The sequence below is a fragment of the Roseateles depolymerans genome (genome assembly GCF_003387155.1).
In the GTDB taxonomy this organism is placed as follows: domain Bacteria; phylum Pseudomonadota; class Gammaproteobacteria; order Burkholderiales; family Burkholderiaceae_C; genus Roseateles; species Roseateles depolymerans.
Genome location: NZ_QUMT01000004.1, coordinates 1 through 57671 on the forward strand (window position 1 = coordinate 1; position 57671 = coordinate 57671).

The following is a 57671-nucleotide window of genomic DNA, read 5'->3' on the forward strand; positions in this document are numbered from 1 at the left end:
TCGTGTAATCGCGCTGCGTTCTCTTCACCCTCGTATCCATCAATCTCGCCCTTTTAGCGAGTCCGAGGTGTCAACGTGGGGCAGGACGGGTCACGGAAATAAGAAAGGGCCTCCGCGGAGGCCCCTTTTTTTGATCGCCTGATGTCAAGGCGAATCGGCGACTTCAGCAGTCACCTCGCCAATCACCTCAGAAGTCGTAACTCCCCCGCACATAGAAGGTCCGTCCCGTCGGATCGGTGTAACGCGGGTCATACCCGGCCTGGAAGACGGCCTGCTGATAGGACAGCGGCGGATCCCGGTCGAACAGGTTGCGCACGCCCGCCGTCAGGGACAGCTGCCGCGTGGCCTTGTAGTTCCCGAAGAGGTCGAAGGTCGTGTAGGACGCAACGGTGTTGGCGGCGCCTTCATCGGTAGACGGGTCATCCTTGTAGGACGACTTGTAGTGCCCGGTCAGGCCCACCGAATACGTGCTGTTGTAGCTCCACACCGTGGTGAGCGTGTGCTGCCAGCGAAAGACGGGGCCGCTGCCGGCAAACACACCCACGCCATTGACCCACGGACCGTTCTGGTACTCCTGGAACTTGTACTTGCTGACGTAGGTGCTGTTCAGGCCGAAGGTGAAGTTGCCCACCGCCGTGCGCAGCCGGTAGTTGCCATTCAGGTCGAAGCCGGCCGTGTTGGTGCCGCCCAGGTTTTGCTGGCGCACGTCTACATAACCGCAGTTGGTGCCCGGGCAGTCCGTTCCGCTGGTGGACAACTCGCCGGCCGCATTGCGGTGGAAATACTGGCTGAACAGCGCGTAGTTGTCCGGGTCGTACAGGGACGCATCCCCCACGGTGCCAATCTGGTTCTTGATGCCGATCCACCACAGGTCGATGCCGAAGGCCAGGTCCGCAGTCGGCGAGAACTGCAGCCCGAAGGTCAGGCTCTTGCTCTTCTCCGGCTGGAGCTCGGTGTTGCCGCCGTTGCGGACCATGAACTGCGTCTTGCAGTTCAGGGTGCCGGCCGTGCCGCCCGGGCACAGCAGCGGGTCGCTCACCGTGCTGGAGTTGGTGTAGGTGTTGGCGGCATGCAGCTCGTACAGCGACGGTGCCCGGAAGCCGGTGGAGACCGACCCGCGCATCAGGATTTCCTTGGTCGGCTGGAAGCGGAAACTCAGCTTGGGGTTGGTGGTGCTCCCGAAGTCGCTGTACTTGTCGTAGCGGATGGCACCGGTGATGTCGAGCAGCTTGGTGACCGGCAGGTTCAGCTCGCTGTAGACGGCGTAGACGCTGCGGCTGCCGACGCTGTTCGTGCTGGGGTCCACGCCGGTGGAGTCCTGCACCAGGGTGGCGAACTCGGTATTGGCTAGCTGCGAGAACTTCTCGTGACGCAGTTCGGTGCCCACGGCCAGCGCCACTGCCCGGCCGGCCCCGAGCCAATCTCCCAGCTCACGGCTGGCGTGGGCGTCGAAGTTGTAGGTCTCGCCCTTGCCGTACATCAGCGTGCCGGCCACGGCGGCATTGCGGATGTAGGTGATGGCGTCCGCGCTCTGGTCGCCAAAGGGATTGATGGTGCCGTCCGCCACACCGGCCGCGATCTTGCTGCCGTCGGCATAACCGTGGGTCAGCTTCTCGGTCACGCGGTTCTGGTTGTAGCTCAGGCCGGTCGAGTAGTCCCAGCCGGCGAGTGCGCCATCCAGGGTCGCCAGGAAGCGCTGCTGCTGGTTGATGTTCTTGTCCTGACGCGGGCCACTGACCGTGTCACGCCACTTCACCGTGATCGGCTTGGTCTTGTCCAGGGCCGCGTTGTCGGGCCAGTACGGGCTGTCCGAGGTCATGCTCAGGCTGGCATAGGGCACCGGCGCGATCTGGGTCTGCACCACGCTGCGGGTGACGAAGTACTCCAGGCCCAGCTGATGGTCGTTGTTCAGCTTGATCGTGCCTTTGAGCATGCCGGAGGCGCGCTCGCTCTTGGGCACGTAGTCCACATACGACGAGGTCGTCATGCGGCAGTAGGTGCCCGCCTTGATCAGGTTGGTGCCGTTGGTGCAGTCCGGGGCCGCCGGGTTGTAGACGGTCAGGCCGCTGCCCTGGTAGTAGTTGGCCGGGTCGGTGTTGGTGGACAGGCCGCCGGCATACCGCGTGTTGTAGTTGCGCTGGCTGCCGCTGATGTGGTCCTGCTTCTGGTAGTCCACGAAGCCGAAGACATTGAAGCCGTCCTTGTCCAGATCACCCCAGCCATACCCCACGTTCAGGTTGCCAGCCTTGCCGCCCGACTTCTGCGGGCTGTCGTAGCCCACGTTCAGGGTGCCGCCGGTGAAGTCCTTCTTGGTGATGAAGTTGATGACGCCGCCGATGGCGTCCGTGCCGTAGAGCGAGGAGGCGCCATCCCGCAGCACTTCGATGCGCTCGATGGCCGCCAGCGGGATCATGTTCAGGTCGGGCGCCGAGCCGTCGAAGGCATTGTTGGCAATGCGACGGCCATTGAGCAGCACCAGGGTCTTGTTGGCCCCGATGCCGCGCAGGTCGGCAAAGGAAGCGCCGCCGGTGGACGAGCCCACCGACTGGCTGGTGCCCATGCTGGACTGGCTCGCGGTGAGCGTCCCCAGAATCTGCTCGACGGTGGTCAGCCCTTGCTGACGCAACTCGGTCATCTTGAAGGTGGTCACCGGAACCGAGGTTTCCGCATCCAGCCGCTTGATGGCCGATCCGGTCACAACGACGCGTTCCAGCGTCTGTTCCGCGTCCTGCGCCGAAGCCGGAGCGGCGCTCACCGCCAGGATGGTGGCCACTGCCAGGCTCACCGCATTCAATTTGTGCATCTCACACACTCCTACTGGTTGGATACGGCCAGTGGATCCACTGGCACGCGCCACAAATAAAAAGGCCCCGCGGGTGAGCGAGGCGCCAGCAGAGTTTGCAGAGATTTAAGGGTTTCGGGATTGAGTTGTGCGCGGCGCGCCCGAATATTCAGCCAATCGACTTGAGGACGTCATAAACGGGGGTTTTCATGGAGGAGCAAGGTCGCCGGGTGGCGACACTTTCAGGCTTTACGCGGGCATTACCTGATCAGAAATACGGGGGTTTGTTTGTCGCGTTGGATACTGACCGAAAGATGGCAGACACACGAGGATATATCCCAATTCAATCAAGGACTTGGGGCGTGTGAGATGCCCCTTGCATCAGCGGTTTTCATGCGGGGTATCAAGGCCATTTCCATGCAAACGGATATTGATTGTCAGAGTACCTACAAACGGGGGGATTTTGGGATCACTCAGCAATCAATTGCCGGTTCCATGAAGCCAAGGATTCAACCCTGACACGCAAAGAAAAAAGCCCGCGAGATGACTCGCGGGCGTTTGGGGAAGCCTTCAGGGAAGGCTCCGCTCTTGGCTAAGGATTACTGCCCGTCCAGATGCTTGGCCAGGAATCGCTCCATGCGCTTGGCGAAATCGATGTGCGATTCAGGCAGAAGCCAGGTATGGCCTTCACCCGGATACACCACCCACTCCGGCGGGTTGCCCGCCTTGACCAGCGCATCGCGCATGCGCTCACCGTGCGCCAGCGGCACGCGCACGTCGGCCGCGCCCATGGCCAGCAGCAGCGGCGCCTTCATCTTGTCGGCATGCAGCACCGGCGAGAACTGGCGGAGCATCGCCTCGTCCTGGACCGGGTCCCCCAGGCGCTTGGACAGCACGGCCTTGCGGGACAGCGCGCTCACATCGGTCTCGATCCACGAGGAGCCCTGGGCCAGCAGCATCAGGTCGGACACTGCCACCCAGGCGATCCCGCAGCGGTACTGGTCCGGCGTGACCATGAGGCCGGCCAGCGTGGCATAGCCGCCGTAGCTGGCGCCTGCAATACAGGCCTTGTCGCTGGAGAGACCCTGCTTCTGCGCCCATTGCAGCACGTCGGTTAGGTCGTTCTGCATGGCCTGGCCCCACTGCTTGAAACCGGCTTCCAGGAAGGTCTGGCCGAAGCCATCACTGCCGCGGAATTCCGGCTCCAGCACCACATACCCGCGGGAGGCCATGAACTCCGGATACGGGAACGGGCTCCATGCCCAGCCCCAGGGACGGCCGCGCGCATTCGGGCCGCCGTGCACATACACCACGGTGGGCAGCGGCTTGGCGGGCTTGGTGCCGGGTTTCACGCCAGGGGGCAGCGTCACCCAAACCGGGATCTCCATGCCGTCACGGGCCTTGTAGTACTGGAAGTCCACCCGCGGCATCTGGGCTGGATCAATGCCCCGCACCACCGGCCCGACCGATTGCCAGGCGTCTTCCTTGGCACGATAGACCACCACTTGGCCCGGATCGCGATCCGAGAAGGAGCGCACCAGGGCCACCATGTCCGGCTGGCCGCATTGGCGGCAGCTGATGCGGTTCACGTGACCGGGGAACTGCTTGTCGGTCTTTTCCTGGAAGGCTTTCATCTGGGGGTTGAACCAGATGGTGTCTTCCGCATCGGTCGTGAGACGCACGCCCAGCAATTCGCCGGCTGGCGACAACACCGGCTCGCCCTGGAAGTCGAACTTGCCGGTGCTGATCAACGGCTTGTCCTCGGGCGCACCGGTCTTGAAATCGAAGCGCTTGAGCACCGACACGCCGCCAGCGCCGATGCGCTCGGTGACGTAAAGCCGCCCGCTGGCATCAAAGAAGCGCGGGGTGAAAGGCATGGCCAGCAGGTTGCCGGCACCGATCTGCCGCCACTGGGCCTGGCCCGGCTCCCGGTACAGGATCTTGGCGTCCATCTCGTCCACCGACACGGCGATGCGAGGTTCGTTCGCTGAGTCGAACAGCCATTCGGCCGTGGAGGCCGGCGCCGCCAGGTCGGGCATGCGACGGGACTGTCCGGTGTTTACGTTCACGATGAGCGGACGGATGGCCGTCGCCTCATAGGCGGCATTCAAGCGAAGCTCGCCGATGATCACTTCCTCGTTGGACGCGCCCTCGCGCGCCGGAGGCACCCTCAGCAGCATGTGGTTGGGTGCCAGGCTGCGGTCCCGGACCTTGGACGATGTTTCGCTGGAGGTGAAGGTGCGTCGCACGATTTCCCGCAGATTCCCGCCATCGCGATCGACGGCGTACAAGCCGGGAGGTTCGCGGTAGTTGGAGCCGCTGCCCAGCGACAGGTCGGTCACATTAAACAGCAGGCGGTTCTCATTGACCCACTGCACGCCCACCACATCCAGGCCCTCGAAGCGGGCGGCCTGGGTCGGCTTGCCGCCGGGGTTCAGATCGAACACGTACAGCGCGCGGCGCCCTGCAATCTTGGTGGTGGTTAGCGCCAGGTAGCGACCGGAGGGGCTGAGCAGCACCTCGTTCATCTCGGCCGGCTGGAAGAACTTTTCGGCCGGAATCCGTGCCACCGGTTCCTGAGCGAATGACGGAGCTTGGCTGACGCACAGCGCCAGCATCAGCCCTTGAATGAAACGTTTCAACACGTCGGAGCCTTTTGTTGTGGATCATGCGGCGGGCAGCTCCTCCCTGGAACCGCTGCCGCCGTCGAGAAAAAAGGGCCCGCCAGCGATGGCTGGAGGGCCCTGGTGTTCTGCACAGGGCCCGAAGGCCCGGTGTCATCAGAACGTCTGGTTGTAACGCACCCAGAAGAAGCGGTCGATCGGCAGATCCGGATCCACCGACGACGACGACGAGTTGCCGCCGTAGCCGCTGTTCGCGTCGATGTTCAGACGCGGCTTCTTGTTGAACACGTTGTTGGCGCCCACCAGGATCTGACCCTTCCAAGGCGTCTTGTAGCCCACGCTCAGGTCGTGGTACATGACGGCACCCTTGCGGTCGAAACCAGCGGTGGGATCGCCCAGCAGCGGTTCATCCGGGTTGGAGCAAGTGAAGGCGCAGTCGACCTTGGTCTTGCTGTAGTAGCGGGTGCTGAACGTGGCAGACCAGACGTTGAGCTTCCAGTCCAGCGAGATGTTGGACTTCACGCGGTAGTACGGATACGCACCGGCGTAGTTGATCGGATCGGACGTGTCCGTGCTCTTGATCTCGTACTTGTCCACGTAGCTCGTGTTGGTCCGCACGGCAAACTGACCGTAGGAAGTGGACGGGAACTGGTAGCTCACATCCAGGTCGAGACCTTCGGTTTCCAGTTGGCCCAGGTTGGCGTTACCACGAGACAGCGAGGTGATCATGCCGGTGACCGGATCACGCTTGAGGCTCGAGCAGAAGCTCTGCACGCCTTGCACGTAGCACTGGTTCAGCACGTAGGTCGCGCTGATCGCAGTGATACGGTTCTTCACCTGGATGCGATACCAGTCCAGACCTGCCGTCAGACCCTTGATCTGCGACGGGCTGTACACCACGCCCAGCGTCTTGGTGGTGGCCGTTTCAGGCTTCAGGAAGGAGTTGCCCGCACCGGTGTTGAAAGCCACGATGCCCTGAGTGGCGGCCGTGACCGGGGTACCGGCTTGGTTGACCTGGCGGAAGTTGGCCGGCACACCTGCAGCAGCGCAGTTGGCCTGGGTGGACGGCGTCGTCGCTGCCGAACCCAGCTTGGTGTCGCAGGGGTCCAGGTAGGAGTCAAAGCTCTGGCTGCCACCGCCGAAAGAATCGGCCAGCGTCGGAGCGCGGAAGCCCTGGGCCCAGGTACCACGGGTCAGCACGTCCTTGATCGGCTTCCACATGAAGCTGACCTTGCTGTTGGTGGTGTTGCCGAAGCTGCTGTAATCCGAATAGCGCGTGGCGGCATTGAAGCTCAGCAGCTCAGCGCCCACGACATTCTTCAGCACCGGCACGTTCAGCTCGAGGTAAGCCTCGTTGACGTTGTAGCGGCCCACCGTGGCGTTGCCGGCCAGGTCGGTCGAGTAACCGGACTGCTCGAACTGGCCCGGACGGTCGTAGCCGCTCAGGCTGCGGTGTTCCAGGCCGCCAGCGACGCCGACAGCGCCGGCCGGCAGTTGGAACACTTCACCCGACAGGTTCACCGTCGCGCTCTTCACCGTGCTGCCGTAGGTGGCTTGACCGGTGGACATGATGTAGTTCAGCGCAGCCTGGTTAGACGCCGAAGGGCCACCCAGGATGTCGAACGGCGTGCAGGAGGTCAGCGCAATCGGGTTGGCTGCCGTGCCGCACTGGACCACGCCGGAAGCGTTCATGAACGACGGGCCCAGGGCCTTCTTCAGGTTCAGCAGGTTGATGTTGCCGGTGCTCAGCACCGTGCCGCCCGACTGGCTGAAGTTCACGCCAGCATCCCAGCTCCAGGGCTTGCCGAGGATGGTCAGATCCCCTTCGAAGCCGGCATCCAGGTGGGTGGCCTTGTTGTTGTTGCGGGTGACACGCGGCACTTCGATCGTGCGGCGATAGAAGAACAGGTCCTGGCCATTGCCAGCGCCCACGGCCTGGTTGCCGTACGGGTTGTAGTAGCTGTCCTTGTCGATGTAGACCGGGTAGGCCGCTTGCGAGGTGCTGTTCAGCGGGTAGCCGGCGATCTGACGGGTCGAGACGCGGTCGGCGTACATCGCGGTCGTCACGAAGCGGACGTCCGGTGCCACGTCGATGGAGCCCTTCACGAACAGCGACTTCAGTTCCGTCGGCGACTGGAACATCATCTGGCTGGTCGAATTGAAGGTGTCTTCCGGGATGCCCTTGTAGTCGTGGTAGTTCGCGGCCACGTTCGAGGCCTGGCCCACGCCATCACCCAGCGGGCCGCCGGTGTGATTCAGATACTTGTTGAAGCCAGTAGCACCACCGGATGCACTGACTTGGCGGATACGGCCCCACGGACCGGTACCGAAGCCAGCGGCTTCATTGCCCGGACCGTACGTGCTCGACGTGATGTCACGCGTGCGGGCCCAGACGGTGTCCTGCTTGCTGTAGGACGCGCCGAACATGATGCTGGCCTTGTCCGAGTTCGCACCAAAGGCGAAGGAGAAGTCCTGGGTCTGTCCGTCGCCCTTGGAGTTCTCGCCGTAGTAGGCGCTGAACTGGCCGCCTTCCAGCGTCTTCTTCAGGATGATGTTCACCACGCCGGCAATGGCGTCCGAACCGTAAGTCGACGAAGCGCCGTCCTTCAGGACGTCGATGTGGTCGATCAGGGCGGAGGGGATGGTGGACAGGTCAGTGAAGCCCGCCACGGAAGTCGTCCAACGCTTGCCGTTAACCAGCACCAGCAGACGCTCGGAGCCCAGGTTGCGCAGGTTGATGTACTGGCCGCCTTGCTCACGGTTGGAGGTCAGCACCGAGCCCTTGCTGAAGTCGGGCGAGCCCGCCGAAGACAGCTGGTTCAGGATGTCGCCCACGGTCACCAGACCGCTCTTTTGAATTTCGGCTTGGGAGATCTTCTGGACCGGTTGAGCCGTTTCGATATCGATCTGACGGATACGGGAACCAGTGACCTCGACGCGTTCCAGCTTGTCTGTGCTGGCTTCTTGGGCCAGTGCAGCGCCGGCACCCAGCACACCGATCAACGCCAAGGCGGCGGTGCTACGGGCGTTTCGTTTAAACATAACCACTCCTTCGCGAGAAGCTCTCTGCGATGTGTTTCAGGGATGCGTTTGAAGACGAATGCCCCGAAAAGATGCATGGCATTCGTGTCGCGTTGTAAGTTTGTCCACCTGCCCCTGACACACCAATCCGGAATCCCCCTAATGGACTTCGCACACAGGCAATAAAGTCGATTTACGCTGCAAAACTTAGGGATTTCACGAAGGAGTCATAGATTCACCGGCGCGAAATCGTTGTGACACAGCAACGGGAATTTTGAAAACTTGCGCGGCGCAGCCGGCGCAGGGAAGCCTGGCAATCGTTTTGCCAAGAGGCATTCCCGAAAAAGACGCCCAGAAACAGGCATTTGCGCGAATATCGCGCAAATTGAGGGGACCATTGCACCGCGGTGGCGCAATGTGTCCTGGGCGTCAGACAGTTCATCGGCAGGGGGACAGCGCCTGCTTGGAACGGTCGGTTACCGCTGTTTTTCGCGCTGGCGCCAGGCGTGCAGCAGCGGCTCCGTATATCCCGACGGCTGTTCCTTACCCTTGAAAACCAGATCCAGCGCCGCCTGGAAGGCGAAACTCTTCTCCGGATTGGCAGCCATCGGCCGGTAATTCGGGTCCCCAGCGTTCTGTTGATCGACCACCGCTGACATCCTTGTGAAGGTGTCCCTCACCTGTTGTTCAGTCACGACGCCATGCAGCAACCAGTTGGCAATGTGCTGGCTGGAAATGCGCAAGGTGGCACGGTCTTCCATCAATCCGACGCCGTTGATGTCGGGCACCTTGGAGCAGCCCACGCCCTGGTCGATCCAGCGGACCACGTACCCCAGGATGCCCTGGACGTTGTTGTCCAGCTCCTGCTGCTTCTCCGCGTCGGTCCAATTCGGAGACGCCACGACCGGAATGGTGAGGATGCGGTCCAGCAGGGCGGGGAAGTCTTCGCTCGCGGCGGCGGCTTCCAGGTCGGTCTGCACCTGCGCCACGTTCACCTGGTGATAGTGCAGCGCATGCAGCGTGGCGGCGGTGGGGCTGGGCACCCAGGCGGTGTTGGCGCCGGCTTTCGGATGAGCGATCTTCTGCTCCAGCATCGCCGCCATCAGGTCTGGCATGGCCCACATGCCCTTGCCGATCTGGGCACGGCCACGCAGGCCGGCGGCCAGGCCCACCAGCACGTTGTTGCGCTCATAGGCCTGGATCCAGGGGGAACTCTTCATGTCGCCCTTGCGCAGCATCGGTCCCGCCAGCATGGCGGTGTGCATCTCATCGCCGGTGCGGTCCAGGAAGCCGGTGTTGATGAAAGCCACGCGGCTGGGCGCGGCGGCAATGCAGGCCGCCAGGTTCACGCTGGTGCGGCGTTCCTCGTCCATGATGCCCAGCTTCACCGCGGAGGCTGGCAGGCCCAGCAGTTTCTCGACACGGCCAAACAGCTCGTTGGCAAAGGCCACTTCGGCCGGGCCGTGCATCTTCGGCTTGACGATATAGATGGAGCCCTGGCGGGAGTTGCGCAGGCCCGAACCGGAGAGCTGATGGAGGTCATGCAGCGCAATCAGCGTGGTGATGACGGCATCCATGATGCCTTCGGGGATCTCCTGGCCGCCCTCCATCAGGATGGCAGGATTGGTCATCAGGTGGCCGACATTGCGCACGAACAGCAGGGAGCGGCCCGGCAGCACCACGTCGCCGCCCTGGGGCGCCTGGTAGCGGCGGTCCGGATTCAGGCGCCGGGTCAGCGTCTTGCCGCCCTTGCTCACTTCCTCGGTCAGGGTGCCGCGCAAAATGCCCAGCCAGTTGCGGTAGGCCAGCAGCTTGTCTTGGGCATCCACCGCGGCGATGGAGTCTTCCAGGTCCAGGATGGTGGACAGCGCGGCTTCCATCAGCAGGTCGGACACGCCGGCCGGATCGGTCTTGCCGATGGCGGACTGGCGGTCGATCTGGATCTCGATGTGCAGGCCGTTGTGGCGCAGCAGCACGGCGCTGGGGTCGCTCGCTTCCCCGAGGAAGCCCACCAGGGCGGCCGGATCGGCCAGCGATGCGGTGGCGCCGCTGCGCAGCGTGACCGCCAGGGCGCCGTCCTGGATGCGGTAGCCCACCGCATCTGCATGGGAGGCGCCGGACAGCGGCGCTGCCTGGTCCAGCACCCCGCGGGCAAAGGCGATGACCTTGTTGCCGCGCACCGGGTTGTAGCCGCCGCTGCGGGTGGCCCCATCGGTCTCGGGAATGGCGTCGGTGCCGTAGAGCGCGTCATACAGGGAGCCCCACCGGGCGTTGGCCGCGTTCAGGGCATACCGTGCGTTAAGGATGGGCACCACCAGCTGCGGGCCGGCCTGGATGGCCAGCTCGGCATCCACATTGGCCGTGGTGGCGCGGCGGTCGGCCGGCGTGGGCACCAGGTAGCCGATGCGGGTGAGGAAGTCCTTGTAGGCCGCCATGTCCTGGATGGGGCCGGGGTGGGCCCGGTGCCAGGCATCGAGCTCGGATTGCAGCCGGTCCCGTTCCTTGAGCAGCGCTGCATTCTTCGGCGCCAGGTCATGCACCAGCGCATCGAAGCCGGCCCAGAACGTGTCCGGGCTCAGGCCGGTGCCGGCCAATGCCTCGGTGTCAATGAATCGGGCCAGATCGGCATCAATATGGAGGCGGTGGTGCTGGACGCGAGTGCTCATGGTGTCTCCCCGGCTGGGCATGGAGGTCAATGATGGAAGGCGCTTGTTCTGGACGCCGCCCCGGTGCGCGGACGACACCGCGCACAAGCGTCTCCCGGGGCGGGCGACTGGCATTGACTGTAGGACAGGAGCCGTGTCCGATTGCTGCTGAGGGCTGCAAGAGATCCCTGACTTTTTTGCACAAATAACAACGGCTAGGGCTTCGATTCATTCCAGAAAACGGCGCAACGCCCACAATCCGCCTTCATGGACCGCCTCAAGCAAATGGAGTCATTTGTGCTGGTTGCCACCAAGGGCAGCCTGACCGCCGCCGCCCAGGCCGAGGGGGTGGCGCCGGCGGTGATGGGTCGGCGGCTGGATGCGCTGGAAGCGCGGCTGGGCGTCAAACTGCTGCTGCGCACCACCCGGCGCCTGAGCCTGACCCACGAGGGCAGTGCCTTCCTGGAAGACTGCCAGCGCCTGCTGACGGAATTCGACAATGCCGAGGCGAGCGTGACGGCTGGCGGCGTCAAGGCCAGCGGGCATCTGCGGGTCACCGCCCCGGCGGGTTTTGGTCGTCGGCATGTGGCGCCGCTGGTGCCGGACTTCCTGGCGCGCCATCCGGAGGTGAGCGTGTCGCTCAACCTCAGCGACCGGGTGGTGGACATCGTCAATGAGGGCTTCGATTGCGCCGTGCGGGTGGGCGACCTCAGCGACTCCAGCTTGATCAGCATGCGACTGGCCGACAACCGCCGGCTCTGTGTGGCGGCCCCCGCCTACCTGCAGCGAGCGGGCATCCCCCGCCATCCGTCCGAGCTGTCCCGGCATGAATGCCTGACCCTGAGCTCCGATGCCAGCCAGACCCGTGGCTGGGCCTTCCGGGTGGACGGACAGGTGCAACACCTGCGCCCGAGCGGCCGGCTGGACTGCAGCGACGGCCAGGTGCTGCACGACTGGTGCCGGCGCGGCCTGGGTCTGGCCTGGCGCAGCACCTGGGAGGTGGCGCAGGAAATCCGCAGCGGTCAGCTCATCAGTGTGCTGGACGACTTCGCGGCGCCGCCCAATGGCATCTTTGCCGTGGTGTCGCAGCGCAAACACCTCCCCTTGCGGGTGAGGCTGTGGATAGATTTCCTCAAAGAGCATTACGCCCATCCCCGCTACTGGGAGGGCCCGACCACGACGCAACCCTCGATGGAGAACGCATGAATCTTGAAGCCCTGCTGGCAGGCCTGCACATCCTGGCCATCCTGAGCCTGGTGGTGTTCTTGAGCAGCCAGGCGGCCCTGTGCCGCTCCGAGTGGATGAACGCCGCCGTGGTGACACGGCTGACGCGGGTGGACATGATCTACGGCATCACCGCCGTGGCGGTCCTGGCGTCCGGGCTGATCCGCACCTGGTGGGGCATCAAGGGGGGCGGCTGGTACTGGCACCAGCCGCTGCTGCATTTCAAGGTGGGGCTGTTTGTGGTGATCGGCGTGCTGTCGATCAAGCCCACCCTGACCTACCGCCGCTGGGCCAAGACCCTGCGGGAAACGGGCAGCCTGCCGGACGAAGACGAGGTCAAGGCCACCCGGCGTCTGGTGATGCTGCAGGCGCACCTGCTGCTGCTCATTCCAATCGCAGCGGTGATGCTGGCGCGGGGCGTCTGGACGCGGGGATGAGCCCGAGCCTGCCCCGCGCGTCGCTCAATGCGCCGTCAGGCACTCCTTCATGAAGGCCTTGCGCGCATCACCGGTCTTCTTCTGATCGGCGGCGTCCTTGTTGCACGCCGCCATCTTTTCCTGCTGCGGCGTCATCTTCTTCTCGGGTTCGGACTTGCCGGCCAGGCAGGCCTTCATGAAGGCCTTGCGGTCGTCGCCCGTCTTGCCCTTTTCCTTGGCCTCCTTGTTGCAGCTGCCCATGCGTTTCTGCTGCGGGCTCAGTTCCTTCTTCTTCTCGTCCTGCGCATGGGCCGGCGCGAGGACCGACAGGGACAGCAACAGGCCGGCGGTCAGGGTCAACAATGCTTTCATCTCATGCTCTCCTACGGGGGTTGGGGGAAGGACCTCAGGGCAGTGAACCACAGCAACGGAGGCCCCTCAAGCGCGGTTGACCTGTGTCATGTCCGGCACTGCCTCACAAGATGCGGCGCGGATGGGCCAGTGCCTCATGCGCCAGATGCAGCCGGCGCACCAGGACCTGGATGAAAGCCCGGTCGAACCGGTGCTGGCACTCCGGGCTGAGCTGTCCGAGCGACTCCGGCGTGAAGGACACCGTTGTGCAGATATCGGTCACCCGGATGTCGGTGCTGTGGCGACGCAATTCAGGATTCGGCGCCAGGTACGCCATCTCGCCCACCGAGGTGCCGCTGCCCAGCGTGGCCACCAGCGCCCCGTCCCGCCAGACCTCCACCTCGCCCTGCGCAATGATGTGGAAGGTGTTGCCCTCCTGGCCCCGCTTGAAGAGCAGGTAGTCCAGCGGATAACGCCGCCAGCGGGCCCGCCGCACCACTTCCCACAGCTCGACATCGCCGAAGTTGTCAAAGAACTCCAGGCCGCGCAGCAGGTTGAAGCGCTCCGAGTCCTTCACCTCGTTGAGCCGTGCCAGCGGCACCAGTTGCCGGGCCACCAGCTCCGACAAGGCTTGCCCGAAGGCTTCCCAGTCCGCATGACGCTCATGCGGATGCTTGGCCAGCGCCTTGAGGATGACGGCGTCCAGCGCCTCGGTCACCCCGCCGCGCTGCCCCTGCATCGGCTGGGGTGCCTGGTGGTAGATCTGATGCATCAGCGCCATCTGGCTGGGCGCGTCAAACGGCGGGCGGCCGCAGATCATGTGATAGAGCACGGCGCCCAATGAATAGATGTCCGCCTGGCAGCCGACATCACCGCCCTCGATCTGCTCGGGCGGCATGTAGGCCAGGGACCCGACGCGGTGGACCTGCGTCATGTCCGCATGCATGTTGAGGGCACTGCCGAAGTCGCTGACCTTCACATCGGTCACCTGCCCGGCACTGTCGAGCACCGCCAGCAAATTGGCCGGCTTGATGTCCCGGTGCACAACGCCCTGCCGGAACACATAGGACAGGGCCATGGCGCACTTGAACCCCAGCTCGACGATCTGGTCCAGCGGCAACAGCCGGTCGGTGCGGCAGAAGTGCTTGAGCGTCACGCCATGGACATATTCCATGACCAGGTAGGGCGCATCGCCGTCCTGCACCGCGTCCAGGATCTGGACCACGTTGGGGTGCTGCAGACGGCCGGCCAGCGCGGCTTCGGAGGCGAAGAAGCGCCGGCTGAGCGTGTCTTCCTCCGCCCCCTGCCCCATCCAGCTGCGCATGCGCTTGATGGCGACTTCCTGGTCGCGGAACGGATCCACCGCCAGGAAGACGTCGCTGGTGGCGCCCTCGCCCAGGCGGCGAAGCACGCGGTACTTGCCGATCTGCTCCGGCAGGTCAGGGCCCGGCGCGGCCAGGGCGTCGAGCGGACGGCTGTGGCTGGTGGAAAAGTCGGCGGGGGCGGTCATCGTTACAGGCATCCTGCCGCACAGGGTGACGAGCGGCAAGGGGCTGAACCGTCTATTACAGGACCTGCCCCCTAAAATGCGACACATGATCCAAGCCAAGCAGGAATTGCTCGACGCCCTGGGGACCGTGCTCCAGGCCTTGAGCCAGGACGCCGTCGCCAGCGGCGCGATGGCCGCCGCACCGGCGGCCGCCTTTGAAACGCCCAAGCAGGCCAGCCACGGCGACTTCGCCTGTACGGCAGCCATGCAGCTGTCCAAGGCCTTGCGAAAGAATCCGCGCGAACTGGCCCAGACGCTGATCGCCCAGCTGCAGGAGCAGCCGGCGGTGCAGCGCTGGGTGGACGCGCTGGAAATCGCCGGCCCGGGCTTCATCAACCTGCGGCTCAAGCCCGCCGCCCGCCAGGCCGTGATCAGCGAGGTGCTGACGGCGGCTGAGGGTTTCGGCCAGCAACCGGCCCATCCGGACTCGGTGCTGGTGGAATTCGTCTCCGCCAACCCCACCGGTCCGCTGCACGTGGGCCATGCCCGCCAGGCGGCTCTGGGCGATTCGCTCTGCCACCTGTTCAGCACCCAGGGCTGGACCGTCAGTCGGGAGTTCTATTACAACGACGCCGGCGTGCAGATCGCCACTCTGGCCCAGTCCACCCAGGCCCGTCTGAAGGGGCTGAAGCCGGGCGACGCCGGCTGGCCGGAATCCGCCTACAACGGGGACTACATCCAGGACATCGCCGAAGCCTTCCTGAGCAAGGCCACCGTCAAGGCGGACGACCGGGAATTCACCGCCTCGGGCGACATCAACGACCTGGACAGCATCCGCCAGTTCGCCGTGGCCTACCTGCGTCACGAGCAGGATCTGGACCTGCAAGCCTTTGGCCTGCGCTTTGACAACTACTTCCTCGAGTCCAGCCTCTACACCGGCGGGCAGGTGGAAGATGCCGTCTCGCGCATGATCGCCAACGGCAAGACCTACGAGGACGGCGGCGCGCTCTGGCTGCGCTCGACGGACTACGGCGACGACAAGGACCGCGTCATGCGCAAGTCCGACGGCACCTATACCTACTTCGTGCCGGACGTGGCCTACCACGTCAACAAGTTCAAGCGCGGCTTCAGCAAGTGCATCAACATCCAGGGCACCGACCACCACGGCACCATCGCCCGGGTGCGCGGCGGCCTGCAGGCCACCGGCGTGGGCATCCCCCAGGGCTTCCCGGACTACGTGCTGCACAAGATGGTGACGGTGATGAAGGGCGGCGCGGAGGTCAAGATCTCCAAGCGGGCCGGCTCCTACGTCACCTTGCGCGACCTGATCGACTGGACCAGCCGCGACGCGGTGCGCTTCTTCCTGATCAGCCGCAAGGCGGACACCGAATTCGTGTTCGACGTGGACCTGGCGCTCAAGGCCAACGACGAGAACCCGGTGTTCTATGTGCAGTACGCCCACGCCCGCATCTGCTCGGTGCTACGCAACTGGGCGGACCAGGGCGGCCAAATGGCCACGCTGGGCGAGGCGGATCTCAGCCTGCTGACCGCCCCCACCGAATATGCGCTGATGCAGAAGCTGGCGGACTATCCCCGCATGCTCACCAGCGCCGCGCAGGACCTGGCCCCGCATGACGTCGCGTTCTATCTGCGTGATCTGGCGGGGGCCTTCCACAGCTACTATGCGGCCGAACGTTTCCTGGTGGAGGACAACGCCGCACTGACCCGTTCGCGCATGGCGCTGCTGACGGCCACCCGTCAGGTGGTGCGCAATGCGCTGGCGGTGCTGGGGGTGTCCGCGCCGGAAACGATGGCTCGAGATAACCAGGAGCATCAATGAGCAAGGAGAAACAGCGCGGCGGCTTCGCCATGGGCCTGATCGTAGGCCTGTTGCTGGGGCTGGGCATCGCGCTGGGTGTGGCGTTGTACGTGACCAAGGCCCCCGTGCCGTTCATCAACAAACTGCCGCAGCGCACTGCTGAACAGGACGCTCAGGAAGCCGAGCGCAACCGCAACTGGGACCCGAATGCGCCGCTGGCCGGCCGTGCGGGGGCCAAGGCGGCGTCCGGTGTCGTGACGCCGGGCCCGGCGCCCGCGGTGGTGCCGGCCACGCCGGCCCAGACGCCGCCGACGGCGGGTGCGGGTGGTACGTCCACCGGCACAGCCGCCGGCACCGGCACGATGGTCCCGCCGGCCGTTGAAGGTCGCCCGCAGGCGCGGGTCGATGCCAAGCCTGCCGACAAGCCCGCGGACAAGCCGGCAGACAAGCCCGCCGAGACCGCACGCGCCGCCAACGGCTACTTTGTCCAGGCGGGGGCCTTCACCCGCATGGAGGACGCCGAGCAGCAGCGGGCCAAGCTGGCCATCCAGGGGTTTTCGGCCAAGGTGATGGAGCGTGAGCAATCGGGCCGGACGGTGTACCGGGTCCGCATGGGTCCGTTTGACAGCCGGGAAGAGGCCGAAGGCCAGCAAAAGAAGCTGGAAGGCGCCGGCATCGAAGCCAATCTGGTGGCAGTGCAGCGTTGATGCCCCTGCATTCATGCAGCTGCATTAATGCCTGCCTAAGTCTGTATCCCTAGCATCGCGGCGCCGGCATGGACCGGTGATCCGCAAAGGAAGCACAACATGAAGCGTCGCGAATTCACCCAGTTGTCGGCTGCCACGGCCCTGGCGGCCGGGACGGCGGGGGGGCTGCTGGTCCAGCCGGCTCTGGCCCAGGGAGGTCCGATCGAAGGCCGTCAGTACCAGCGCCTGGCCAACAAGGTGCCGGGGGGACCGGCTGGCAAGATCGAGGTCATCGAATTCTTCTGGTATGGCTGCCCGCACTGCTATGTGTTTGAGCCGACCATTGAAGCCTGGGCCAAGCAGTTGCCGGCGGACGTGGTGTATCGCAAGGTGCATGTGGCCTTCCGTGAGAACGTGAAGATCCACCAGCGTCTGTTCTTCACGCTGGAGGCGATGGGCAAGGAAGCGCAGGTGCGCCCGGCCATCTTCAATGCCATCCACCGTGGCGGGCAGAGCCTGACCGACCCGAAGGCGATGGCGGCTTTCCTGGCGCCGCTGGGGGTGGATTCGGCCAAGTTCCTGGAGCTCTACAACTCCTTCACCGTGCAGACCAAGTGCCAGCAGGCGGCGAAGCTGCAGGACACCTACAACATTGATGGCGTCCCGACGGTGGCGGTGGGGGGTCGTTTCCTGACCTCGCCCTCGATGGCGGGTTTTGGCCTGCGTGTGAGCGAAGAGGAACTGGGCCAGCGCGCCATCGCCGTCGCCAACTTCCTCATCGAACAATCGCGGAAGGGCTAAGCCCCCCAGTAAGCATTTGAGCCCCCCAGTCGCTCCGCTCCTGCCCCCAAGGGGCGCCACCCAGCGGCCTGGTGGATTGTTGGCCCCCCAGTCGCTGCGCTCCTGCCCCCGAGGGGCGCCTCCCAGCGGCCTGGCAAAGCCAGTTCCGCGGGAGTGGCTTGAAGGGCGCCGGGCGAAGCGCCCGGGCTGAAGATTTCGTCAGAGAGGCGCTTGCGCCATGGCCGACGAAGGGCGGCGCACGGTGCACACCGGCCAGATTCGGGCTTCTTCCAAATGGGGGCCCGCCATACCCTCCTTTTATCGCGACGCTCGCTCGTCTTAGCGTCGGGCGCGAAGCGCCTGCGCGCTCCTCCAGCAACACCCGCGGAACTGGCTTTGCCAGGCCGCTGGGTGGCGCCCCTTGGGGGCAGGAGCGAAGCGACTGGGGGGCACAAAGCTTCGGGGCTAGAATCGTTGCAAGTTTTGTGCCGTCAGGATTCACCATGCCCCTTCGTCGTCCCCTGCTGTTGTCCGGAGCACTCGCCCTGGCGCTTGCCGCGCCCTGGGTGCAGGCGGCCAAGGACGACCGCCAGAAGCCGCTGAACCTGGTGTTCGACAAGGAAGGGGAAGTCGATAAGGTCAAGCAACGCGCCGAGTTCAACGGCAACGTCATCCTGACCAAGGGCTCCCTGATGCTGCGCGCCGAACGCATGGACGTGCAGGAAACCAAGGACGGCTATTACCTGGCCTACGCCAACGGCGTCCCCAGCCGCCAGGTGCAGTTCCGCCAGGACCGCGAAACCCCCGGTGAACGCATCGAAGGCCGTGCCGACCAGATCGAGTACGACACCCGCAGCGAAACCATCCGCCTGATCGGCAACGCCGAAGCCAAAGTCATGCGCGGCGACCAGCTGATGCAGACCATGGCCGGCGCCACCCTCAACTACGACAACCGCACCGAGCGGCTGCTGGTGGAAACCGGCGCCAGCTCGCCCCATCCCAACGGCCGCGGCCGCGTCGTGCTGATGCCCAAGAACGCCCCCGCCGAACCCGCCTCCGCCGCCAGCGCCCCCCTGGGTCTGCGCCCCAGCCTCAACCTGACGCCGCGCCAGTCCCCATGAGTGATGTCCGAGCCTCCCCCCCCAGCAGCCGCCTCCAGGCCTGGGGGCTGCAGAAGACCTATGGCGTGCGCAAGGTGGTCAAGGACGTCCACCTGGACCTGCACAGCGGCGAAGTGATCGGCCTGCTGGGCCCCAACGGCGCCGGCAAGACCACCAGCTTCTACATGATCGTGGGCCTGGTCCGCGCCGACGCCGGCGAGATCCAGATCGACGGCCAGCCCGTGCAGCGCATGCCCATCCACCAGCGCTCCCGCCTGGGCCTGAGCTATTTGCCGCAGGAAGCCTCCATCTTCCGCAAGCTGAATGTGGAAGAAAACATCCGCGCCGTGCTGGAGCTGCAGCGCGACGACCAGGGCAAGGCCTGGCCGACCGCCCGCATCAATGCCGAGCTGGACAAGCTGCTGCAGGAACTCTCCATCGAGAAGCTGCGGGACACCCCCGCCCCCGCCCTGTCCGGCGGCGAACGGCGCCGGGTGGAAATCGCCCGCGCACTGGCCACCCAGCCCCGCTTCATCCTGCTGGACGAACCCTTCGCCGGCGTGGACCCGATCGCCGTGCTGGAAATCCAGCGCATCATCCGCTTCCTCAAGCAGCGCGGCATCGGCGTGCTGATCACCGACCACAACGTCCGCGAGACCCTGGGCATCTGCGACCGCGCCTACATCATCAGTGAAGGCGCGGTGCTGGCGGAAGGCACGCCTCAACACATCGTCGAGCATCAGGACGTCCGCCGGGTCTATCTCGGCGAGCACTTCCGGATGTAAGCGCGGGAATGAGCATGAGGCCGACGCTACAGGTTCGCCTGTCCCAGCATCTTGCGCTGACGCCTCAGCTGCAGCAGTCCATCCGTCTGCTGCAGCTCTCCACGCTCGAGCTTCATCAGGAAGTCGAGCAGATGCTCGCCAGCAACCCCCTGCTGGAACCCGACGAGGAACACGACACCGCCGCCCCGCCCGGCGCGAGTCCGGCCGAGCGCGTGTCCGACGAACGCGTGCCGGACCGCGAGGAGCGCAGCACCGAGGGTGGCGAGTCCGACGGCAGCGGGGAAGCCACCGGCGCGGAAGAAATGCGCGCCGAGGACTTTGGCACCACCGAGCGCGACGACTGGGAAAACGGCACCGAGCGCGACGACTTCGACGGCATCCGCGAGCAGCCCTCCAGCAGCGCGGGCAGCGGCAGCGAGGACGACGAGCGCCCCGAGACCGAGGCGCCAGACGCCTCGCTGCAGGATGTGCTGCGCGCCCAGATGGCCGGCATGCACCTGGGCGAGGTCGACCGGGCGGCGCTGCTGGCCCTGATCGAATCCCTGAACGACGACGGCTACCTGGAAGATCCGCTGGAAGATCTCGTGCGGGCCCTGCTCGGCGAAGAAGCGGAGGACGGGGCCGACCAGGAGCAGCGCGAGCAACTGCTGGACACCTTCAAATGCGCCCTGAAGTGGCTGCAGTCGATGGAGCCCGCCGGCGTCGGCGCGCGCGACCTGGGTGAGTGCCTGGAGCTGCAACTGCGCACCCATCCGCGCTCCCCGGAGCAGGCACTGGCCATCGTCATCTGCCGGCGCCATCTGGAGCTGCTGGCCAAGCGCGACTGGCGTCGGCTGATGTCGCTCACCGGCGCGGACGACGATCTGCTGCGCGGCGCCCAGGCCATGATCGCCACGCTGGAGCCCAAGCCGGGCCGCCGCTTCGCGCGCAGCGACAACCGGCCGGTGGTGCCGGACGTGATCGTGCAAAAGGCCGGCCGGGGTTTTCGGGTGATGATCAATCCGGATGTGCTGCCCAAGCTGCGCATCAACGAGCTGTATGCCCAGGCTCTGCGGGCCACGCGCGGCGGCGTCAGCAATTCGCCGCTGGGCGGTCAGCTGCAGGAGGCGCGCTGGTTCATCAAGAACATCCAGCAGCGCTTCGACACCATCTTGCGGGTCAGCGAGGCCATCGTGGAGCGCCAGCGCGGCTTCTTCACCCACGGCGAGCTGGCCATGAAGCCGCTGGTCCTGCGGGAGATCGCCGACGAGCTGGGCCTGCATGAATCCACCATCTCCCGGGTGACCACGGCCAAGTACATGGCCACGCCCTGGGGCACCTTCGAGCTGAAGTATTTCTTTGGCTCCAGCCTTTCGACCGAGGCGGGTGGCAATGCGTCGTCCACCGCCGTGCGGGCCCTGATCAAGCAGTTCATCGCCGCCGAGGACACGAGCAACCCGCTGTCGGACAGCCAGCTCTCCACCATGCTGGGCGAGCAGGGCATCACCGTGGCGCGGCGCACCGTGGCCAAATACCGCGAAGCCCTGAAGCTGGCGCCCGCCAACCTGCGCAAATCACGCTGAAGCGACGTCGCTGCCCTGAGTGGGACAATCGGTCGCGAATCTCAATCCATCGACACCCCACCGCTCACCCGCAGGTCCGGCGACCTCCTGCGGCAGCGGCGTGAGGGTCGATTCGTCCAGGCCCTTCCCGTCATGTCCACGCCCTCCTTCCACCTGTTCCTGCCCTGCCCCGCCGGCGTTGAATCCTGGCTGGAGGCGGAAGTCCGCGACATCCTGTCGGCGCAGGAATGCCTGGAAGGTCCCAAGGCCTTCCGCGGCGGCGTCGGCCTGCTGGGCACGCTGGAGGCGGTGATGAAGCTCAACCTGCACAGCCGGCTGGCCCAGCGGGTGCTGGTGGAGGTGGCCTTCGGCGAGTACTACCAGGAAGACGACATCTATTCGCTGGCCAACAGCATCGACTGGAGCGCCTGGATGACGCCGCAGCAGACGCTGCGGGTGGACACCACGGCGCAGCATTCGCCGCTGCACAGCCTGAATTTCGCGACGCTGCGGGTCAAGGACGCGGTCTGCGACGTGATGCGCGAAGTGACCGGCGAGCGACCCAGCGTCGACACCCGCTGGCCCGACCTGCCGCTGCAACTGCACCTGACCGAGCAGCATGCGACGCTGTATGTGGACAGCTCCGGCGAGCCGCTCTTCAAGCGCGGCTGGCGGGAAGACAAGGGCGATGCGCCGCTGAAGGAGACGCTGGCGGCGGCCATGCTGGCGGCAGCCGGCTGGAAGGGCACCCCCGAGGCGGGCGGGGCCCTGCACGACCCCTGCTGCGGCTCCGGCACCATCGTGGTGGAAGCGGCGACGATTGCCTGCGGCATCGCACCCGGCATCCAGCGGCGTTTTGCCTTCGAGAAGCTCAAGCCGTTCCAGCCGCTGCTGCCGGCCTGGCGCGCCATGAAGGACGAGGCGCGCGCCGCCGAGCATCCACCGGCCGTGCCCTTGTTTGCCAGCGACGTGGCCTTCCGGATGGTGGACTTCGCCCGCCGCAATGCCCAGCGGGCCGGGGTGGAGGCCCACATCCAGTTCAACGGCGGCGATGCGCTGGAGCGTCCGGCGCCGAAACTGCCGGACGACATGCCCGGCACCTTGATGCTCAACCCGCCCTATGGCGAGCGGATCGAGGTGCGCGGCAAGGCCGGCAACCGTGGCGGCTTCGAAGGCCTGTCCGAGGAACGGGATGCCGGGGACGACTTCTTCCCCCGCCTGTCGGCCCACTGGAAGCGGGCCTACACCCAGCATCCAGCCGGCTGGACGGCTTGGCTGCTGTGCCCGGAGATGAAGCTGCCGAGCAAGATGCGGCTGAAGGAATCGCGGCGCATCCCGATGTGGAATGGCCCCATCGAGTGCCGCCTGTTCAAGTTTGATCTGATCGCAGGATCAGCCCGGAAACCTTCGGTAGAGTCAGACGCCTCGCGCTGAGGCAGCTGAGGCTGGACGCACATCCCACGTGCCACCGACACACGCTGAATTGGAGGACTGCCATGATCCGCGCGGAACTGGGCGAATCTCTGGAGGCATACGTGGTGGAACTGGTCACAACGGGTCGGTTTGGATCCGAAAACGAAGTCTTGCAGGCAGCCGTTGCGCTGCTGCAGCAGCGCGAACAAGCCTTGTCCAGCTTTGATGCGGACCTGCGACGCCGCCTGGCTTCCGCGGATGACGGCCAGACTGTCCCGGCTGAAGAGGCCTTCGCGTCGCTGCGCCGACAGTTTGCAGACCCCGACGCTCCAGGCTCGGCATGAAGGTTCGCCTCCATCGGGAGGCGGTCGCTGACATCGAAGGTATTGCAGCCTATCTGGCGGAACTGAACGCAGCCGCCGCAGCTCGCTTCATCGCGGAGCTGGAAGACAAGGTCATGGGCCTGAGCACCATGGCGCATGCCTTCCCGTTCTTGCAGGGGTACGAGCCGCAAGGCATTCGCAAGCGAATCCATGGCCGCTACCGCATCCTCTACCGAATCACCGGGAGCGGGCATGTCGAAGTCGTCCGCGTGCTGCACACCGCGCGGGATCTCGTCACTGCCTTCCTCGATCGTCCGTTATGAGGCGGTCGCGGCCGCCTCGATGCCGCCCAGCGCAATCCATCCCAGCACCGCCAGCGGCGCCGTATCGGCACGCAGGATGCGCGGGCCGAGTTGCACCGCCTGGAAGCCGTGGCGGCGGGCGGCCTCCTCTTCCTCCGCGCTGAGGCCGCCTTCCGGGCCGCTCAGCACCACGATCGGTCCTTGACCGTCCCGGCTGCGCACCCGCAGCGGCTCGGCCGCCACCGGGCTCAGCAACCAGCGCCGCTCCAGGGCAGACTCCCCGCGCGCCGACAGACCCGCCAGCCAGGCCGACAAGGTCAGCACCGGCGCCACTTGCAAAGGTCGCGTGCGCCCACACTGCTCAGCCGCAGCAATCGCCACGCCCTGCCAGTGCGCCTGCTTCTTCTGGGCCCGCTCCCCCGTGAGCCGCAGCACCGAACGCTCGCTCATCAGCGGCTGGATGCCCCAGGCACCCAGCTCGCAGGCCTTCTCCACGATGCCATCCATCCGGTCGTTGGCCGGCATGACCACCGCCAATGTCACCGATGGATGCAATTCACGGTCGATGCTGTGGCGCTGCCGCAGCACCACCCGCACCTCGCTGCGGCCCATGGCGGTGACGGCCGCGGTCCATTCGTCGCCGCTGCCATCGAACAGCAGCACCTCGCCCCCGGGCTGCAGCCGCAGCACCTGCACATGACGCGCCGCCCCCGGCGGCAGGGCGAAATCCTCATCCGGAGCGAATGCCGCCAGCGGCTGCTCCACAAACAGTCGCGCTGCCAAGCTCACCCCTTCTGACGGCCGATCCAGTCGGAGAAGGTGGTCAGGAACGACTGCATGAATTTCTCGGTGTCAGGCTTGGTGAAGCCGTGGTCCTCGGTGAACAAGGTGTTCGCACCGCCCACATACATCTCGGGCGTGGGCAGGGTGGCGACATTCAGGCAGACCAGCACCTGGCGCAGGTGATGGTGGGCGCCAAAGCCGCCCAGTGCGCCCGGCGACAAGGTGATCACCGCCCCCGGCTTCCCGTTGAAGGCATTGTGGCCATACGGCCGCGACCCCACGTCCAGCGCATTCTTGAGCACGGCCGGGATCGAGCGGTTGTATTCGGGGCTGAGGAACAGCACCGCATCCGCCGCCTTGATGGTCGCGCGGAATTCCGCATAACCGGCGGGCGGGGCATCGGCTTCATCGTCGTTGTAGAAGCTCAGATGGCCGATCTCGACGATCTCCAGCTTCAATGACGGCGGAGCGATCTTTTGCAGGGCCAGGGCCAGCTGGCGGTTGTATGAGCCTTTTCGCAGGCTGCCGATCAGCACCGCAACGCGGTAGGGGTGGGACATGGGCGGACCTCCTGGAAGCGATTCAATTGAATCCCAGTGTCTCACGCAGTTCGTGGGCCGCCGCGTCGCCCTTGGTGGCGCGGATGCGATCCACGACATCGAGCGCCAGCGTCTGCAGTTGCTCGAAGTCGGCGCATTGCTCGACTTCCAGCGCCAACCGGTAGCCCTTGAGCAGCCCCTGCTGCTTGGCAAACACCGTCAGCGCCGTGTAGAGCTGCTGGAAATCCAGCGAGGACACCGGCGCCCCCATCGGTCGCGTGCCACTGACCACCGCCGGACGTGAGGCTGCGGGCACGCTGCCCGGCGCCACGGTCGAAGTGGGCGCCTGGGCATGCACGCTCAAGCTCCCGGCAGACCGGGACGGCGGTGACCCAGCCGGCGCCACGGCGCTCGCGCCGGACGCCGCCGCAGCAGCAGCAGCCGCAGCAGCACGGCCGGCTCCCGCCGCAGGCGCGACCAACCCATGCTGCAGCAGCAACTCCAGATCGGCTTGAGTCGCGCCCTGCACCATGCCCAGCCATTGGCCCCCGGTCTTGGTCGGGTCGATCACCAGCAGCAGGTTGCGTGCAATGCGGCCCTGGACCAGGGCTCTTGTCTTGATCTCTGCCCGTCCGGCCTCAGACTTCTCGTAGCGTTCTTCCAACACGGCCTTCCCTCCTCAGGACCGCGAAGCTTAGGCCGTCGCGGCCGCCGTGGAGGCAGGGAAACTGCTACTTTTTGTCGCGAAGCTCACGTCGCAATACCTTGCCGACCGGCGTCTTGGGCAGCTCGGTGCGGAACTCGATGATGCGCGGACGCTTGTAGCCGGTAAGGTTGGCTTCGCAGTAGGCCTTCACATCCGCCTCGGTCAGCGCCGGATTCTTGCGGACGATCACCACCTTGACGGCCTCGCCGGCCTTTTCGTCCGGCACGCCGACAGCCGCGCATTCCAGCACGCCCGGCATCAGGGTCAGCACATCCTCGACTTCGTTCGGATAGACGTTGAAGCCGCTGACCAGGATCATGTCCTTCTTGCGGTCCACAATGCGGAAGTAGCCCCGCTCGTCCACCGTGCCGATGTCGCCGGTGCGGAAATACCCGTCCGAGGTCATCACCTTGGCGGTCTCGTCCGGGCGCTGCCAGTAACCGGCCATCACCTGCGGGCCGCGGATGGCGATCTCGCCGGAGGTGCCCAGCGGCACCTCGCGACCGTCGTCATCCAGCAGCGTCACCTCGGTGCCGGGCAGCGGCAGGCCGATGGAGCCGGTGTAGGCGGTGCTGTCGGTCGGGTTGCAGCAGGCGACGGGCGAGGTCTCCGACAGGCCGTAGCCTTCCACGATCGGGCAGCCGGTCTTGTCCAGCCACTGCTTGGCCGTGGCCTGCTGGACGGCCATGCCGCCGCCCACCGAGATCACCAGCCCGCTCCAGTCCACCGTGCCGAAGGACGGGTGGTTGGCCATGGCCATGAACAGCGTGTTGACCGCCGGCAGGCTGTGGAAGCGGTGCTGGCTCAGTTCCTTGAACACGGCCGGCAGGTCGCGCGGGTTGGGGATCAGCACATTGCAGCCGCCCACCCGCATCGACAGCATCAGGTTGGTTGTGAAACCGAAGATGTGATAGAGCGGGAGCGCGCAGATGCTGACCAGCTGCTCGTCCTTGGGGATCTTGCGCAGGGCCGGCTGGTACCAGGCCTCGCACTGCAGGGTGTTGGCCACCAGGTTGCGATGCAGCAGCACCGCGCCCTTGGACACGCCGGTGGTGCCGCCGGTGTACTGCAGCACGGCAATGTCGCTCGGGCCGACGACCGGACGCGAGTAGGTCTTGCCGCGGCCTTGCGCCAGGGCGTCGTTGAAGCGCACGGCAGTGGGCAGCTCGAAGGCCGGCACCAGCTTCTTGACCTTGCGCACCACATAGTTGACCACCGCGCCCTTGACGAAGCCCAGCATGTCGCCCATCGAGGCCAGCACCACATGCTTGGTGGGCACATGGGCCAGCACCTGCTGCAGCGTCGCGGCGAAGTTTTCGATGATGACGATGGCCTTGGCACCGGCGTCCTTGAGCTGGTGCTCCAGTTCACGCGGCGTGTAGAGCGGATTCACGTTCACCACCACGAAGCCGGCGCGCAGCACGGCCGCCACCGCCACCGGATATTGCGGCACGTTGGGCATCATGATGGCGACACGGTCGCCCTTCTCCAGCCCCAGGCCCTGGAGATAGGCGGCCAGGGCACGGGAGGCCTCGTCGATCTGCGCATAGCTGACCGAGCGGCCCAGCATCTTGTAGGCCGGCTGCGCCGGGAACTGCTTGAATGCAGTTTCCATCAGCTCGACCAGCGAAGGATAGACATCCGCATTGATCTCGGCAGGCATGCCTGCCGGATAGTGCTTCAGCCAGGTTTTCTCCATTGTTCTGTCTCCAAGGTACGGCGCGGATTCTCGCCGATCCCTGTGCGCCCCCCATCAGGGGATTCGATACACCGCACAGGGACGCGCCGATGCGGCGCCGATCCGGTGCGGAAGCGATGAAACCGGCACCATACGACGCGCGCCGCTTCGCGTGAGTCCCTAGGGTGGGTTCACTAAACCATGGCGCCGCACCCGCAAGGCATGCATCAGCGCAGCGGCAGCCAGACGGCCAGCTCGGTGCCTGCGTCATCACTGCCGTCCGTGGGACTGCGCCATTCGATGCGGGCCGAGATGCGCTCGGCCCGGCGCCGCATGCCGCGCAGGCCATGGCCTTCGCGTCGCTGCTCGGACAGGCCCAGGCCGTTGTCGGTGATCATGAGCGTCACGCCGCCACCATCCTCATCCAGCCGCGTGGCGAAGCGGACGCGACTGGCGTGGGCATGGTGGATGACGTTGCTCAGCCCTTCCTGCACGATGCGGATCAACTCCCGCCCCCCGGTGCCGCGCAGCACCGGCACCAGCGGCACGTCCGCCAGTTGCCAGTCCAGCGTCAGTCCTGCCGCCGCCAGGCGCGGGCCCATGCGGTGGCGCAGGTTGGCCAGCAGCAGGGTCAGGTCGCCATCCGTGACGGCCAGCGCATCCACCGTCAGCCGCATTTCGCGGATGCATTCGTCCAGCACCTCCACCAGCGCCTCGGACGGTACGCCCCGTTCGGCGCTCAGGCGCGCGGTGACCAGCTGCGAGCCCAGGCCGTCATGCATCTCCTGGAGCAGCCGCTCCCGCTCCTCGGCGGCGGTGCGTTGCCGTTCGCTGTCCTGCAATTCTTGCCAGCGGGCCTGCAGCTCCCGCGTGCGGTCTTCCAGGGCCCGCTCCAGCACGACGCGGGCCAGCGCCTGGTCCCGCAGCGACCCGACGAAGCGCCGCTGCAGCGCCACCCCCGCCATGGCGATGAGCACCGCATGGCCCACGACATTGATGTCCACGACGCTGAGCTGCTGCGACGCCACCAGCGCGAAGTAGCTCACGTAGACCCACACCCAGGTCGACAGCGCCACCGCCAGGGCGCCGACCAGCGGCGCAGCGGCACGGCTGTTCAGCGCCGCGCGGGCCGCGATCACGGTGGCCGCCAGCAGCACCAGGCCGCGGCTGCCCAGGGCCCACCACGGCCACAGGGTGGCGAAGTCCGTCCAGCTCCAGCCCATCACCGCCGCGGTGCCGTCGATGAGGATGGCCAGGGTCAGGTAGGCGACGACCGCCTGCAGCACCCACCGGGAGGGATCCCCATTGAGCCGCACCACGAGAAACAGCAGCAGCCCCTTGGACACCACGTCCGCCACATCCAGCACCAATCGCCACCAGGGCGCGGGCAGCAGGGCGCCGTTGAGCAGATAGGGGGACATCAGCACCGCCAGGCAGATGCAGAACAGGCCGGTGATGCCATAGAGCCATTCCTGCCGCAGGGCCAGCCACACCAGCACCATGAACAGACCAATGGACAGGCCGCCCAGCGCGGTCGTCACCCGCAGCACCTGCCAGAAGCGGCGGCCTTCCTGCAGGGCGCGCATCTGCGGCGCCGGTCCCAGCAGCGGCGCGGAGAGTCCGGCCCCTTCAAAGCCGGGCCTGACCAGGCGGATGCTCAGGCGGTGGTCGCCCGCCCCCAGCAGCGCCGGTGGAATGCTGACCTGCATGCGGCGCCCCGCCAGCAGCAGCCCCCGCTGGGCGAAGTCATCCTCGTCCTCGGCCGTGAAGCCGCGGCCCATGCTGGAGTTGGCCAGCAATTGGCCATCGAGGTAGATGCTGGCCGCCGGCCGGTGCTGGATCACCAGCCAGTGCGGCTGGTCCGCCGCCTTGGGCATCTGGAAGTCGATGGCAAACCACAGCGGGCCGGGTGCCTCGGATTCGTGGATCTGCACCGGCAGGCGATGGGTGCTCGCTTCGGCATCGATGGGTCCAGCGACCGCGCCCGGCACCTGACGCGGGTCCACCGCGCTGCCGGGCAGAAGCCGCGCATCGGTCAGCCGCACCACCTGCGGCGGCAAGGCCGTTCCGTATTGCTGGGACAGCAGGTGGACCGCCCACAGCAGCGCCAGCGGCAGCACCAGCAGCAACACCAGACGGCGCGCGCGGACTGCCCCCATGGATGCTCACTCCACGGCCTTGACCATGTCCTCGACCACCTTCTTGGCATCGCCGAAGACCATCATGGTCTTGTCCATGTAGAACAGCTCGTTGTCCAGGCCCGCATAACCGGCGGCCATGGAGCGCTTGTTCACGATGACGGTGCGGGCCTTGTAGGCTTCCAGGATGGGCATGCCGTAGATGGGCGTGCCCTTTTGCAGCGCGGCCGGATTCACCACGTCGTTCGCCCCGAGGATGATGGCGACATCCGTCTGGCCAAATTCCGGATTGATGTCCTCCATCTCATGCACCTGGTCGTAAGGCACTTCCGCCTCCGCCAGCAGCACGTTCATGTGGCCAGGCATGCGACCCGCCACCGGATGGATGGCGTAGCGGACCTGCACCCCCTTGGCGGTGAGCTTCTGCGCCAGTTCCTTGACCGCATGCTGGGCCCGCGCCACGGCCAGGCCGTAGCCCGGCACGATGATGACGCTCTCCGCATTGCCGAGGATGAAGGCCGCATCGTCCGCGCTGCCGCTGCGCACATTGCGCTGCACCGCGGTCGCAGCTGCCGCGCCCGGCTCCGCCCCGAAGCCGCCCAAAATGACATTGAAGAAGGAGCGGTTCATCGCCTTGCACATGATGTAGCTCAGGATGGCCCCCGAGCTGCCCACCAACGAGCCAGCAATGATCAGCATGCTGTTGTTGAGCGAGAAGCCGATGCCGGCGGCCGCCCAGCCCGAGTAGCTGTTGAGCATGGACACCACCACCGGCATGTCGGCGCCCCCGATCGGGATGATCAGCAGCACCCCCAGCGCGAAGCCCAGTGCGGCCACCAGCAGGAAGTCGACCCAGCTCTGCGTATGCCAGAAGCCGACGATGAACACGAGGGCGGCCAGGCCCAGCACCAGGTTGAGCAGATGCTGGCCGCGGAAGACCACCGGCGCGCCCTGGAACAGGCGGAAGCGGTACTTGCCGCTGAGCTTGCCGAAGGCGATGACGGAGCCGGAGAAGGTCACCGCGCCAATGAAGCAGCCTATGGCCAGTTCGACGCGATTGCCACCGGGCAAGGGCTCGCCCGGCTGCGCGATGCCCAGGGCATGCGGCTCGGCCACGGCCGCCACCGCGATGCACACCGCCGCCAGGCCGATCATGCTGTGCATGAAGGCCACCAGCTCCGGCATCTTGGTCATCTCTACCCGCTGCGCCATCACCGCGCCGGCCCCGCCGCCCACCACCAGTCCGGCCAGCACCAGGCCGAACCCGCCGGCATGACCGCCCGCGAGCTTGACGATCAGCGCCGCCGTGGTGAGCACCGCAATCGTCATGCCGGCCATGCCGAAGAGGTTGCCGCGGATGGACGTGGTGGGATGCGACAGGCCCTTGAGCGCCTGGATGAAGCAGACGCTGGCCAACAGGTAGAGCAGCGTGACGAGATTCATGGACATGCGGGAGCTCCGGATCGCGGGAATCGAAGGGGTTCACGGGGCGAGAAGCCGCGGCGCGGTCTCGCCGGGGCGGCCTACTTCTTCTCTTTTTTCCTGAACATCTCCAGCATGCGGCGGGTGACCAGGAAGCCGCCGAATACGTTGACCGCGGCCAGTGCCACCGCGGCCGTGCCCATCACCTGGCCCAGGGTGGTGTCGGTGAGCGCCGCGGCCAGCATGGCGCCGACGATGACGATGGCCGAGATGGCGTTGGTCACGGCCATCAGCGGCGTGTGCAGGGCCGGCGTGACGGTCCACACCACGTGATAGCCGACATAGATGGCCAGCACGAAGATGGTGAGGTTGATCAGGGTGGGGGAGACAACGTCCATCGGGTCCTCCGAGGTGAGTCGTTCAGGCGCGCAGGGCGCGGTCAGGTGGATTCACAGGCATTTGCAAGCGTCGCAGGCAGGTGCAGGAGTCGCAGGCAGCGTGAGGCAGTCGCAGGCGGGGGCAGCCGCGAGCGGGCGCCGCCGCCCCTTCTACGATCGCAGCAACCGGCCTTCATGGGCCACCAGGCAGGCTGTGACGATGTCGTCCTCCGGCGGCAGCACCACGCCTGCGGCCCCCGGCAGCACCAGCTTCAGAAAGTCCAGCACATTGCGCGCATACAGCGAGGACGCATCCGCCGCCACCAGGGCGGGCAGGTTGGTCTCACCCACCAGCGTGACGCCATGCTTGACGACGGTCTGGCCGGGCTCGGTCAGCGGGCAGTTGCCGCCGGCGGGCGCAGCCAGGTCCACGATCACCGAGCCGGCCTTCATCGAACGCACCATCTCCTCGGTGACCAGCACCGGCGCGGCCCGTCCCGGAATCAGCGCCGTGGTGATCACCACATCCGCCTGGGCCACGCGCTTGGCCACCTCCTGCTGCTGGCGGGTCAGCCAGCTGGCGGGCATCGGACGGGCATAGCCGCCGACACCCTCCGCGGCTTCGCGTTCCTCGGGCGTTTCGTACGGCACGTCGATGAACTTCGCGCCCAGCGACTCGACCTGCTCCTTCACCGCCGGACGCACATCCGACGCCTCGATCACCGCACCGAGCCGCTTGGCAGTGGCGATGGCCTGCAGGCCCGCCACGCCCACGCCGAGCACGACCACCCGCGCGGCCTTGATGGTGCCGGCGGCCGTCATCAGCATCGGGAAGAGGCGCTGATAGTGGGAGGCCGCGAGCATGACCGCCTTGTAGCCGGCGATGTTGGCCTGGCTGGAGAGCACATCCATGCTCTGCGCCCGGGTGGTGCGAGGCGCAGCTTCCAGTGCAAAGGCGGTCAGTCCGGCATCGGCCAGGCGTTGCAGGCCGTCACGGTCAAAGGGGTTGAGCATGCCCACGAGCGCCGCGCCACGCTGGAACGCTTCCAGCTCCTGCGCATCCGGGGCGCGGACCTTGAGCACCAGCTCCGCGCCCAGCGCCTGGGCCGTGGTGCCGATCTCGGCCCCGGCCGTGGCGTAGGCCTCGTCGGTGGCGCTGGCGCGAAGGCCGGCCGAGGCTTCCACCACCACCCGGTGCCCTTGCGCGATCAGCTTCTTCACCGTCTCCGGTGTCGCGGCCACACGTGTTTCTCCCGCAGCGGTTTCGCGCGGCACACCGATCAGCATCTGGAATCCCTCCACTGTGCATACGGAAGAACGGGCGCCCCCACTTCGGGCGGACTGACGGTGCCGAGGCACGCTGCTCACGACGCGCGCGGGTGTCCGTCAGTCTTGACGGGCCAAGCTTACCGGCCGGTTCGTGCGAAATACGCCCCTGGAGCCCCGGGATTTCACTAAGAACAAGCGCGTCGAATCCGCAATCTCTTCACAACCAGGCCGCAAACCTGTTGCGAGTTGCAAGCGCAGGTCCACGAAATGCCCCGGCGAACGTTGGAGGAAGGTAGAAAGGAGCCACCATGCTCAACAAGATCCTGTTTGCTTCCGCCCTGGCGGTGACGGCCCTGGCGGCTCCTGCCCTCTCCCAGGCCGCCGACGTCGGTGTGTCCGTCACCATCGGCCAACCTGGTTTCTACGGCCAGATCGACATCGGCAATACCCGCCCGCAGGTGGTCTATGCCCAGCCGATGATCATCGAACGGGTGCCGGCGCCCCCGCCCCCCATCTACCTGCGCGTGCCGCCGGGCCATCAGAAGAACTGGCGGCGTTACTGTGCACAGTACGGCGCCTGCGGCCGTCCGGTCTACTTTGTGCGCGACAGCTGGTATACCGACGTGTATGCGCCGCAGTACCGCCGCGAGCATCCGCATGGACCGGGCGGTCCCCGTGGTCCGGAATGGCGGGATGACCATCCGGGCAAAGGCAAGGGCAAGGACCATGGACATGGGCGCGGCCATGACAAGGATGACCGCTATGACGACCGTCGCGACGATCGCCGGGATGACTGGCGAGATGACCGCCGCGATGACCGTCGCGATGACCGCCGCGGCCCGGATCGGGATCACCGCTGAAGCGGCCCCTCTTGCGGCGCTGCGCGCCTGACGTGCAGCCCTGCCTTCCACGGACGGCCCTTCGGGGCCGTTTTCATTTCCGGGCGCATCGCGTCCCTTCAATGAACGTCGCCGCTGCCGCTGGCCGTCATGAAGAAGACGCACAATGACGCCCCATCAAACAACGCATCCCGGCAGGCGGACCGCGGTCAGGCCCTGACTGGCGGACAGGACCCGCGGCGCCGGGTCCGGTGAGGAGATCCATGACCGAACGTTTCAAGCCCAGCTTCACCGTGGCTGCCGTGATCGAGAGGGACGGCCGTTATCTGCTGGTGGAGGAACTGACCTCCGAAGGCCTGCTGCTCAACAACCCGGCCGGCCATCTGGAACAGGGAGAGTCCGCCGTGGAAGGCGTGTGTCGGGAGGTGCTGGAGGAAACCGCACGCCCGTTCACGCCCACGGCCTGGCTGGGCGTCTACATGTCCCGGTTCCTGCGTCCCACCCGCGGCCAGGACGTGACCTATGTGCGGATCGCCTTTGTGGGCGATGTCGGCGAGCAGATCCCCGGACAGGCCTTCGACGAACCGGTGCAACGCACCCTGTGGATGACCCTGGACGAGATCCGTGCCTGCCGCGAGCGGCATCGCAGCCCGCTGGTGCTGCAATGCATCGAGGACCATGCGTCGGGTCGGCGCCTGCCGATGGAGGCGCTGCACACCCATCCGTCGCTGTACAACCCGCCGGAACACCGCTGAGGCGCGGGCCCCAGGCTCAGAAGGTCATGGCCGCGCTGACGGCCTGGTCCAGCCGCTCCGAATGGCGGCGCCCGGCTTCGAGTTCATTGATGGCGCAGCGCGACAGCGTCACCAGCGCCTCGCGCTGACGCTCCCGCAGCCGGCGAGGCAGCCGGTCCAGCACGCAGAGCGTGCCGACCCGCTCACCGCCCGCCAGCGCCAGCGGGACCGCGGCATAAAAGCGGATGTAGGGAGCGCCCTGCACCAGCGGATGGTCCGCGAATCGGGCGTCGTGCCAGGTGTCCGGGACTTCCACCACCGGCCCCTGGTGCAGCACCTGCGCGCAGAAGCCGCGGGAGCTGGGCATGGCCTCGAAGGCCAGGCCGGAAGTGCCGATGAAACGCTGCGTGTCCGCATTGATCAGGCTGATGGCGGCCATGCCACTGCCGCTGATGTCGCGGGCGAGATCGGCGAGCTCGTCAAAAGCGGGGAATGCAAGCGGACGCGCCTCCAGCTGCTGGACCGCCGCCACGCGCTGTGCCTCGTCCGCAAAGACCGGCGGCAGCCAGCTGCGCAGCAGCGCCAGCGCCTCCCCCATCTGCGTGCTCTTGTCGAAGAAGCCGGAGATGCGGTATTCCATGCAGGCGCGCCGCATCTCGTCGTAATAGCTGTTGCTCAGCACCACCACGCGGGCCCCGCAGCCCAGCTGCCGGACGGCCCGCAGCACCCGCAGCCCACTGCCCGGCTGCAGCGCCAGATCCATCAGCACGACGTCCGGCTGGGTCTGCGCAATCACCTGGATGGCGGACGCCTCGTCCGCCGCCTCGCCGACGACACGCAGGCGCTTGTCCTGCGCCAGCAGGCTGATCAGTTGGCTTCGAATGGTGGTGGAACTTTCGACGAGGACAAGGTTCATGATGCGACTCCCTGGCGACAGAGGTTACGGGAGCAGGCGCCCCGGCAGGAGTCAGCGAACGCTGGGCCGCGTGTGCGCCCCGGCGCAAAACGATGTCAGGGGATTGCCTACACGCGGGGGGTGGGCGATTCCAAGACCCCAGCCGAGCCGCAGCCCGCGGCTTGGCGGACAATTGCCCCCATGAATCCCAAGAAGCAACGCATCGTCGTCGGACTGTCCGGCGGCGTTGATTCCGCCGTGTCCGCCTGGCTGCTGAAGCAGGCGGGGCATGAGGTCGTCGGCATCTTCATGAAGAACTGGGAAGATGATGACGACAGCGAATACTGCTCCTCCAACATCGACTTTGTGGATGCGGCGGCGGTGGCCGATGTCATCGGCATCGAGATCGAGCATGTGAACTTTGCCGCGGAATACAAGGACCGGGTCTTTGCCGAATTCCTGCGCGAGTACCAGGCCGGCCGCACGCCCAATCCGGACGTGCTGTGCAATGCCGAGATCAAGTTCAAGGCCTTCCTGGACCATGCCATGCGGCTGGGCGCCGAGAAGATCGCCACCGGCCACTACGCCCGGGTGCGCGAGCAAGGCGACCAGGTGCAGTTGCTCAAGGGGCTGGATCCGCTGAAGGACCAGAGCTATTTTCTGCACCGCCTGAACCAGGCCCAGCTGCAGAAGACGATGTTCCCGGTGGGCGAGCTGCCCAAGACCGAGGTGCGCCGTCTGGCCGAGGAGATCGGCCTGCCCAACGCCAAGAAGAAGGATTCGACCGGCATCTGCTTCATCGGCGAACGCCCGTTCCGGGAGTTCCTCAACCGCTACCTCTCCCACAAGCCCGGCCCGATCAAGGACGAACGCGGCCGCAAGCTGGGCGAGCATGTGGGGCTGTCGTTCTACACCCTGGGCCAGCGCCAGGGGCTGGGCATCGGCGGCATCAAGGAAAAGGGTGCCCCGCGCGGGGGCGGCGAGCACGAACCGTGGTTCGTGGCCCGCAAGGACCTGGACACCAACACGCTGGTGGTGGTGCAGGGTCACGACCACCCGCTGCTGCAGAGCCACCGCCTGGTGGCCAATGACCTGAGCTGGACCGGCACCGCACCCGGCTTTGGCGGCTACGGCGCCAAGACCCGTTATCGGCAGGCCGATGCCGCCTGCGCCCTCACCCCCGGCGACGGCGAGATCCGGCTGGACTTCCCGCAGGCCCAGTGGGCGGTGACGCCCGGCCAGAGCGCCGTGCTGTATGACGGCGAGGTCTGCCTGGGTGGCGGCGTGATCGTCAGTACTCCGCCGCTGGACTGAGACGGGCACCGGCGGTGCCCACCCTGACCAGTCACACATCAGAAATGCCGGACTTTGTGGCAGGCTAGCGGTTTGTCTTTTCAGCTCCCCGCCTTGGACCGCCTCCTCGCCCGCATCGCCCAGCCGGCCTTTGTGCTGCGCATCGCCGCCTTGGCGGTGTGCCTGCTGGAACTGGCCTCCGCCGTCTGGGGCCTGATGGGGCATCCCACCGAGCCCTATGACGGCGTGCTCGCCAGCCTGTACCGGCGTCTGGGCGGCGACACCCACGACGCCCCGTTTGTCCTGACCTGCCTGGGCCTGGTGATGGCCTTTGCCTGGCATTTCTGGCGCATCGCGCGACAGCGCCACCTGGACCATCCTCCCCGCCACGCCCTGCGACATGTGGTGCTGCTGGACGCCCTGGCGCTGCTGGTGACGCCCGGCCTGCCCTTCCTGGTGACGGTGCTGGGTGCGCTCATCCTCAATGTGCGCCGGGCCTTCGGCTTTGCGCTGGCGCAGGTGCTCATCAATGTGACCCTGTACTGGGCCTTCCCGAGCGAAGCGCAGCGTACCGAGCAGCTCACCGCCGGCCTGCCCTGGTGGCTCAACAGCCTGGGCCTGGCCATTTCGATGGTGGCCCTGCATGGCATGGCCTTCGGTCTGGGGCGCCTGGCGGCCACCGAGGCCGAGCGGCGGCGCTGGTTCCAGGCGATGCTCGCCGAAAAGGACAGCGGGGAGCGGCTTCAAGTGGAGCAGCTGCGCTATGCCGAGCGACTGAGCATGGCCCGCGAACTGCACGATGTCATGGGGCATCACCTGACCGCGCTCAATCTGCATCTGCAACTGAGCGACGCCCTGCTGAAGCGACATGACGAAGCCGGCGCGGCGCAGGCGGTGGAGAAGGCGCGGCTGGGCGCGGCCGGTCTGCTGGCGGAGGTGCGGGCGGCCGTGTCGCGGGAACGAGAGAGCCAGCGCATCAACCTGGAAGCCGCCTTGCGGACGCTGGCCGAAGGCATTGCCAGCACCCAGATCGAGCTGTGCCTGGACCCGGTAGCCCAGGATCTGTCGCCGCGCTGTGCCCATGCGCTGCTGCGCTGCGTCCAGGAATCGGTGACCAATGCGGTGCGCCACGCCGGTGCCACGCAGGTCCGCGTGACCCTGGCCGTCGTCGGCGAAGGGGCGTCGATGCAGGTGCGGGTCCAGGTTGACGACAATGGGCGGGGGACACGCAAGCTGCGCGAAGGCAATGGGCTCAAGGGCATGCAGGAACGCATGGCCGAACTGGGCGGCGCCATGCGGGTGCTGCGTCATCACCCCGGGTTCCTGATCGAGCTGGATTGCCCGAGGTTTGCCTGAATGCGTGCAGTGGTTCCACCAGGGACCTTGAGGAGATGCGGAGATGAGCGAAACAATCAAGCTGCTGCTGGTGGAAGACCAGCAGCTGGTGCGCGAAGGCCTCAAGGGCCTGCTGGCCCTGCATGAGGACATTCAGCTGGTGGGTGAAGCCTCGGACGGTGCGGAAGCGCTGGAGCTGCTGGCGCGGGAGCAGCCGGATGTGATCCTGTCCGACATGCGCATGCCGCGCCTGGACGGCATCGGGCTGATCCGGGCCCTGGCCGCCCGTGCGCTCAAGATCCCGGTGGTGCTGCTGACCACCTTCGACGATGCGCAGGCTTTTGATGAAGCCGTGCGGGCGGGCGCCCGGGGCTTTTTGCTCAAGGCCATCAGCCCGGACACGCTGGTGCAGGCGCTGCGGGACGTGGTGCAGGGCGGCACGGCGCTGCGTCCGCTGCTCACCGAGCGCATGGAGCGTGCACCGGTCGAGCGGGCGTTCAGTGCCACGCCGGAGCCCGAGCCGCTCAGCCCCAAGGAGCTGCAGGTGCTGCGCTTGGTGGCCAGCGGCCGCAGCAATACCGAGATTGCGGCGCTGCTGGGCAACAGCGAAGGCGTGATCAAGAACCACTGCTCATCGGTGTTTGCCAAGATGGGCGTGAGGGACCGGACGCAGGCCGTGCTGCGGGCGATCGATCTGGGGTGGATCTGACGAGGCCGGTGAACGGGGGCCGCTGGCCAAGCCGGCAAGCGGTCGGCGGTCGGCGGGCAGCCGGCTCAGCGGTCAGCCGGCAGCGCTCGCCTGGCGGTCAGCGAACGGCAGGACCGTCTGTCGGCAGCAGTCCTTCGGGCACACCCCGCACGCTTGCACTCGCCTGAATCGGACGCATCAGTTGCGGGCGGCCCAGTTCCATCACCCAGTAGGGCTGCGCACTGCCGGTGTCCCGCATGTCGCAGGCCAGGCCCACTTCGGTGAAGTCGGGGCCCATCAGGTTCTGGCAATGACCCGGGCTGTCCAGCCACAGCTGCAGCACTTCTTCCAGGGAGTCCGGCCCGGAGGCCAGGTTCTCACCCGCCAGGCGCAGCGAATAACGCACCGCTTCCAGCCGCTGAGGCAGGTTGGCGCCGGAGAGACTGGTGTGGCTGAGTTGCCGGCGGCTGGAGAGCTCGGCGGCGTACCGTCGCGCAGCATCCAAAAGGGCCGGTTGCCAGCGCAGCGGCGTGGCGGGGCCCATCGTCTGATTGCCGCAGGTGCGGCCTTGCGCGCGGATCTCGTTCAGGCGCTTGAGCACCTGCTCGGTGACGAGCTGCACGTCACAGGGCGCGGCGGCGGCGGGCGGCGTCAGAAGGACGGCTGCGCTCAGCAACGCAGCCACGATGGCGGCTTTCATGCCGGCAGTGTCCTGCGGCGGTTTTACGGCAGGGGAAAGCGGACGTAACGGCGAGGCTGCGGCGTGAAACAGTTCACGGAGCTCGGGCCGATTCGCGTCCGTCCGCGCCGCAGGCTGCGCTCAGCGGGAGTCCGGCAGGCGACGGGACGGCCTGAACAAGGCATGACGACCGACGGCGAAGGCGAGGTACACCGCCAGCAACGCGGTCAGGCCGAAGGCCTTGGTCGAGACAACCTGGCCGATCGTGGCCAGATGGGGGCGGAGCACAAACAGGGCGGCGGTGGCGCCGATCAACACGGCCAGGGACACCACAGACGCCAGGAGCAGGCGGAAAGACTTCTTCAATTCAATTCAGGGCCTGCCCCAGCGCAGAAGGTGCGGCGACCGTGACTGCCGGCTGGCAGCGGGGCGCCGACCTGGGGCTGAATGCAAGGCCGCAGTATCGGGACGGCGGACTCTAGCAAAGTTTGAGGGGCGCGCTGTGAGGGATCGCCCGCATGGCGGGCAGGCGCTGGGTGGGGGCTTGAACGCGGCAGGAGCGGGCTTGCGGAGCCTGTGATGTGCCAGCCCGTCAAGGTTTCACCTGGGGCGGGGGCCGGAGAATGCGCTCGACCGCCTTGTCTTGATGGCCGGCTGCTCGTAGGCCGAAGGGTCAAAGCGCTCGCGCTGTGTCTTCAGTTCGTCAGCGTCGATGCGCTCGGCCAATGCTTCAATGTCGCGCGCGGTAACGCCAACCTCAGCGAAGTGCTCACGCCAGCCCTCCACGACCTGGATGACCTTGGCAACTTCCAGGGCCGCTTCAGGAGCGGTCATCCCAAATGCCTCACATTGCGACATGGCATTTGTGAGGGTGGATTCTTGCCCGGCAGACCCGCAGATGAATTCCTGAAACCCTTGCCCGGAATTGGTAGGGAGCACGTCGTAGGCGGGGGCCAGTTTCAGACGCCCACTTTCGCGGGGGTAGAGCACCAGCAAGGCGTGATTCTTCTCGTGGTCGTCAGTGTTGTCGATGAGGATATTGAACACCATCCGACGGAACAGCTCCCGGGTATCACGAAGATACGCGTCGTTGATCGACACACCGGCGCGCCGAAGCACACGCGCGAGCGCCGGGTAACCCAGTTCCGGTTCTGCGCCGCTGGGCGTTTCCGCTCGAATGGCGGTTCCTGCGGAGATGCTATGAATACGGCCGCCGGAGGTCCTGTCGAAGCGGCGCACCGCCAATGCGTTGCCGTCCTTGAGCGGTATGACTTGGGTGTCTGCAGTCACGATGTCGGCTCTTCGTGCCAGCGTCATTGACGCGTGCTCGATCAAAGGGGTGTCCACCGGCTCGTTGTTGAAGAACTTGATCACCCATTCGTGTCCCTCAATCTCGATGAGCGCCTTGGGCTTGGCTCCACCCAGGGGACTACCTCCACCCGCGATGATGCGGGCCTCAAGGGCGGTCAAGGGCTCCGCAGCTTCGATCTTCGCCACCACATCGCTGAGCTGCTGCGCGTCGGCGAGACGCGGCAAAGGTCCGCCAGGGCGAGGCAAGTATTCAGTGTCGGAGCTGGACACGCCAAGAGCACCAAAGCGCTCGTCCCCTGCGTAGTACAGGTACTCCATCAAGGAGGTCCGCTTGGGTTTGTCCACGAAGCGGATCACCTTCTCTCCCCAGCGGTCGGGACGGGCATCGTCCACTGCCCCTACGGCCCTGGGCTCGCCTGCCAGACGGCCGGGAGGCATGTGTTCAGTATCAATCAGCGGCAAGTCTTCGCTGAGTGCAAAACCGTCGCTCAACCATTGAGGACCGTATCGCAGCGAGACACCCTTTCCTGAGGCAATCAGGCGCAACACGCCTACGTAACGCGGGGAATTTGGGTCAGCTAAGTACCAGAGGTGAAGAACATCGTGTCGCATCAGCGCCCTTCCTGGAGTCTACGAAGGCGTGCCTCGGCGGAAGCTTGCGCTCGCGACTTGCCGAGTTCGATGGCCTCGCGGACGTCCAACTCAATGGCGCCCCCATCTTGCTCAGGTGCTGCAAGCTGCCCCAGCTCGGCGTCCCGTTGCAGAAGCCACAGCGCCGAGGCCAGGATTCCCACACTCACGGTGGGATCGCCGGCCTCCAGACGCAGAAGAGTCGGCACCGTCACGCCCATGCGCTGGGCCCAGGTCTTCAGAGATTCTTTGCGGCGCAGCCTCGCCACCGCCAGATCGGCGCCGAGCTTTTCAATCGCCGCGAGCGTTGATGGTGGCAGTTGCTGGATAGCACGAGCTGGTTTCGGCATACAAATAGAGTATATCGAAAACCGCTATTTCGATAAATTCTATTTTAACGATCAGTACTGCCCGCAGCTACGCGGCGTGCGCCAACGCATTCAGGCAAGGAGCTACCGCGCCACCCGTCGTGGCCAGATCAGTGCACCATTGGCACTGTCCACACCTACCGAAGCCGTGTCGGCCTGGCGCGTGCAACCCGTCGCGCTGCAAAGGTAGCGCGCCGCTTCCAGGGGCGCCGATGGTGCCGCATCCGCCGACGTGCTCGCGGTACCCAGGGCCGAACGCTCTACGACCGTCAGCAGCACCTCCCCCACACGAGGCCCTGCCGCGAGGGCGTCGCAACTGGCCCAGTAGCCCACAAAGCGCTGCGCCTGCACGGGGACGCGGGAACGCCCGCCAGGGACCAGCACCACACTGGTCCAGCGCTGCGCCGAGCCGCTCTTTCCGAGGCCCTCATGCGGGAACTGGATGCAGGTTCCCCAAGCGCGGCCCGCCGTCTGGACGGCATAGGCGCGTGGCGAGGCCCAGTCGATGTCCGGGAGGTCCTGCCCGTTCACCGCTCCGTGGTCGGCGCGCTTGAGCGCGCGCTGCTGCCCATCGATGAACAGCGTGCCGTGGTCACGATCGATGCGCAGCGGGCCAATGAACGTGTCACAGCCCTGCGGGCCGCAGCCGCTGCGGGCCGCAATCGGCGTGAGCTGCGCCGGTGGCAATCCTTGCGTGACGGCGTTCACCAGATCAGCGGTGTTGCCGATGCGCAGGGCCGCATCGGAAGCTGCAGTCTGCGGCGCTTCAGGCGCATCGGACATGGCATGCGCCGGCGCAGCGCTCAGGGCGCCCAGGACGCTCAGGCCGAGGGCCAGCATTCCCGCAAGCCTGCGAGCCCGCGGCAGACGCGTGGACCCGCCGCCAGCGGACGTTGCAACAGTGAGGTGTGCAGCGCGAGCACGGAACATCATTTGTGGACCTTGTTGCCGGTGGCCTGGAGGAAGTCAGCGTTGTACTTCCAGAAGATGGTGCCGCCATAAGCAGCCGTGGACTCGTACTTGTAGTTCCACTTGCCGCGCAGCCGGGTCGGCTTGCGCTTGGCGTCCAACCACCACTCCTCGCCCGGCACGACCGTTTCCTTGATGTTGTAGATGTTGTGCTTGGGGTCGGTGAACTTGATGCCGTCCTTCACCTTCACGTGGGCGTCATAGTTGGTGGCAATGTCGGCGCCATCCCAGAAATAGCCGCCGTTGGAGTAGTCCTTGCCATTGGGATCGAGCGCGTTGCGCGCCGCCCGCACCGCCATGCTCATGCCAGGGCTGGCCATGACGACTTTGTCCGACGAGTTCTTGAGCAGCTTGTGGCGGTCGTTTCCGTCGCTGGCGGCGAAGGCGAAGGTCTTGTCGGTCTTCAGAAACTGCGCGACCGTCGCAAAACCGCGTGCCTTTTGCTGGCGGACGACCACGTTCGCGATCGCAGCCATTTCCTCGAAGACGTCCTTCGTGGAACTTTCTCCGTAGGCCAGGGCGGCCAGGGCGCTCGATCAGCATCGAGCTTGTCGCTGGCCGGCGCCACCGTGCCGCCCACCGGACCTGGCGCTGCGGATGCGGTGCGGATCAGGGTGCCTTCGTCGATGTCAATGCGGTTGCGCCGACCCCCAGGGGGCCCGGAATGCGGATGTCAGGCATGGTGGTGGACAGGCAGAAGCAAGGCTGGCTCCACTATAGGGTGCGAGCCTGTTTGATCCTCCGCAATCATCGCAGCATCGACCCGGTCCGCCCAGCGCACTGACGGCTCACAAGGGCAGCACAGCTTTGCGTCAATGCTCACGTTCCAGAAGCTCCCATAGTTGACAAACGTCCTTACGGATTAGAATTCGTCAACCACGAGGTGCACATGATCCACGATCAAATCCGCCGTGCGCGGCTGCTTCGCGGATGGAGTCTCGACGAAGTGGCCCAGCGCATGGGCGACATCACCAAGCAAGGCCTGAGCAAGCTTGAAAAGGGCTTGTCCGCACCCAACTCCACGCGGCTGTTGCAGCTGGCGCACGTGCTGGAGGTCAAGCCCGAGTACTTCTTCCGCAGCGGCACGCTGCAGCTGGCGCCGCTGGAGTTCCGCAAGCTTGCCAGCATGCCCAGGAAAAGGCAGCAGCAGATCGAAGAGCGGGTGCGTGATGTGCTCGAACGCTACATCGCGCTGGAGCAATGCTTTGCTTTGGATGACCCTGCCCTGGTGCCGCTCCAGGCGCCTCGAGCGCTGGCCGTGAACACCGTCGCCGAAGCCGAGTCTGCCGCGGAACAGCTGCGAGAACGGTGGGCGCTCGGAGGCGATGCCATCGCTCACCTCACCGAGTTGCTGGAAGATCACGGCATCAAGGTGGCGCTTCTGGCCCACACCGATGGCTTCGATGGCGCGTGCGCGGCCACCCAGGACGAGCTTCATGTACTGATTGCACTGAACCGTGAGCGAGCCGGCGAGCGCGTTCGCTTCACGGCGGCCCATGAGCTGGGCCATTGGGTCATGCACCTGCCGGCCGAGATGCCGGAAGACGAGCAGGAACGCTGCTGCCATCGCTTCGCCGGTGCCTTGCTGTACCCGCGCCAGCGCGTGGAAGCCGATTTCGGCACGCATCGACGTCATCGCGTTTTGCCCATAGAACTTTTGAATGCCAAGCGTCGTTACGGCATTTCCATGGCTGCGGCCCTGCGCCGCTTGAAGGATCTGGGCCTGATCTCCGATCCGGGCTATCTGTCCATGAACAAGCTGTTTGCCAGTCAAGGCTGGAAGCGCCAGGAGCCTGAAACTCAACTCAGCGAGCAGCCCCGGCGTTTTGAGTCCTTGGTGTATCGCGCGCTCGCGGAAGACCTGATCAGCCCAACACGCGCTGCCGAGCTGCTGCAGTGCCCCGTGGCCGAACTGGATCCTGGCCTGGCCCGCCTGTCGGGCCCGATTGAGCCCGTCATGGCATGAGGCTTCGCATCACACCGGCGCGCCTAATCAGCTGACGGAGCTCTGCCAAAGCGCCAGCCGCTGGTCGCACTCCGCGACGGGGAATCGCGCCCCCGCATCCAGCATGTCCCGCAGCGCCGCCGCCGCCTGGGCTGCGGGGAGGATGTGGTGGGTCACCAACTGATCCAGTAGCCACAGCGCGCCATGCACTTGCACGCCGTCTTTCGAGGCTTGTCTGCGCAATCGGCCATCGCCGGTGAGCAGAGGAACGCCGAGGGTCTTGGCCACGAGATAGCAGGACACATCCGCCAGGCAACTGTTGCCATGCTCGGCCATCAACGCAAACAGTTGCGCCACTGCGTCTTCCGCCAAAACCTCCACCAGCAGCCCGCGCGACAGCAGTCCATCCGGAGCAGGTTCGTCCAACTCGTTCATCACAAAGTCGGTGCTGACGAAGGTGAAGGGCAGCAGGAACAGCGCGTCCAGCAACCCACCCCGACCAAAATCGATCCAGATGTTGGTGTCGCTGATGTAGACACGCTGCTTGGACATCGGCGGGCTCAGATCACGGCGGTTAACGCTGAGACAACATGAGTTCGTAACCTGCCTTTGTGATGTTCCGGCTGCTTGCGTTCAAAAGAAAAAGGCCCCAGGTGACGCGCACCGGAGGCCTCTTGTTCACCTTCTAGCCAAAGGCAAGACTCAGAACGGGATGTCGTCATCCATATCGTCAAACCCCGTGGCCGGCTTGGCCGCCGGAGCCGGTGCAGGACGCGGTGCGCTGCGGGGCGCCGGTGCGCGCGGGCTGTCGAAATCACCCGCGTCACGGCCGCTGCCGCCGCCGCTGCTCTCACGGCTGCCGCCGGAAGAACGCTCGCGGTTGTAACCGCCGCCACCGCCGCCGCCCATGTCGTCGCCACCATCACGGCCGCCCAGCAGCTGCATGGTTTCGGCAATGATTTCGGTGGTGTAGTTGTCCTTGCCTTCCTTGTCCTGCCACTTGCGGGTCTTCAGGCGGCCTTCCACATACACCGGGCGGCCCTTCTTGAGATATTCACCCGCGATCTCTGCCAGACGGTCGTAGAACACCACACGGTGCCATTCGGTCTCTTCCTGGCGCTCGCCGCCTTCGCGGCTCTTCCAGTTGCGGGTGGTGGCGATGCTCACATTGCACACCGCGCTGCCGCTGGGGGTGTAGCGCAGTTCAGGGTCACGGCCGAGATTGCCGAGGATGATGACTTTGTTGACCGAGGCCATGGTTGCCGTCCGCTTGCGTATGGTTAAAAAGTTGCGGCCGCCCGGCATCCCTGGAGCCCGTCCAGGCACGCCGCGGCGGCGCTACCCTCAATTATGCCGCTTGGCCCCGCTCCCCGATTCGGTAGAAATTCCAGCGGGCCTGACCCGTTCCGGTGGGCGCCCCGGCGGGTTCGCGCAGGGGGTGAAGGTCAGCCAGCAGCGCGTATCGCCTCGCTTCTGCGCTGCTTCTGTTCATACATCGCCGCATCCGCCTGGGCCATCAACGTGTCCAGCGCCAGCGGCTCCTCGGCCGACATCGCCGCACTCCCCACGCTGAACGCCAGCGTGTAGCCCCGCTGAGCACGCAGGTTCAAGGCGTTCAGCTGGCTGCGCAGCCGCTCCAGCGCACGGTCTTTCTCCGCAGTCGCCGTCCCGCTGAGCAGCGCGACGAATTCATCACCGCCAGTGCGTGCCACCACGTCCGACGCGCGCAGGCACTGGCGCAGCAGGTCCGCAAACGCCTTGAGGGCCCAGTCGCCTTCCGCATGCCCATAGCGGTCATTGACGCCCTTGAAGCCGTCCAGATCGAAAAACAGCAAGGTGGCCGGCCACCGGTTGCGCTGGCACAAGGACAACACCTGGCCCGCCTGCGATTCAAAACCGCGTCGGTTGGCCAGCCCGGTCAGCTCGTCCACCATGGCCGCATACATCGCCGCGAACTGCTGCTCCACCAGGTAGGCCAGATCCCGCAGCGTCGCCTGGTCGTCCGGGTCGAACCCGCGGGGCTGACGGTCCATCACACACAAGGTGCCCAGGCGGTGCCCGGAGGGCGAGCGCACCGGACATCCGGCGTAAAACCGCAGCTGCGGCGGACCGGTCACCAGCGGGTTGTCGGCAAATCGAGGGTCGCGATGGGAGTCCGGCACCAGCAGGATGTCATCGGAGAGGATGGCATGGCCGCAGAACGACAGGTCCCGGGGCGTCTCGCGGATGTCCAGACCCTGCGCAGACTTGAACCACTGCCGGTCGGCATCCACCAGGCTCACCAGGGCGATCGGCACCTGAAAAATCCGTTTGGCCATGCGGGTGATGCGGTCGAACCGCTCATCCGGCTCGGTGTCCAGGATTTGCAGGATCCGAAGCGTGGCACGTCGGGCATCTTCGTCAGCCGGAAAGGGGGGCGCAATCATGCTGGATGGTCTCCGTAACCCGCTCCCGGGGGGTGGGCGGGCGTCCTTTGGACGGATTCGGCGTCTTCGCGCGGACCCGGGCCTGCAATCTCCTGGACAATCGCGGACTCCATGAGTCTGCCGAAGCATCATCCCGTCCCCATCCACATCCTGCAAGAGGTGTTCGGATACAGCGCGTTCCGCGGCCAGCAGGCCGCGATCGTCGAGCACGTCACCGAGGGTGGGGATGCCCTGGTGCTGATGCCCACCGGCGGCGGCAAAAGCCTGTGCTACCAGGTGCCCGCCATCGCCCGCCAGCGGGCCGGCCACGGCGTCACGGTGGTGGTGAGCCCGCTCATCGCCCTGATGCACGACCAGGTCGGCGCCCTGGAGGAAGCCGGTGTGCATGCGGCCTTTCTCAACTCCACCCAGTCGCTGGAGGAAGCCCAGGCCATCGAGCGGGAGATGCTGGCCGGTCGCCTGTCCCTGCTCTACGCGGCGCCGGAGCGGCTCAACACGCCGCGCTTCCTCGCGCAGCTGACCTCGCTGCATGAACGCGGGCTGCTGAGCCTGTTCGCCATCGACGAAGCCCACTGCGTGAGCCAGTGGGGCCATGACTTCCGCAGCGAATACCTGTCGCTGAACCTGCTGCATGAGCGCTTCCCGGATGTCCCGCGCATCGCGCTGACAGCCACCGCGGACGACATCACCCGCGCCGACATCATCGACCGGTTGCAGCTGCATGACGCACGCGTCTTCATCGCCAGCTTCGACCGCCCCAACATCCGCTACCTGATCGTGGAAAAGGACAAGCCGCGGGAACAGCTGCTGCGCTTCATCCAGGACGACCATGACGGCGAAGCCGGCGTCGTCTACTGCCAGAGCCGCAAGAAGGTGGAAGAAACCGCGGAGTGGCTGAAGTCCGAAGGCGTGTCCGCCCTGCCCTATCACGCCGGCATGGACAGCGAGATTCGCATGCGGCATCAGGACCGCTTCCTGCGCGAAGACGGCATCGTGATGGTGGCCACGGTCGCCTTCGGCATGGGCATCGACAAGCCGGATGTGCGTTTCGTGGCGCATCTTGACCTGCCCAAGAACATCGAAGGCTACTACCAGGAAACCGGTCGTGCCGGCCGTGACGGTGAACCGGCTGAAGCCTGGATGGCCTACGGCCTGGCGGACGTGGTGAACCAGCGCCGCATGATCGACGAAAGCCCGTCGACCGAGGAGTTCAAGCAGGTGCAGCGGGGCAAGCTGGATGCGCTGCTGGCCCTGGCGGAAGCCATCGATTGCCGACGGCAGCGGCTGCTGGCGTACTTCGGGGAAGAGAGCGAGCCCTGCGGCAACTGCGACAACTGCCTGAATCCGCCCGCCACCTGGGACGCCACGGAAGCCGCCCGCATGGCCCTGTCCTGCATCTACCGCTTCCGCCAGAACGGCGGCCAGCGGTTTGGGGCGGGTCACCTGATCGATGTGCTGCGGGGCAAGGACACGGACAAGGTGCGTCAATACGGTCATCAGCATCTGACCACCTGGGCCATCGGCGCCCATCTGAGCGAACAGCAGTGGCGGGCCGTGCTGCGCCAGTTGATTGCGCTGGGCCATGTGGTCACTGAAGGCGAGTTCAGCACCCTGTCGCTGAATGAGTCAGCCCGGGCGGTGCTCAAGGGGGAAGTGGAGCTGCTGCTGCGGCAGCCGACCGCCCCGGCACGCAAGGGCAAGACCAGCCGCAGCACCACCGGCGGTCGGCGCACCGCCCTGGCGGACCCGGACCTGGCACCGGATGCGCAGCAGCGCTTTGATTCGCTCAAGGCCTGGCGGGCTGAGGTCGCCCGGGAGCATGGGCTGCCGGCCTATGTGATCTTCCAGAACGTCACGCTGGCCGAGATGGCGCGGCAGCATCCGCGCTCGCTGGATGAGCTCGCGGGTATCAGCGGCGTTGGGGCGAAGAAGCTGGAGGCGTATGGCGCCGATCTGTTGCGGGTGCTGGACGCCCGCTAGGCGGATCTTGGGCACCGCCGGGCCGCAACAAATAAGAACGCCCGACATTGCCGGGCCGTACACAACAAAACGCCCGGCATTACCGGGCCGTACACAACAAAAACGCCCGGCATTGCCGGGCGTTTGCCATCCAGACTGATGCAGCGTCCGTGACGCTCAGAGCGGCTGCGTGGTGCTGGTGCTGATGCTGGTGCCGGTGACGCTGGCAGCGGCCACCTGGGTGTCGTCCAGCGTGGTGGCGCGGCGGCCGGTGATGTAGACGGTGGGCAGCGTCTGCACGTCAGCGCGGGCCACCTGACGGGTGCCGGTGATGTAGACCGTCTCGAGCTTGATGGTGCGGGCTTCGCGTTCGCGCTGGGCTTGGGCGTGGGCCAGGCCGGCGGTCAGCGCGGCAGTGGCCAGGACACCGAAGGCCAGGGCCTTGACGCTGGTGCCAATGTGGGACGTGGTGCGGAGGGTGCGGGCGGTGCTCATGTCGATCTCCTTGGGGCTGCATCAGGGGTGGGTCAGTGAATGCAGTGTCGTCGTCACGCCCCGCTCTCAAAAGGCGTGCGCGACGAAGCGGCCAGGAGACGGCGTGAACTGCAGCCAGGGCGGATCGACGTGGCGTGCAGTGACCTGAAGTGAAGTCAGCACCGCGCCCATGCACCGATCAACCCGGTGCGGGCGGCGATTCCTCCTCCACCACCGGCGTTTGGCCGGGCAGCAAGCCGGCACGGCGCAGCCGGTCCAGCACGTCAAACAGCAAATCGCTCTTGACGCTGTAAGCCGCGCGGGGCGAGTTCACAAATCCGCTGGCATTCAGGATCAGGTTCGTGCCCTCGGCATTGATGCCGTCCAGTTGCACATTGGGCGCCGGCGACCCCAGCACCGACGGATGAGCCCGGAACGCCTCCAGGATCAGCGCCCGCGCCCGGGTGGTGTCGGTGGCCAGCGGCATCGGCAGCTTGAACTGCACCATGCCCAGCGACTCCCCATAGGTGACGTTGCGGACAATCTTTGTGATGAACTCCGAGTTGGGGACGATCACGGTGGAGCGGTCGCCCATCTGGATTTCCGTGGCCCGGACATTGATGCGGCGGATGTCGCCCTCCACGCCGGACAGCGCCACCCAGTCGCCGACCTTGACCGGTCGCTCGGCCAGCAGGATCAGCCCGGACACAAAGTTCTGCACCACCGCCTGCAAGCCAAAACCGATGCCCACCGACAGCGCACTGGCCACCCAGGCCACCCGCTCCAGGCCCACGCCCACCGCGGACATGGACGCCGCGATGACGGCCACCACCCCCACATAACCGAACAGCGTGGTCGCGGACATGCGCATGCCGGCATCCATCCGGGTGGTGGGCATGTAGCGCGTGGCCAGCCACTGTTTGAGCAGCCGTACCGCCAGCAGGCCCAGCACCAACACCGCCAGACCCTGCAGCAACGCCATCGGCTTGAGGCTCAATTCCCCAACGGACAGCCCTTCCTGGATGCGACCGGCGCGGGCGAACAGCTCCAGCGGTCCTTCCCCGAAGGGCGCCAGCAGCAGCACTACCGCGAAGACGCCCACCATCACCCGGCCAGCGCCCGACAGCAGGACGATCGCCTGGGCCCGGGTGCGGGACGCGGCGCTGGCGGCGGCCAGGTCACCCGTCGCGCTCGCGGCGGCACCGGCACCACCACTGGCACTGCCTGAACCGGCCGCCCCACGAGCCCCGTGGGCGCCGTGGCCGCCAGCGCCCTCTTCATGACCGGCAGCGGCCTGCTGACTGCGCTTGAGCAGCCACTGCCCCACGTCATCGACCATCGCCGCGATCAGATAGGCGGCGCTGAGCACGATCAGCCCCCACACCAGCTGATTCACCACAAAACTGCCGAGCCCGACATAGCCGATCAGCAGGGCCAGCATCGCCGCGCCCAGCACCAGCCACAGCGCCGTTCTCAGCAGCGACAGCCACAGCGGCAGGCTGGCCGGCGGCTCGGAGGGGACCTGGGCAGAACGACCGTGACCGCTGTCACCTTCACTGTCAGCCTCGCTGGCGTCCGCGGGAGCATCGCCGGGTGGCTCGCCTTTGCGCTGCGCCTGACGCAAAGCCGTCCCCAGCACCAGGATGAAGGCCAGCGACGACGCAGCGCTGATCGTCCACAGCATCGCATCGCTGGCCTGCAGCGCGCTGGCCAGCCGGGCGATCACCCAGGCCAGCACCACCGTCAGCGCGAAGGTGGTGGGAAACCAGGCCAGGCGTGAAGCGGTGGTGTCGGGAATGGGAGGCAGGCGCCAGGACGGCTTGCGCGGCATCAGCAGCGCCGAGGCCAGGCCATACACAAAGGCGCCGAACCAGACAATGGCTTCCGCATGCTGCAGCCAGCGGTCCAGGCGTGCCGTCGGGTTGTCGCCCAGGCTCAGCACCAGCACGGCGACATGGCCGATCAGGCCCGGCATCAGCGTGCGGGTCAGCAGCACACCGCCGGCATAGAGGGACCGCCGCAGCCGCCCCGGCGCGACCCGGTGCGCGGTGAGCGTTGCCACGCCGCGCTGAACCCCGAACTGCAGCAGCATCAGCACCGCCACGGCCGCGCCAAGCGCCAGCCACTGACCGGCCGACACCCCGGACAGCCGGGTGCGCCATTCATCGCCAAAGTCCTGCAGGCGGCGCAGGTCCGATCCGCTGTCACGGGCCAGCTTGCGCCAGAACTGCACGCCCACCAGGGCATCGACTTTTTCACCCAGGCGGGCGCCGAGTTGCGATCGGCGGTTCTCCAGGGCCGTGGCTGCCGCCTGCTCGGCTTCCACGGCCATGAGCCGCGCCAGCTTGATCTGCGAATCCAGCCGCGAGACGGCCGCCATCAGTTCAGCCCGCTGCTTGGCCACGTCCGCCGATTCCTTGACGCCGTCGGCCGGCTTGCCCAGCTGCGCCAGCCGGGCCTGCACGTCCTGCAGCTCCGGCTCCAGCGCAGAGGCGGCCTCCTGGGCCTGGGTCTGTGCGGACAGGGCGCGTTTGCGCAGTTGCAAGGTGGCGGCATCGTCCAGGGTGTCGTCCTGCAGGCCTCGCACCGCGTCCATGTCCTTGCGGGCGGCTTCCAGCAATTGGGCAGGGTCGGGCGGGGCGTTGTCCGGCGCCTGGGCGGCCGCGAGTGCGGTTGCCCCCAGCAGCAGGGACAGGAGCAGGCCCCGCATCAGGCGACGCATGGGGCTGACGAGGTGGGTCAGCCTGCGGGACAACGGGAGGAGCGGCAGCGGACTTGGCAACATCCACCGATTGTGGCGTCAGCGCCCGCTTCCAGTCGGTGCGGCCCCAAACCAACTCGGGCAGTGAGGGACCCGGATCCAGCACGAACCTGCTGGCCAGGCGCAAGTCTCTGGATGAAACGCACCCGCAAACAAAACGCCCGGCCAGGGCCGGGCGTTTCGGGGCGAGCGCCGGAGCGCTCTCTGAAGCAGCGTTCCGCCGAAGATCAGCAGAGCTGCGTGCTGCAGGCGACCTGGTTGCCGGCCAGGGTGATCGCGTCGCCGCGCTGCGAGGACCGGCTGCCCGTGATGTAGACGGTGGGCAGTTGCTGCACCTGCTGGCGGTCGGCGCGCTTGCCGGTGATGTAGACCGTCTCCAGCTGGATGGCCGAGGCCATGCGCTCCTGCTGGACCTGATGGTGCGTGATGCTCAGCGTGAGGGCGACGGTGGCGCCGAGACCGAAAGCAAATGCCTTGAAACTGGTGCTGCTCATGATGTGCTCCTTGGGGTTGCTGCGTCAGTGATCACAGTGTCGGCAACGGCCTCGGGACTTTCCAGGCGCTCGCGATGAATGCGCGCCACGGCGGTGTGAACTGCATCCGGCAACGACGAACGCAGGGGCCCATGCATCGGTTTTCAGCGGGTGAAAAAGGACGCTGCCTGACGGCGCGCCGACATCCATCGCACGGACGAAAAAAAACCCGCCACCAGGGCGGGTTTGAGCGGTGGGAACACCACCAGGCCGGGAGGGCGCAGGTGCTGAGCCGGGAGAGCCCAGGTCCTCAGCCGCGAGGTTTGCTGGCCACTTCGCTTTGCACAGCCTGCACGGCTTGCACGGCTTGCACAGCCTTCTCAGCCTGCTGCAGCGGCGCCGTCTGGCTGCTGGCCCAGTGGGCGGGCATGGTGATGCGGTGCGCGGCCTCGGTGCGATCCGCCAGCCAGACGGCGATGACGGCGGCGCTGGCCACAGCGGCCAGTGCGGTGAAAAATGTCTTGGTGATGTCGCTCATGATGGCTCTCCCTGGCTTGGTGCTGAAATCGGTCCTGGAAATCGGTCCTGGATATCGGTCCTGGATATCGGCGGGATCTCTATCTTGGATCTCGGTCTCGAATCTGCTGGTGTCGAGGTCCTACCCTGAGGCTTCACAGGCGTTCAGTCAAACTCACTGACCTGCGAAGCAACAGAAATGAAGGACCCCGGTCGCCGCAGACCACCCTTCAGGAACCCGGGGGCAACGGCGCAAGATGAACTGTGCGCGACAGGCACGGCGACCGCCATGCCGACGCGATGAACTGCGGTCGTCCAGCGATGAACTGCTGTTTTCCCGCACGAATGCAGCGTAGTCGCAGCCGAACCTGATTGCCTTCCCCCAGAGTGGGGACCGGCGCTCGCCATTGGGGGGAGACGGCGTCAGCGGCGGTGGGCGCCGGTGGGGGCGAGACGGTCCGCGTGCTCCGGGCGGGCCGCCGAGGCGGTCCGCGTGTTGCGGGCGAGCTGGCGAGCCGCGCCCGTGTCCCGTGCCGTGTCCCCTCCCGTTTCCTCTCCCGTTTCCCGTCCCGTTTCCCGTCCCGATCCCCGCGCCCTGCGCGGCGCCGTGCCCCGCCCTGGGCGGGGGAACGGTCCTGGCTCTATCATGGCGAGTTCGCCTATCGCTGTGTCCAGGCCCATGCCCACCAATGTTTCGCCCGCCAATACCGTGACGTCCGATGTGGCCGATGCCCTGGAGCAACGGGGCCCCACGCTGCCCGGCCCGACCACCACCGCGCCAGTCCCCGCGTCGGTCCCCGCCCCCGCCCCTGTGGACGTGCCGATGATCCGCGTGCGCGGCGCGCGCACCCACAACCTCAAGAACATCGACGTCGACCTGCCCCGCAACAAGCTGGTGGTCATCACCGGCCTGTCGGGATCGGGCAAGTCCAGCCTGGCCTTCGACACGCTGTACGCGGAAGGCCAGCGCCGCTATGTGGAGAGCCTGTCGGCCTATGCCCGCCAGTTCCTGCAACTGATGGACAAGCCGGAGGTGGATGTCATCGAGGGCTTGTCCCCGGCCATCTCCATCGAGCAGAAGGCCACCAGCCACAACCCGCGCTCCACCGTGGGCACGGTGACCGAGATCCATGACTACCTGCGGCTGCTGTACGCCCGCGCCGGCACGCCCTTCTGCCCGGACCACCACCTGCCGCTGGAGGCACAAAGCGTCGGCCAGATGGTGGATGCGGTGCTGGCGATGCCGGACGAATCCCGCCTGATGCTGCTGGCGCCGGTCGTGCGCGACCGCAAGGGCGAGTTCGTCGAACTGTTCCAGGACCTGCAGGCCCAGGGGTATGTGCGCTTCCGGGTGGATGGCCGCACGGTGGAAGTGCCGGACCTGCCCGCCCTGAAGAAGGCGGAGAAGCACGACATCGACGTGGTGGTGGACCGCATCAAGCTCCGTCACGACAGCGCCGACAGCCTGCGCCAGCGTCTGGCCGAAAGTTTCGAAGCCGCGCTGCGCCTGGCCGATGGCCGGGTGCTGGTGCTCAACATGGACACCGAGGCCGAGTCCATCTTCTCCAGCAAGTTTGCATGTCCGATCTGCAGCTATTCGCTGCCGGAGCTGGAGCCGCGGCTGTTCTCCTTCAATTCACCGGTGGGCGCCTGCCCGTCCTGCGAGGGCCTGGGACAGGTCGTGGTCTTCGACCCGGAACGGGTGGTGGCCTTCCCGTCGCTCAGCATGGCCAGCGGCGCGGTGAAGGGCTGGGACCGTCGCAATGCCTACACCTTCTCCATGCTGGAGTCGGTGGCCAAGCATTACGACTTCGACATCGAGCAGCCCTTCGAGGAACTGCCACCCCTGGCGCAGCAAGTCCTGCTGCAGGGCTCCGGGGATGAAGAGATCACCTTTGTCTATCAGGCCGAAGGCGCCAATGGCCGCAAACGCAGCGTGAAGCGGGCCCATCCCTTCGAAGGCATCCTGCCGACGCTGCAACGCCGTTTCAAGGAAACCGATTCCGCCACGGTGCGCGAAGAGCTGGCGCGTTACCAGAGCGCCAAGCCCTGCCCGCACTGCGAGGGCTCCCGCCTGCGCCGGGAAGCGCGCAATGTGCTGCTGCAACCGGCCGATGCGCCGGAAGGAGTGCGCGGCAAGCCCATCTACGAGGTGGAGCACGCCACCTTGCGGGAAGCCCTGGCCTATTTCGAGCAGCTGCGGCTCAAGGGCGCCAAGGCGGAAATCGCGGACAAGGTGATCCGGGAGATCGCCTCCCGGCTGCGTTTCCTCAACGATGTCGGCCTGAACTACCTGAGCCTGGATCGCAGCGCGGACACGCTCTCCGGCGGCGAGGCCCAGCGCATCCGGCTGGCCTCCCAGATCGGCTCCGGCCTGACCGGGGTGATGTATGTGCTGGACGAGCCCAGCATCGGCCTGCATCAGCGCGACAACGACCGTCTCATCGCCACGCTGCGCCGTCTGCGCGACCTGGGCAACAGCGTGCTGGTGGTCGAGCATGACGAAGACGCCATCCGCGCCGCCGACCATGTGCTGGACCTGGGCCCCGGCGCTGGTGTGCACGGCGGCCGCATCATGGCGCAGGGCACGCCGGAGGAAGTGGCGGCCACGCCCGGATCGTCCACGGGCCGCTACCTCAGTGGCCTGGAGCGGATCGAGGTGCCGCGCAAGCGCCATTCGCTGGCCGACCTGCCGGATGCCCGCACCCTCAAGATCGTCAATGCCACCGGCAACAACCTCAAGGGGGTGAGCGTCGAGATTCCGGTCGGGCTGCTGACCTGCGTGACCGGTGTGTCGGGCTCGGGCAAGAGCACGCTGGTGAACGACACGCTGTATGCCGCCGTGTCCCGCAAGCTCTACCAGAGCCATCAGGAACCGGCGCCGCATGACGAGATCGACGGCATGGAGGCCTTCGACAAGGTCATCAATGTGGACCAGTCGCCGATCGGTCGCACGCCTCGCTCCAATCCCGCCACCTACACCGGCCTGTTCACGCCGATCCGCGAGCTCTTTGCCGAAATGCCGACCGCCCGGGAGCGGGGGTATGGCGCCGGCCGCTTCAGCTTCAACGTCGCGGGGGGACGCTGCGAGTCCTGCCAGGGTGACGGCGTGCTGAAGGTGGAGATGCATTTCCTGCCGGACGTCTACGTGCCCTGCGACACCTGCGGCGGCAAGCGCTACAACCGGGAAACACTGGAGGTGCTCTACAAGGGCAAGAACATTTCCGAAGTGCTGGGGCTGACGGTGGAGGATGCGCTGGAATTCTTCAGCGCGGTGCCGACGCTGGCGCGCAAGCTGCAGACCCTGATGGACGTGGGCCTGGGCTACGTGAAGCTGGGCCAGAGCGCCACCACCTTGTCCGGCGGCGAGGCGCAGCGGGTGAAGCTGGCGCTGGAACTGTCCAAGCGGGACACCGGGCGCACCCTCTACATCCTGGACGAGCCTACCACCGGCCTGCACTTCGCCGACATCGCACTGCTGCTCAAGGTGCTGCACCAGCTGCGCGACGCGGGCAACACCATCGTCATCATCGAGCACAACCTGGACGTCATCAAGACGGCGGACTGGCTGATCGACATGGGGCCGGAGGGCGGCTCCGGCGGGGGAGAGCTGCTGGTGGCGGGCACGCCGGAGGTGGTGGCTGCCTGCGAGGCCAGCCACACCGGGCGTTATCTGAAGCCGCTGCTGGCGCGAGGCTGAACGGAGTCGCCGCCGTTCATGCCAGAGGCTGAACGGCCCAACGGTTCACGCGTAAGGCGGAGCGGGCCAGCCGTTCATCAGTTCCGGGTCCGGCGCTTCGCGGCGCCCCACAGGGCCAGCAGCCCAGCACCGAACAGCATCCAGGTGCCGGGCTCCGGCACGGGGGCCGGCGCCGGGTCCGGCAATGCGGACGGGCTGGCGCCGGGCGGCAACAGCACCAGTCCCAGACCGGGCGGCGGCACGCTGACGCTTCCGGCGCCCAGTGGCACGCTGGTCGGCAACGGTGTCGGCGCGGCGGCGGCGCGCGCAAAGCTGCCCGCATCGCCGCTGCCGGCGCCGCCCCCTTCGACCTGCGGCATGCCGGCAGCCGGCGGATCGAAGACCAGCGGCGTGGTGTCCTCTTCGGTGGTCCGTCCGGGCGCACCGGCCGCCTTGAGCGCCCCACGCGTGATGCGGCTGACATTGCGGCAGACGGTGGGCACCAGCAGGCACTGGCCGTCCTCGCAATAGACCAGCCCGCGCTCCAGGGCACTGTCCTTCCACTTGGCGCGGGAGACGGTGCGGCAGACCTGCCCGGTGCCGAAATGCATGTCGCGGATCTGGGGACCGTAGTCGTAACTGCCGAGGATGGCATCGCGGCGGATGTCGACGATCTCGTCATACTGCCGCGCCTGCATCCGCGCCTTGAGTCGCGCCCGGGTGGCCGCAGGAATGTCCTGGTAGCGGTCCACGGCCGCCACCAGGTCTCCCATGAAGGGATTCACGCCGGGACGGTCCCAGGAACACTGCGGCAGCGTCAGGCCGGACGCAGCCAAGGCGACAGTAGCAACCAACGACATGGAATCTTTTCTTTGCGGCGATCTGCTCAGGGTCAGACCTTGCCGTGTCGCGCCGTATCAACTTGTATCGGCACGTCGCCCGAGTGTAGGGAGGCCTGCATCGCATGCGGCGCCGGAACCCCTCATGCAAGGGTGTCCAAATCCGGGGGATGTGATGCGCTTGTCACAACATTCGCACGAACCATTGATTGGCTCAACGGTTGAGGCACGGCGGACTGCCGAGCGCACAGGCAGCGGGGCCGTGCTCAAAGTGCCGCAGTCTGCGTGAGGGACAACACGGATCCTCCCCCGCTTTCGCTGGTATCGTGGCGACAGATGTTCCCCGCTGCCATGTCCGACGCCGCCGCCCCCCGCCACGTCCTGTATGTTGAGGACGACCGCATCAACATCGTGTTGATGGAGGAAGTGTTTCGCCTGATGCCCGGCTGGACGCTGCACATCGCGGAAACCGGCGGGCAGGCGATGGAGATGCTGCCCAGGATCATGCCCACCCTCGTGCTGATGGACATGAACCTGCCGGACATGAACGGCCTGCAGCTGATGGGTCTGGTGAAGGCGGACCCGCGCCTGGCCGGGCTGCGATGCGTGGCCCTGTCCGCCGATGTGATGGACGACCAGCGCCAG

The 57671-nt window shown here is 66.3% G+C and carries 49 protein-coding genes (1 of these 49 running past the window's edge); 20 read left to right on the forward strand and 29 right to left on the reverse strand.

Annotated elements, in window-relative coordinates; genetic code table 11:
* Positions 1-187 precede the first annotated feature (187 nt).
* The 4 genes from DES44_RS18940 to DES44_RS18955 all read right to left on the reverse strand — a co-directional run bounded on the left by DES44_RS18940 (position 188) and on the right by DES44_RS18955 (position 11093).
* Complete coding sequence (locus tag DES44_RS18940) at positions 188-2803, reverse strand: TonB-dependent receptor (RefSeq protein ID WP_058936904.1); 2616 nt, start codon at positions 2801-2803, stop codon at positions 188-190.
* Positions 2804-3381: 578 nt separating this feature from the next.
* Positions 3382-5427: an alpha/beta hydrolase family protein gene (locus tag DES44_RS18945; RefSeq protein ID WP_147307140.1), complete on the reverse strand. Its 2046-nt coding sequence runs from the start codon at positions 5425-5427 to the stop codon at positions 3382-3384.
* Between the two features lie 135 nt (positions 5428-5562).
* Positions 5563-8448, reverse strand: coding sequence for a TonB-dependent receptor plug domain-containing protein (locus DES44_RS18950; protein WP_058936906.1), 2886 nt, complete (start codon positions 8446-8448; stop codon positions 5563-5565).
* Between the two features lie 455 nt (positions 8449-8903).
* Positions 8904-11093, reverse strand: coding sequence for a malate synthase G (locus tag DES44_RS18955; RefSeq protein WP_058936907.1), 2190 nt, complete (start codon positions 11091-11093; stop codon positions 8904-8906).
* 246 nt (positions 11094-11339) lie between these two features.
* Here DES44_RS18955 and DES44_RS18960 point away from each other — a divergent pair, with 246 nt between their 5' ends.
* Together DES44_RS18960 and DES44_RS18965 are read left to right on the forward strand one after the other, a co-directional pair.
* Positions 11340-12278 carry a LysR family transcriptional regulator gene (locus tag DES44_RS18960; RefSeq protein WP_058936908.1) on the forward strand — a complete coding sequence of 313 codons (939 nt, stop codon included), beginning with the start codon at positions 11340-11342 and terminating at the stop codon, positions 12276-12278.
* Entirely contained in the window at positions 12275-12733 is a 459-nt protein-coding gene (locus DES44_RS18965) for a DUF2214 family protein (RefSeq protein ID WP_058936909.1), read from the forward strand. Before DES44_RS18960 ends, DES44_RS18965 begins: the two co-directional genes overlap by 4 nt.
* Before the next feature lie 24 nt (positions 12734-12757).
* Here DES44_RS18965 and DES44_RS18970 read toward each other — a convergent pair whose 3' ends face one another.
* Complete coding sequence (locus DES44_RS18970; RefSeq protein ID WP_058936910.1) at positions 12758-13084, reverse strand: PsiF family protein; 327 nt, start codon at positions 13082-13084, stop codon at positions 12758-12760.
* A 103-nt stretch (positions 13085-13187) separates the two neighbouring features.
* Positions 13188-14573 carry a protein kinase domain-containing protein gene (locus DES44_RS18975; protein ID WP_083525936.1) on the reverse strand — a complete coding sequence of 462 codons (1386 nt, stop codon included), beginning with the start codon at positions 14571-14573 and terminating at the stop codon, positions 13188-13190.
* 85 nt (positions 14574-14658) lie between these two features.
* Here DES44_RS18975 and argS point away from each other — a divergent pair, with 85 nt between their 5' ends.
* From argS to DES44_RS19020, 9 genes are all read left to right on the forward strand, one after another.
* A complete protein-coding gene (gene argS / locus DES44_RS18980) occupies positions 14659-16392 on the forward strand; it encodes an arginine--tRNA ligase (protein ID WP_058936911.1) in 1734 nt (577 codons plus the stop codon).
* Entirely contained in the window at positions 16389-17078 is a 690-nt protein-coding gene (locus tag DES44_RS18985; RefSeq protein ID WP_058936912.1) for an SPOR domain-containing protein, read from the forward strand. The genes argS and DES44_RS18985 overlap by 4 nt, the downstream gene beginning before the upstream one ends.
* A gap of 99 nt (positions 17079-17177) precedes the next feature.
* Entirely contained in the window at positions 17178-17858 is a 681-nt protein-coding gene (locus tag DES44_RS18990; RefSeq protein WP_058936913.1) for a thiol:disulfide interchange protein DsbA/DsbL, read from the forward strand.
* A gap of 482 nt (positions 17859-18340) precedes the next feature.
* Positions 18341-18958, forward strand: a complete 618-nt coding sequence (gene lptA / locus DES44_RS18995) for a lipopolysaccharide transport periplasmic protein LptA (protein ID WP_058936914.1) — start codon at positions 18341-18343, stop codon at positions 18956-18958.
* Positions 18955-19722, forward strand: coding sequence for an LPS export ABC transporter ATP-binding protein (gene lptB / locus DES44_RS19000; RefSeq protein ID WP_058936915.1), 768 nt, complete (start codon positions 18955-18957; stop codon positions 19720-19722). The genes lptA and lptB overlap by 4 nt, the downstream gene beginning before the upstream one ends.
* A 14-nt stretch (positions 19723-19736) precedes the next feature.
* The gene (locus tag DES44_RS19005) at positions 19737-21284 is read left to right on the forward strand and encodes an RNA polymerase factor sigma-54 (protein ID WP_058936916.1); all 1548 of its coding nucleotides are present in this window, start codon (positions 19737-19739) and stop codon (positions 21282-21284) included.
* Between the two features lie 132 nt (positions 21285-21416).
* Positions 21417-22697 carry a THUMP domain-containing class I SAM-dependent RNA methyltransferase gene (locus tag DES44_RS19010; protein WP_058936917.1) on the forward strand — a complete coding sequence of 427 codons (1281 nt, stop codon included), beginning with the start codon at positions 21417-21419 and terminating at the stop codon, positions 22695-22697.
* 62 nt (positions 22698-22759) lie between these two features.
* On the forward strand, positions 22760-23020 hold the full coding sequence (locus DES44_RS19015; protein ID WP_058936918.1) for a ribbon-helix-helix domain-containing protein: 261 nt from the start codon (positions 22760-22762) through the stop codon (positions 23018-23020).
* Positions 23017-23322 carry a type II toxin-antitoxin system RelE/ParE family toxin gene (locus DES44_RS19020; RefSeq protein WP_058936919.1) on the forward strand — a complete coding sequence of 102 codons (306 nt, stop codon included), beginning with the start codon at positions 23017-23019 and terminating at the stop codon, positions 23320-23322. The genes DES44_RS19015 and DES44_RS19020 overlap by 4 nt, the downstream gene beginning before the upstream one ends.
* Here the strand turns inward: DES44_RS19020 and DES44_RS19025 are convergent.
* The 8 genes from DES44_RS19025 to DES44_RS19065 form a co-directional block, all read right to left on the reverse strand.
* A complete protein-coding gene (locus DES44_RS19025; protein ID WP_083525937.1) occupies positions 23317-24084 on the reverse strand; it encodes a 16S rRNA (uracil(1498)-N(3))-methyltransferase in 768 nt (255 codons plus the stop codon). The two genes, DES44_RS19020 and DES44_RS19025, sit on opposite strands and share 6 nt — an antisense overlap.
* Positions 24085-24086: 2 nt before the next feature.
* Entirely contained in the window at positions 24087-24644 is a 558-nt protein-coding gene (locus DES44_RS19030; protein WP_058936920.1) for an NADPH-dependent FMN reductase, read from the reverse strand.
* A 22-nt stretch (positions 24645-24666) separates the two neighbouring features.
* The gene (locus DES44_RS19035; protein WP_147307141.1) at positions 24667-25290 is read right to left on the reverse strand and encodes a hypothetical protein; all 624 of its coding nucleotides are present in this window, start codon (positions 25288-25290) and stop codon (positions 24667-24669) included.
* A 64-nt stretch (positions 25291-25354) separates the two neighbouring features.
* On the reverse strand, positions 25355-27028 hold the full coding sequence (locus DES44_RS19040; RefSeq protein ID WP_058936922.1) for a long-chain-fatty-acid--CoA ligase: 1674 nt from the start codon (positions 27026-27028) through the stop codon (positions 25355-25357).
* Between the two features lie 206 nt (positions 27029-27234).
* The gene (locus tag DES44_RS26020) at positions 27235-29166 is read right to left on the reverse strand and encodes a sensor histidine kinase (protein ID WP_058936923.1); all 1932 of its coding nucleotides are present in this window, start codon (positions 29164-29166) and stop codon (positions 27235-27237) included.
* 6 nt (positions 29167-29172) lie between these two features.
* Positions 29173-30594: an NAD(P)(+) transhydrogenase (Re/Si-specific) subunit beta gene (locus tag DES44_RS19055; protein ID WP_058936924.1), complete on the reverse strand. Its 1422-nt coding sequence runs from the start codon at positions 30592-30594 to the stop codon at positions 29173-29175.
* Between the two features lie 74 nt (positions 30595-30668).
* Positions 30669-30965: an NAD(P) transhydrogenase subunit alpha part 2 gene (locus tag DES44_RS19060; protein ID WP_058936925.1), complete on the reverse strand. Its 297-nt coding sequence runs from the start codon at positions 30963-30965 to the stop codon at positions 30669-30671.
* Between the two features lie 150 nt (positions 30966-31115).
* Positions 31116-32231, reverse strand: coding sequence for a Re/Si-specific NAD(P)(+) transhydrogenase subunit alpha (locus DES44_RS19065; RefSeq protein ID WP_058936926.1), 1116 nt, complete (start codon positions 32229-32231; stop codon positions 31116-31118).
* 290 nt (positions 32232-32521) lie between these two features.
* Between DES44_RS19065 and DES44_RS19070 the strand changes: the two genes are divergently transcribed.
* Together DES44_RS19070 and DES44_RS19075 are read left to right on the forward strand one after the other, a co-directional pair.
* Complete coding sequence (locus tag DES44_RS19070) at positions 32522-33073, forward strand: hypothetical protein (RefSeq protein ID WP_083525938.1); 552 nt, start codon at positions 32522-32524, stop codon at positions 33071-33073.
* Positions 33074-33315: 242 nt separating this feature from the next.
* The gene (locus DES44_RS19075) at positions 33316-33807 is read left to right on the forward strand and encodes an NUDIX domain-containing protein (RefSeq protein WP_058936927.1); all 492 of its coding nucleotides are present in this window, start codon (positions 33316-33318) and stop codon (positions 33805-33807) included.
* 16 nt (positions 33808-33823) lie between these two features.
* Here DES44_RS19075 and DES44_RS19080 read toward each other — a convergent pair whose 3' ends face one another.
* Positions 33824-34702, reverse strand: a complete 879-nt coding sequence (locus tag DES44_RS19080; RefSeq protein ID WP_058936928.1) for a response regulator — start codon at positions 34700-34702, stop codon at positions 33824-33826.
* Positions 34703-34882: 180 nt separating this feature from the next.
* Here DES44_RS19080 and mnmA point away from each other — a divergent pair, with 180 nt between their 5' ends.
* The 3 genes from mnmA to DES44_RS19095 all read left to right on the forward strand — a co-directional run bounded on the left by mnmA (position 34883) and on the right by DES44_RS19095 (position 38018).
* Positions 34883-35995, forward strand: a complete 1113-nt coding sequence (gene mnmA / locus DES44_RS19085) for a tRNA 2-thiouridine(34) synthase MnmA (protein WP_058936929.1) — start codon at positions 34883-34885, stop codon at positions 35993-35995.
* Between the two features lie 93 nt (positions 35996-36088).
* Positions 36089-37330 carry a sensor histidine kinase gene (locus tag DES44_RS19090; RefSeq protein ID WP_116001778.1) on the forward strand — a complete coding sequence of 414 codons (1242 nt, stop codon included), beginning with the start codon at positions 36089-36091 and terminating at the stop codon, positions 37328-37330.
* Between the two features lie 43 nt (positions 37331-37373).
* Entirely contained in the window at positions 37374-38018 is a 645-nt protein-coding gene (locus DES44_RS19095; RefSeq protein WP_058936931.1) for a response regulator, read from the forward strand.
* 97 nt (positions 38019-38115) lie between these two features.
* Here DES44_RS19095 and DES44_RS19100 read toward each other — a convergent pair whose 3' ends face one another.
* From DES44_RS19100 to DES44_RS19125, 6 genes are all read right to left on the reverse strand, one after another.
* A complete protein-coding gene (locus DES44_RS19100; protein ID WP_058936932.1) occupies positions 38116-38697 on the reverse strand; it encodes a CAP domain-containing protein in 582 nt (193 codons plus the stop codon).
* Positions 38698-38817: 120 nt separating this feature from the next.
* Positions 38818-39042 carry a hypothetical protein gene (locus DES44_RS19105; protein WP_058936933.1) on the reverse strand — a complete coding sequence of 75 codons (225 nt, stop codon included), beginning with the start codon at positions 39040-39042 and terminating at the stop codon, positions 38818-38820.
* Between the two features lie 234 nt (positions 39043-39276).
* Positions 39277-40599 (reverse strand): type II toxin-antitoxin system HipA family toxin, encoded by a 1323-nt coding sequence (locus tag DES44_RS19110; protein ID WP_058936934.1) that lies wholly within the window; start codon positions 40597-40599, stop codon positions 39277-39279.
* Positions 40599-40967 carry a hypothetical protein gene (locus DES44_RS19115; protein ID WP_058936935.1) on the reverse strand — a complete coding sequence of 123 codons (369 nt, stop codon included), beginning with the start codon at positions 40965-40967 and terminating at the stop codon, positions 40599-40601. Before DES44_RS19115 ends, DES44_RS19110 begins: the two co-directional genes overlap by 1 nt.
* Positions 40968-41069: 102 nt before the next feature.
* Complete coding sequence (locus DES44_RS19120; RefSeq protein ID WP_058936936.1) at positions 41070-41825, reverse strand: hypothetical protein; 756 nt, start codon at positions 41823-41825, stop codon at positions 41070-41072.
* Positions 41826-41914: 89 nt separating this feature from the next.
* Complete coding sequence (locus DES44_RS19125) at positions 41915-42430, reverse strand: hypothetical protein (protein WP_232309876.1); 516 nt, start codon at positions 42428-42430, stop codon at positions 41915-41917.
* Between the two features lie 413 nt (positions 42431-42843).
* On the opposite strand from DES44_RS19125, the gene DES44_RS19130 reads away from it, so the two are divergent.
* On the forward strand, positions 42844-43920 hold the full coding sequence (locus DES44_RS19130) for a helix-turn-helix domain-containing protein (RefSeq protein WP_058936938.1): 1077 nt from the start codon (positions 42844-42846) through the stop codon (positions 43918-43920).
* Positions 43921-43947: 27 nt separating this feature from the next.
* On the opposite strand, the gene DES44_RS19135 is transcribed toward DES44_RS19130, so the two are convergent.
* The 3 genes from DES44_RS19135 to DES44_RS19145 form a co-directional block, all read right to left on the reverse strand.
* Positions 43948-44451 carry a PIN domain-containing protein gene (locus DES44_RS19135; protein ID WP_058936939.1) on the reverse strand — a complete coding sequence of 168 codons (504 nt, stop codon included), beginning with the start codon at positions 44449-44451 and terminating at the stop codon, positions 43948-43950.
* 150 nt (positions 44452-44601) lie between these two features.
* Entirely contained in the window at positions 44602-45156 is a 555-nt protein-coding gene (locus tag DES44_RS19140; RefSeq protein WP_058936940.1) for a single-stranded DNA-binding protein, read from the reverse strand.
* 188 nt (positions 45157-45344) lie between these two features.
* Positions 45345-46325 carry a sensor domain-containing diguanylate cyclase gene (locus tag DES44_RS19145; protein ID WP_058936941.1) on the reverse strand — a complete coding sequence of 327 codons (981 nt, stop codon included), beginning with the start codon at positions 46323-46325 and terminating at the stop codon, positions 45345-45347.
* 111 nt (positions 46326-46436) lie between these two features.
* On the opposite strand from DES44_RS19145, the gene recQ reads away from it, so the two are divergent.
* Positions 46437-48305 carry a DNA helicase RecQ gene (recQ, locus tag DES44_RS19150; protein ID WP_058936942.1) on the forward strand — a complete coding sequence of 623 codons (1869 nt, stop codon included), beginning with the start codon at positions 46437-46439 and terminating at the stop codon, positions 48303-48305.
* 156 nt (positions 48306-48461) lie between these two features.
* Here recQ and DES44_RS19155 read toward each other — a convergent pair whose 3' ends face one another.
* From DES44_RS19155 to DES44_RS19170, 4 genes are all read right to left on the reverse strand, one after another.
* On the reverse strand, positions 48462-48779 hold the full coding sequence (locus tag DES44_RS19155) for a hypothetical protein (protein ID WP_058936943.1): 318 nt from the start codon (positions 48777-48779) through the stop codon (positions 48462-48464).
* Between the two features lie 178 nt (positions 48780-48957).
* A complete protein-coding gene (locus DES44_RS19160; RefSeq protein WP_058936944.1) occupies positions 48958-51468 on the reverse strand; it encodes a DUF3772 domain-containing protein in 2511 nt (836 codons plus the stop codon).
* Positions 51469-51746: 278 nt separating this feature from the next.
* Positions 51747-52013 (reverse strand): hypothetical protein, encoded by a 267-nt coding sequence (locus tag DES44_RS19165; RefSeq protein WP_058936945.1) that lies wholly within the window; start codon positions 52011-52013, stop codon positions 51747-51749.
* Positions 52014-52302: 289 nt separating this feature from the next.
* Entirely contained in the window at positions 52303-52530 is a 228-nt protein-coding gene (locus DES44_RS19170; protein WP_058936946.1) for a hypothetical protein, read from the reverse strand.
* 801 nt (positions 52531-53331) lie between these two features.
* Between DES44_RS19170 and uvrA the strand changes: the two genes are divergently transcribed.
* A complete protein-coding gene (uvrA, locus tag DES44_RS19175; protein WP_058937675.1) occupies positions 53332-56208 on the forward strand; it encodes an excinuclease ABC subunit UvrA in 2877 nt (958 codons plus the stop codon).
* A gap of 77 nt (positions 56209-56285) precedes the next feature.
* Here the strand turns inward: uvrA and DES44_RS19180 are convergent, their stop codons facing one another.
* Positions 56286-57047 (reverse strand): MHFG family PEP-CTERM protein, encoded by a 762-nt coding sequence (locus DES44_RS19180; RefSeq protein ID WP_083525940.1) that lies wholly within the window; start codon positions 57045-57047, stop codon positions 56286-56288.
* 330 nt (positions 57048-57377) lie between these two features.
* On the opposite strand from DES44_RS19180, the gene DES44_RS19185 reads away from it, so the two are divergent.
* Positions 57378-57671 carry the 5' portion of a response regulator gene (locus DES44_RS19185; protein ID WP_170156702.1) on the forward strand. The gene runs 84 nt beyond the window's last position, so the window shows 294 of its 378 coding nt (coding positions 1-294); it begins with the start codon at positions 57378-57380; its stop codon lies beyond the right edge, outside the window.

Excerpts from the sequence above, each read along its gene's own strand:
- DES44_RS18940 (WP_058936904.1), bottom strand. The coding sequence starts at position 2,803 with ATGCACAAATTGAATGCGGTGAGCCTGGCAGTGGCCACCATCCTGGCG.
- DES44_RS18950 (WP_058936906.1), bottom strand. The coding sequence starts at position 8,448 with ATGTTTAAACGAAACGCCCGTAGCACCGCCGCCTTGGCGTTGATCGGT.
- DES44_RS18955 (WP_058936907.1), bottom strand. The coding sequence starts at position 11,093 with ATGAGCACTCGCGTCCAGCACCACCGCCTCCATATTGATGCCGATCTG.
- DES44_RS18960 (WP_058936908.1), top strand. The coding sequence starts at position 11,340 with ATGGACCGCCTCAAGCAAATGGAGTCATTTGTGCTGGTTGCCACCAAG.
- DES44_RS18965 (WP_058936909.1), top strand. The coding sequence starts at position 12,275 with ATGAATCTTGAAGCCCTGCTGGCAGGCCTGCACATCCTGGCCATCCTG.
- DES44_RS18970 (WP_058936910.1), bottom strand. The coding sequence starts at position 13,084 with ATGAAAGCATTGTTGACCCTGACCGCCGGCCTGTTGCTGTCCCTGTCG.
- DES44_RS18975 (WP_083525936.1), bottom strand. The coding sequence starts at position 14,573 with ATGACCGCCCCCGCCGACTTTTCCACCAGCCACAGCCGTCCGCTCGAC.
- argS (WP_058936911.1), top strand. The coding sequence starts at position 14,659 with ATGATCCAAGCCAAGCAGGAATTGCTCGACGCCCTGGGGACCGTGCTC.
- DES44_RS18985 (WP_058936912.1), top strand. The coding sequence starts at position 16,389 with ATGAGCAAGGAGAAACAGCGCGGCGGCTTCGCCATGGGCCTGATCGTA.
- DES44_RS18990 (WP_058936913.1), top strand. The coding sequence starts at position 17,178 with ATGAAGCGTCGCGAATTCACCCAGTTGTCGGCTGCCACGGCCCTGGCG.
- lptA (WP_058936914.1), top strand. The coding sequence starts at position 18,341 with ATGCCCCTTCGTCGTCCCCTGCTGTTGTCCGGAGCACTCGCCCTGGCG.
- lptB (WP_058936915.1), top strand. The coding sequence starts at position 18,955 with ATGAGTGATGTCCGAGCCTCCCCCCCCAGCAGCCGCCTCCAGGCCTGG.
- DES44_RS19005 (WP_058936916.1), top strand. The coding sequence starts at position 19,737 with ATGAGGCCGACGCTACAGGTTCGCCTGTCCCAGCATCTTGCGCTGACG.
- DES44_RS19010 (WP_058936917.1), top strand. The coding sequence starts at position 21,417 with ATGTCCACGCCCTCCTTCCACCTGTTCCTGCCCTGCCCCGCCGGCGTT.
- DES44_RS19015 (WP_058936918.1), top strand. The coding sequence starts at position 22,760 with ATGATCCGCGCGGAACTGGGCGAATCTCTGGAGGCATACGTGGTGGAA.
- DES44_RS19020 (WP_058936919.1), top strand. The coding sequence starts at position 23,017 with ATGAAGGTTCGCCTCCATCGGGAGGCGGTCGCTGACATCGAAGGTATT.
- DES44_RS19030 (WP_058936920.1), bottom strand. The coding sequence starts at position 24,644 with ATGTCCCACCCCTACCGCGTTGCGGTGCTGATCGGCAGCCTGCGAAAA.
- DES44_RS19040 (WP_058936922.1), bottom strand. The coding sequence starts at position 27,028 with ATGGAGAAAACCTGGCTGAAGCACTATCCGGCAGGCATGCCTGCCGAG.
- DES44_RS26020 (WP_058936923.1), bottom strand. The coding sequence starts at position 29,166 with ATGGGGGCAGTCCGCGCGCGCCGTCTGGTGTTGCTGCTGGTGCTGCCG.
- DES44_RS19055 (WP_058936924.1), bottom strand. The coding sequence starts at position 30,594 with ATGTCCATGAATCTCGTCACGCTGCTCTACCTGTTGGCCAGCGTCTGC.
- DES44_RS19060 (WP_058936925.1), bottom strand. The coding sequence starts at position 30,965 with ATGGACGTTGTCTCCCCCACCCTGATCAACCTCACCATCTTCGTGCTG.
- DES44_RS19065 (WP_058936926.1), bottom strand. The coding sequence starts at position 32,231 with ATGCTGATCGGTGTGCCGCGCGAAACCGCTGCGGGAGAAACACGTGTG.
- DES44_RS19070 (WP_083525938.1), top strand. The coding sequence starts at position 32,522 with ATGCTCAACAAGATCCTGTTTGCTTCCGCCCTGGCGGTGACGGCCCTG.
- DES44_RS19075 (WP_058936927.1), top strand. The coding sequence starts at position 33,316 with ATGACCGAACGTTTCAAGCCCAGCTTCACCGTGGCTGCCGTGATCGAG.
- DES44_RS19080 (WP_058936928.1), bottom strand. The coding sequence starts at position 34,702 with ATGAACCTTGTCCTCGTCGAAAGTTCCACCACCATTCGAAGCCAACTG.
- mnmA (WP_058936929.1), top strand. The coding sequence starts at position 34,883 with ATGAATCCCAAGAAGCAACGCATCGTCGTCGGACTGTCCGGCGGCGTT.
- DES44_RS19095 (WP_058936931.1), top strand. The coding sequence starts at position 37,374 with ATGAGCGAAACAATCAAGCTGCTGCTGGTGGAAGACCAGCAGCTGGTG.
- DES44_RS19100 (WP_058936932.1), bottom strand. The coding sequence starts at position 38,697 with ATGAAAGCCGCCATCGTGGCTGCGTTGCTGAGCGCAGCCGTCCTTCTG.
- DES44_RS19110 (WP_058936934.1), bottom strand. The coding sequence starts at position 40,599 with ATGCGACACGATGTTCTTCACCTCTGGTACTTAGCTGACCCAAATTCC.
- DES44_RS19115 (WP_058936935.1), bottom strand. The coding sequence starts at position 40,967 with ATGCCGAAACCAGCTCGTGCTATCCAGCAACTGCCACCATCAACGCTC.
- DES44_RS19120 (WP_058936936.1), bottom strand. The coding sequence starts at position 41,825 with ATGCTGGCCCTCGGCCTGAGCGTCCTGGGCGCCCTGAGCGCTGCGCCG.
- DES44_RS19125 (WP_232309876.1), bottom strand. The coding sequence starts at position 42,430 with ATGGCTGCGATCGCGAACGTGGTCGTCCGCCAGCAAAAGGCACGCGGT.
- DES44_RS19130 (WP_058936938.1), top strand. The coding sequence starts at position 42,844 with ATGATCCACGATCAAATCCGCCGTGCGCGGCTGCTTCGCGGATGGAGT.
- DES44_RS19135 (WP_058936939.1), bottom strand. The coding sequence starts at position 44,451 with ATGTCCAAGCAGCGTGTCTACATCAGCGACACCAACATCTGGATCGAT.
- DES44_RS19140 (WP_058936940.1), bottom strand. The coding sequence starts at position 45,156 with ATGGCCTCGGTCAACAAAGTCATCATCCTCGGCAATCTCGGCCGTGAC.
- DES44_RS19145 (WP_058936941.1), bottom strand. The coding sequence starts at position 46,325 with ATGATTGCGCCCCCCTTTCCGGCTGACGAAGATGCCCGACGTGCCACG.
- recQ (WP_058936942.1), top strand. The coding sequence starts at position 46,437 with ATGAGTCTGCCGAAGCATCATCCCGTCCCCATCCACATCCTGCAAGAG.
- DES44_RS19155 (WP_058936943.1), bottom strand. The coding sequence starts at position 48,779 with ATGAGCACCGCCCGCACCCTCCGCACCACGTCCCACATTGGCACCAGC.
- DES44_RS19160 (WP_058936944.1), bottom strand. The coding sequence starts at position 51,468 with ATGCGGGGCCTGCTCCTGTCCCTGCTGCTGGGGGCAACCGCACTCGCG.
- DES44_RS19165 (WP_058936945.1), bottom strand. The coding sequence starts at position 52,013 with ATGAGCAGCACCAGTTTCAAGGCATTTGCTTTCGGTCTCGGCGCCACC.
- DES44_RS19170 (WP_058936946.1), bottom strand. The coding sequence starts at position 52,530 with ATGAGCGACATCACCAAGACATTTTTCACCGCACTGGCCGCTGTGGCC.
- uvrA (WP_058937675.1), top strand. The coding sequence starts at position 53,332 with ATGATCCGCGTGCGCGGCGCGCGCACCCACAACCTCAAGAACATCGAC.
- DES44_RS19180 (WP_083525940.1), bottom strand. The coding sequence starts at position 57,047 with ATGTCGTTGGTTGCTACTGTCGCCTTGGCTGCGTCCGGCCTGACGCTG.